The organism is Bradyrhizobium quebecense, from assembly GCF_013373795.3.
Classification (GTDB): domain Bacteria; phylum Pseudomonadota; class Alphaproteobacteria; order Rhizobiales; family Xanthobacteraceae; genus Bradyrhizobium; species Bradyrhizobium quebecense.
Window position 1 is genome coordinate 1 of the sequence record NZ_CP088024.1, and the last position, 57,671, is coordinate 57,671.

The 57,671-nt window shown below is 59.6% G+C and carries 37 protein-coding genes and 13 pseudogenes (1 of these 50 running past the window's edge); 18 read left to right on the top strand and 32 right to left on the bottom strand.

The window, feature by feature from the left end; translation table 11 throughout:
* Window positions 1-89 precede the first annotated feature (89 nt).
* The 7 genes and pseudogenes from tnpA (HU230_RS43775) to tnpC (HU230_RS42330) all read left to right on the top strand — a co-directional run bounded on the left by tnpA (HU230_RS43775) (window position 90) and on the right by tnpC (HU230_RS42330) (window position 5,604).
* Window positions 90-512, top strand: coding sequence for an IS66-like element accessory protein TnpA (tnpA, locus tag HU230_RS43775; RefSeq protein WP_176528769.1), 423 nt, complete (start codon window positions 90-92; stop codon window positions 510-512).
* Window positions 509-865 (top strand): IS66 family insertion sequence element accessory protein TnpB, encoded by a 357-nt coding sequence (tnpB, locus tag HU230_RS42305; RefSeq protein WP_176528770.1) that lies wholly within the window; start codon window positions 509-511, stop codon window positions 863-865. The genes tnpA (HU230_RS43775) and tnpB (HU230_RS42305) overlap by 4 nt, the downstream gene beginning before the upstream one ends.
* Window positions 866-915: 50 nt before the next feature.
* A pseudogene (tnpC, locus tag HU230_RS42310) lies at window positions 916-2,458 on the top strand (IS66 family transposase).
* A complete protein-coding gene (locus tag HU230_RS42315; protein ID WP_224943706.1) occupies window positions 2,455-3,099 on the top strand; it encodes a UPF0149 family protein in 645 nt (214 codons plus the stop codon). Before tnpC (HU230_RS42310) ends, HU230_RS42315 begins: the two are co-directional and overlap by 4 nt.
* Before the next feature lie 69 nt (window positions 3,100-3,168).
* A complete protein-coding gene (gene tnpA, locus HU230_RS42320) occupies window positions 3,169-3,540 on the top strand; it encodes an IS66-like element accessory protein TnpA (RefSeq protein ID WP_224944400.1) in 372 nt (123 codons plus the stop codon).
* Window positions 3,537-3,884 (top strand): IS66 family insertion sequence element accessory protein TnpB, encoded by a 348-nt coding sequence (gene tnpB / locus HU230_RS42325; RefSeq protein WP_063676425.1) that lies wholly within the window; start codon window positions 3,537-3,539, stop codon window positions 3,882-3,884. The genes tnpA (HU230_RS42320) and tnpB (HU230_RS42325) overlap by 4 nt, the downstream gene beginning before the upstream one ends.
* A 46-nt stretch (window positions 3,885-3,930) precedes the next feature.
* A complete protein-coding gene (gene tnpC, locus HU230_RS42330; protein WP_176535359.1) occupies window positions 3,931-5,604 on the top strand; it encodes an IS66 family transposase in 1,674 nt (557 codons plus the stop codon).
* A gap of 85 nt (window positions 5,605-5,689) precedes the next feature.
* Here the strand turns inward: tnpC (HU230_RS42330) and HU230_RS42335 are convergent.
* Window positions 5,690-5,848, bottom strand: a pseudogene (locus tag HU230_RS42335) (transposase); the annotation flags it as partial.
* Window positions 5,849-6,009: 161 nt separating this feature from the next.
* The gene (locus HU230_RS42340; RefSeq protein ID WP_176530435.1) at window positions 6,010-7,353 is read right to left on the bottom strand and encodes an IS1380 family transposase; all 1,344 of its coding nucleotides are present in this window, start codon (window positions 7,351-7,353) and stop codon (window positions 6,010-6,012) included.
* Between the two features lie 248 nt (window positions 7,354-7,601).
* Here HU230_RS42340 and HU230_RS42345 point away from each other — a divergent pair, with 248 nt between their 5' ends.
* From HU230_RS42345 to HU230_RS42355, 3 genes and pseudogenes are all read left to right on the top strand, one after another.
* Entirely contained in the window at window positions 7,602-8,462 is an 861-nt protein-coding gene (locus HU230_RS42345) for a tyrosine-type recombinase/integrase (protein ID WP_176534546.1), read from the top strand.
* A 20-nt stretch (window positions 8,463-8,482) separates the two neighbouring features.
* On the top strand, window positions 8,483-9,709 hold the full coding sequence (locus tag HU230_RS42350; protein ID WP_176535361.1) for an IS91 family transposase: 1,227 nt from the start codon (window positions 8,483-8,485) through the stop codon (window positions 9,707-9,709).
* 410 nt (window positions 9,710-10,119) lie between these two features.
* Window positions 10,120-10,882: pseudogene (locus tag HU230_RS42355) on the top strand (IS5 family transposase).
* 190 nt (window positions 10,883-11,072) lie between these two features.
* Here the strand turns inward: HU230_RS42355 and repC are convergent.
* From repC to HU230_RS42395, 8 genes and pseudogenes are all read right to left on the bottom strand, one after another.
* Window positions 11,073-12,380, bottom strand: a complete 1,308-nt coding sequence (gene repC, locus HU230_RS42360; protein WP_176535363.1) for a plasmid replication protein RepC — start codon at window positions 12,378-12,380, stop codon at window positions 11,073-11,075.
* 1,368 nt (window positions 12,381-13,748) lie between these two features.
* Window positions 13,749-15,069 (bottom strand): annotated as a pseudogene (locus HU230_RS42365) (IS1380 family transposase).
* A 152-nt stretch (window positions 15,070-15,221) separates the two neighbouring features.
* A pseudogene (locus HU230_RS42370) lies at window positions 15,222-16,497 on the bottom strand (IS256 family transposase).
* 113 nt (window positions 16,498-16,610) lie between these two features.
* A pseudogene (locus tag HU230_RS42375) lies at window positions 16,611-16,793 on the bottom strand (IS110 family RNA-guided transposase); the annotation flags it as partial.
* Between the two features lie 130 nt (window positions 16,794-16,923).
* The gene (virD4, locus tag HU230_RS42380) at window positions 16,924-19,005 is read right to left on the bottom strand and encodes a type IV secretion system ATPase VirD4 (protein ID WP_176535389.1); all 2,082 of its coding nucleotides are present in this window, start codon (window positions 19,003-19,005) and stop codon (window positions 16,924-16,926) included.
* A gap of 336 nt (window positions 19,006-19,341) precedes the next feature.
* Window positions 19,342-21,153 (bottom strand): effector protein, encoded by a 1,812-nt coding sequence (locus HU230_RS42385; protein ID WP_176535365.1) that lies wholly within the window; start codon window positions 21,151-21,153, stop codon window positions 19,342-19,344.
* A gap of 146 nt (window positions 21,154-21,299) precedes the next feature.
* On the bottom strand, window positions 21,300-22,859 hold the full coding sequence (locus HU230_RS42390; RefSeq protein WP_176535367.1) for a VirE2 family protein: 1,560 nt from the start codon (window positions 22,857-22,859) through the stop codon (window positions 21,300-21,302).
* Between the two features lie 29 nt (window positions 22,860-22,888).
* A complete protein-coding gene (locus HU230_RS42395) occupies window positions 22,889-23,110 on the bottom strand; it encodes a hypothetical protein (protein WP_176535369.1) in 222 nt (73 codons plus the stop codon).
* A gap of 176 nt (window positions 23,111-23,286) precedes the next feature.
* On the opposite strand from HU230_RS42395, the pseudogene HU230_RS42400 reads away from it, so the two are divergent.
* Window positions 23,287-23,556: pseudogene (locus tag HU230_RS42400) on the top strand (transposase); the annotation flags it as partial.
* 75 nt (window positions 23,557-23,631) lie between these two features.
* Here HU230_RS42400 and HU230_RS42405 read toward each other — a convergent pair.
* The 13 genes from HU230_RS42405 to HU230_RS42465 form a co-directional block, all read right to left on the bottom strand.
* Window positions 23,632-24,578 (bottom strand): IS630 family transposase gene (locus HU230_RS42405; protein WP_176535371.1). Its coding sequence is split into 2 segments (ribosomal slippage): window positions 23,632-24,239 and window positions 24,239-24,578, totalling 948 coding nucleotides; the frame shifts between segments, so codons are not numbered across the junction.
* A gap of 418 nt (window positions 24,579-24,996) precedes the next feature.
* The gene (locus HU230_RS42410; RefSeq protein ID WP_176533524.1) at window positions 24,997-26,223 is read right to left on the bottom strand and encodes an IS91 family transposase; all 1,227 of its coding nucleotides are present in this window, start codon (window positions 26,221-26,223) and stop codon (window positions 24,997-24,999) included.
* 20 nt (window positions 26,224-26,243) lie between these two features.
* Window positions 26,244-27,104 (bottom strand): tyrosine-type recombinase/integrase, encoded by an 861-nt coding sequence (locus tag HU230_RS42415; RefSeq protein WP_176534546.1) that lies wholly within the window; start codon window positions 27,102-27,104, stop codon window positions 26,244-26,246.
* 62 nt (window positions 27,105-27,166) lie between these two features.
* Window positions 27,167-28,081, bottom strand: a complete 915-nt coding sequence (locus HU230_RS42420; protein WP_224944414.1) for an IS4/Tn5 family transposase DNA-binding protein — start codon at window positions 28,079-28,081, stop codon at window positions 27,167-27,169.
* Between the two features lie 402 nt (window positions 28,082-28,483).
* The gene (virB11, locus tag HU230_RS42425; protein WP_176535373.1) at window positions 28,484-29,542 is read right to left on the bottom strand and encodes a P-type DNA transfer ATPase VirB11; all 1,059 of its coding nucleotides are present in this window, start codon (window positions 29,540-29,542) and stop codon (window positions 28,484-28,486) included.
* Entirely contained in the window at window positions 29,539-30,732 is a 1,194-nt protein-coding gene (locus HU230_RS42430) for a TraB/TrbI/VirB10 family type IV secretion system protein (RefSeq protein ID WP_176535375.1), read from the bottom strand. Before HU230_RS42430 ends, virB11 begins: the two co-directional genes overlap by 4 nt.
* 155 nt (window positions 30,733-30,887) lie before the next feature.
* Window positions 30,888-31,625: a TrbG/VirB9 family P-type conjugative transfer protein gene (locus HU230_RS42435; protein WP_176535377.1), complete on the bottom strand. Its 738-nt coding sequence runs from the start codon at window positions 31,623-31,625 to the stop codon at window positions 30,888-30,890.
* 30 nt (window positions 31,626-31,655) lie between these two features.
* Window positions 31,656-32,330: a VirB8 family type IV secretion system protein gene (locus tag HU230_RS42440; protein WP_176535379.1), complete on the bottom strand. Its 675-nt coding sequence runs from the start codon at window positions 32,328-32,330 to the stop codon at window positions 31,656-31,658.
* 154 nt (window positions 32,331-32,484) lie between these two features.
* The gene (locus HU230_RS42445; RefSeq protein ID WP_176535381.1) at window positions 32,485-33,528 is read right to left on the bottom strand and encodes a type IV secretion system protein; all 1,044 of its coding nucleotides are present in this window, start codon (window positions 33,526-33,528) and stop codon (window positions 32,485-32,487) included.
* A gap of 4 nt (window positions 33,529-33,532) precedes the next feature.
* Window positions 33,533-34,138 (bottom strand): type IV secretion system protein, encoded by a 606-nt coding sequence (locus HU230_RS42450; RefSeq protein WP_210284697.1) that lies wholly within the window; start codon window positions 34,136-34,138, stop codon window positions 33,533-33,535.
* A gap of 304 nt (window positions 34,139-34,442) precedes the next feature.
* Entirely contained in the window at window positions 34,443-36,791 is a 2,349-nt protein-coding gene (locus HU230_RS42455) for a VirB4 family type IV secretion/conjugal transfer ATPase (protein ID WP_224944417.1), read from the bottom strand.
* Window positions 36,784-37,062: a VirB3 family type IV secretion system protein gene (locus HU230_RS42460; protein ID WP_224944420.1), complete on the bottom strand. Its 279-nt coding sequence runs from the start codon at window positions 37,060-37,062 to the stop codon at window positions 36,784-36,786. Before HU230_RS42460 ends, HU230_RS42455 begins: the two co-directional genes overlap by 8 nt.
* A gap of 64 nt (window positions 37,063-37,126) precedes the next feature.
* Entirely contained in the window at window positions 37,127-37,438 is a 312-nt protein-coding gene (locus HU230_RS42465; protein ID WP_224944421.1) for a TrbC/VirB2 family protein, read from the bottom strand.
* A 680-nt stretch (window positions 37,439-38,118) separates the two neighbouring features.
* Here HU230_RS42465 and HU230_RS42470 point away from each other — a divergent pair.
* A pseudogene (locus HU230_RS42470) lies at window positions 38,119-38,450 on the top strand (transposase); the annotation flags it as partial.
* A 32-nt stretch (window positions 38,451-38,482) separates the two neighbouring features.
* On the opposite strand, the pseudogene HU230_RS42475 reads toward HU230_RS42470, so the two are convergent.
* Window positions 38,483-39,172: pseudogene (locus HU230_RS42475) on the bottom strand (IS256 family transposase); the annotation flags it as partial.
* Between the two features lie 127 nt (window positions 39,173-39,299).
* On the opposite strand from HU230_RS42475, the gene HU230_RS42480 reads away from it, so the two are divergent.
* Both HU230_RS42480 and HU230_RS42485 read left to right on the top strand, forming a co-directional pair.
* Window positions 39,300-40,055, top strand: a complete 756-nt coding sequence (locus HU230_RS42480; protein ID WP_224944424.1) for a winged helix-turn-helix domain-containing protein — start codon at window positions 39,300-39,302, stop codon at window positions 40,053-40,055.
* A 92-nt stretch (window positions 40,056-40,147) separates the two neighbouring features.
* Window positions 40,148-41,094: pseudogene (locus tag HU230_RS42485) on the top strand (IS3 family transposase); the annotation flags it as partial.
* A gap of 365 nt (window positions 41,095-41,459) precedes the next feature.
* On the opposite strand, the gene tnpB (HU230_RS42490) reads toward HU230_RS42485, so the two are convergent.
* Together tnpB (HU230_RS42490) and tnpA (HU230_RS42495) are read right to left on the bottom strand one after the other, a co-directional pair.
* Entirely contained in the window at window positions 41,460-41,756 is a 297-nt protein-coding gene (gene tnpB / locus HU230_RS42490; protein WP_224944427.1) for an IS66 family insertion sequence element accessory protein TnpB, read from the bottom strand.
* On the bottom strand, window positions 41,753-42,148 hold the full coding sequence (tnpA, locus tag HU230_RS42495) for an IS66-like element accessory protein TnpA (RefSeq protein WP_224944429.1): 396 nt from the start codon (window positions 42,146-42,148) through the stop codon (window positions 41,753-41,755). Before tnpA (HU230_RS42495) ends, tnpB (HU230_RS42490) begins: the two co-directional genes overlap by 4 nt.
* 235 nt (window positions 42,149-42,383) lie before the next feature.
* On the opposite strand from tnpA (HU230_RS42495), the gene HU230_RS42500 reads away from it, so the two are divergent.
* The 3 genes from HU230_RS42500 to HU230_RS42510 all read left to right on the top strand — a co-directional run bounded on the left by HU230_RS42500 (window position 42,384) and on the right by HU230_RS42510 (window position 46,327).
* Window positions 42,384-42,890 carry an avidin/streptavidin family protein gene (locus HU230_RS42500; protein ID WP_224944432.1) on the top strand — a complete coding sequence of 169 codons (507 nt, stop codon included), beginning with the start codon at window positions 42,384-42,386 and terminating at the stop codon, window positions 42,888-42,890.
* A 1,207-nt stretch (window positions 42,891-44,097) separates the two neighbouring features.
* Entirely contained in the window at window positions 44,098-44,268 is a 171-nt protein-coding gene (locus HU230_RS42505) for a hypothetical protein (protein WP_176529003.1), read from the top strand.
* A complete protein-coding gene (locus HU230_RS42510) occupies window positions 44,258-46,327 on the top strand; it encodes a recombinase family protein (RefSeq protein WP_176529004.1) in 2,070 nt (689 codons plus the stop codon). The genes HU230_RS42505 and HU230_RS42510 overlap by 11 nt, the downstream gene beginning before the upstream one ends.
* On the opposite strand, the pseudogene HU230_RS42515 reads toward HU230_RS42510, so the two are convergent.
* A pseudogene (locus HU230_RS42515) lies at window positions 46,297-47,127 on the bottom strand (IS3 family transposase); the annotation flags it as partial. The gene HU230_RS42510 and the pseudogene HU230_RS42515 sit on opposite strands and share 31 nt — an antisense overlap.
* Window positions 47,128-47,353: 226 nt before the next feature.
* On the opposite strand from HU230_RS42515, the gene HU230_RS42520 reads away from it, so the two are divergent.
* A complete protein-coding gene (locus HU230_RS42520; RefSeq protein WP_224944434.1) occupies window positions 47,354-48,736 on the top strand; it encodes an IS110 family RNA-guided transposase in 1,383 nt (460 codons plus the stop codon).
* Between the two features lie 2 nt (window positions 48,737-48,738).
* Here the strand turns inward: HU230_RS42520 and HU230_RS42525 are convergent.
* From HU230_RS42525 to HU230_RS42545, 5 genes and pseudogenes are all read right to left on the bottom strand, one after another.
* Window positions 48,739-48,999 (bottom strand): annotated as a pseudogene (locus HU230_RS42525) (transposase); the annotation flags it as partial.
* 610 nt (window positions 49,000-49,609) lie between these two features.
* A pseudogene (locus HU230_RS42530) lies at window positions 49,610-50,892 on the bottom strand (IS256 family transposase).
* A gap of 843 nt (window positions 50,893-51,735) precedes the next feature.
* Window positions 51,736-55,521 (bottom strand): AAA family ATPase, encoded by a 3,786-nt coding sequence (locus tag HU230_RS42535; RefSeq protein ID WP_224944436.1) that lies wholly within the window; start codon window positions 55,519-55,521, stop codon window positions 51,736-51,738.
* 3 nt (window positions 55,522-55,524) lie between these two features.
* A complete protein-coding gene (locus HU230_RS42540; RefSeq protein WP_224944438.1) occupies window positions 55,525-56,757 on the bottom strand; it encodes an exonuclease SbcCD subunit D in 1,233 nt (410 codons plus the stop codon).
* Between the two features lie 121 nt (window positions 56,758-56,878).
* Window positions 56,879-57,671 carry the final stretch of an ATP-binding protein gene (locus HU230_RS42545; protein WP_224944440.1) on the bottom strand. It continues 3,155 nt past the right edge of the window, so only the last 793 of its 3,948 coding nucleotides appear in the window; its start codon lies off the right edge, out of view; it ends in the stop codon at window positions 56,879-56,881.

Here is a 57,671-nt window from a genome sequence, read left to right on the forward strand (position 1 = left end):
GATAGCGGTACGACAACCCCACCTCGTTTAAGTGGACGGGATGAGCGAGACTCGCGCGTGGATTTGACAACGCGAGGGACGCTCGTTCCATGCATCAAGACAGACATCAAGACAGGCATGATGCCGCCTCCTATCAACGGATCGAGGTGATCACAGGGGAAAGGCGACGGCGCAGTTGGAGCGATGCGGAGAAGGCGCGGATCGTGGCCGAGAGCGCCGATCCGGAGACGAGCATTTCCGAGGTGGCTCGACGCAACGGGGTGAACCGGGGACTGCTCAGTGTGTGGCGGCGCCAGGCGCGGCTCGCGTCGAGCGAAGCGCCGCAGTTCGTGCAAGTCAGGCTCGACGCCGCCGTCGAGGCGCAGCCGAACGCGATCGATAAGGCGCATGTTCTGACGGGGCCGGCCGAGCGGATCGAGGTGATGATCGCGGGCGCGACGGTGCGCGTGCCTGTCCGCGTCGACACTGCGACGCTGGAGCGCGTGCTGGCGGCGGTGAGATCGACGCGATGATCTCTTTCGGTCCAATGGTCCGTGTGTTCGTCGCGACGCAGCCGATTGACTTTCGTAAAGGCGTTCATGGCCTTGTCGCGCTGGTAGCGGAGGGATTGGGCGGCAAGCCCTACAGCGGTGACGTTTATGTCTTCCGATCGAAGCGATCGGATCGTTTGAAGTTACTGGTTTTTGACGGCTCGGGAATGGTTCTAGCGACGAAGTGGCTGGAGAATGGGGGCTTCGCCTGGCCACCTGTTCACGAGGGTACGATGCCGGTAACGGGGGCGCAACTGGCGATGCTGATTGAAGGTCTTGCGGAGTGGTCGCGTGTGGTCCCCAAGGTGACGAAGCGGCCGACGAAGGTTGCCTGACGCGTCTTGTTTTGCTGGCGATTGTGAGTGTGTTCGTGTAGCTCTGCGATATGGCGCTTCGCCCCGAAGATCTCCCCTGTGACCCTGCAGCTCTTGCCGAGATGGTGTTGGCTTTCGAAGGCGAGAACGATGATCTGCGCGCAGAGATCGCCACGTTGAAGAGCCTGATCTTCGGCGCACGATCGGAGCGCTCGGCGATCGTCTGCGCCGAACAGATCGCGTTTGATCTGGAACCGACCGCCGGCTCACAGCTCCCGGCCAATGACGACAAACCGGACGCGCCGAGACCGAAGCGGCGCAAAGCGAGGCGCAACATCGGCGCACTGCCGGCGCATCTGCCCCGGATCGAGCGGGTGATCGAGCCGGCGTCCACGCGGTGCCCGTGCTGCACGGGTCAGATGCATCGGATCGGCGAGGAGAGCAGCGAAGCGCTCGATCGGGTGGCTGCGTGTGCTCCGCACGATCCGTCCAAAATACGCCTGCCGCTCCTGTGAGGGCGCGATTGTCCAGGCCCCGGCACCGGCGCGGCTCGTCGAGGGCGGCATGGCGACGACGGCGCTGATCGCGCATATCGCCGCGGCCAAATATGCCTGGCAATCGACGCTCTACCGCCAGACGCAGATCCTGGCGGGTCAGGGTGTCGTCGTCGACCGTCAGACGCTGGCGCGCTGGATGGGGAGCGCGGCGTGGCTGGTCAGGGGCCTCTACGATCTGCAACTGAAGACTATGCACGGCTTCGAGCGGCTGTTCTGCGACGAGACGCCGATGCCAGTGCTCGATCCGGGACGCGGCCGCACGAGGATCTGCCAGTTCTGGGCGCACGCGACGGACGATCGGGCGTGGAAGGGGCCGGCGCCGCCGGCGGTCGCCTACGTGTTCGCAGGTGGTCGCGGCAAGAAGGAGATCGTGGCGCAGTTGGCCGGCTTCGAAGGCGTGCTGCAAGTCGACGGCTATGCCGCCTACGCCTCGCTGGCGGGCGATGCGAAGATGTCGGGCCAGATCCAGCTGGCGTATTGTCTCGTTCACGCGCGCCGCAACTTCGTGAGGGTGCACAAGACGACGAACTCACCCTTCGCCGCGGAGGTCATCGAGCGCATTGCGGCCGTCTACGCGATCGAGGAGAGGATCCGCGGTCTCGACGCCGGGGAACGCCGCGCGACGCGACAGGCCGAGACGAAGCCGCTGATGGAAGCGTTGAGGATCCGTCTGATCGCGGTGAAGGACGGGATCTCCCGCCGCTCGACGCTCATCAAGGCGATCGACTACATGCTCGAACGCTGGCAGGGCCTGACGGCGTTCCTGGATGACGGGCGGCTCGAGCCGGACACCAACACGGTCGAGCGATCGATCAGGCCCATTGCGATCGGAAAAAAGAACTCGTTGTTCAGTGGTGACGAAGGCGGGGGCGAGACTTGGGCGATACTCGCTTCGCTTCTTAACACAGCGAAATTGAATGGTCTCGACCCCGAGGCGTATCTCATCGACGTTCTCGATCGCATGGTGAGCGGCGCCACGAAGACCAACCAGCTGCACGAACTTCTGGCCTGGAACTGGAAGGCCGCACGCGAAGCCGAAAAGCGGGCCGTGGCATGACGAAGCCGAAGCAACGGCGAGGAAAACGGGCCAAGACGACGATGGCGGACTATGCCATGTCGTTCGAACGGCTCGGGCAATGGATCAGCGAGCGCGCCAGGTCGCCGACGCTTCGGCATCCGCGGGCGACGTCGCTCTCCATGCTCGACGGCGCGGTGGCCGCGGTCGTTGCCGGGCCGGTCTCGATGGCGTCCGAGGAATGGGTGTGCCCGCTCCTCGGCGTAGATCCCGACGCCTTCAATCACGACACCGAGGAGTTCTCGGCGATCGCCGCCACGCTGATGCGCCACAACGCAATCAGCGAGACGCTGTCGACGGGACCGGAGAGCTTCGAGCCGCTGTTCGTGCGATCACCGGACGGCGAAGTCGACCCGCAGCCCTGGTGCATGGGCTTCTACGCCGTCATGAAGCTTCGGCTTCTCGTCTGGTCGCGGCTTCTCTCCCCGAACGGAACCGAACACCTTATGCTGCGGCCGATCTTGGTCCATTGCATCGACGACGCCGGTCGGCCCTTGCTACCCCCGGCCCGGCACACGCTGGGAACGCTGCCCGTCGCTCAAAACGTCCGGCGCGACATTCCCGTAGCCGTTGAGGCCCTGCGGCAGTTCTGGATGCCTATACGCTTCAAGCGCGGTGCGTAGGCCGTCCGCGCCAAGTCGTGGCCCTCTCGCACCGTTTACGTCCTTATGGACGGACATAAGGACAGTGCGGTGCTGAGCCGCATGGATTTGGTGGAGACCGGTCGGCGGCGACGCTGGACGCGTGCGGAGAAGCTCAGAATCGTAGAGGAGAGCTTCTCGGGGCCACGACTGGTGTCGGCGACGGCTCGCCGGTATGGGATATCACGTCAGCTTCTGCTGAGCTGGCGCAAGGCTTGGACCTGTCATGATCCGGCCGAAGAGGATTCGATCGGCCCGACATTCGTCCCTGCGATAGTTGCGGCAAGTACGCCGCCAACGACGGAAGCTGTCGAGACAGGTCAGATCGAAATCGTGAGCCCTCAGGGGCTGCGCGTGGTCTTCGGCCCCGGTGCGGATATCGAGGCGGTCGTTCGAATTGCTCGGGGCCTGGCGCGCCGATGATCCCGATCCCGACGGGCGTGCGGGTGTGGCTGGCGACGGGCCATACCGACATGCGGTGCGGCTTTCCGAGTCTGGCTCTGCGCGTGCAGGAAGTGCTCAAGCGCGACGCCATGGGCGGCGGTCTTTTCTGCTTCCGGGGCAAACGCGGTGATCTATTGAAGGTCATTTGGCACGATGGCCAGGGCGCCTGCTTGTTCACCAAAAGACTCGAGAGAGGCAGGTTCATCTGGCCATCGGTTGCTGGTGAATCGGTAACGATCTCTCCGGCGCAGTTGAGCTATCTGTTGTCCGGGATCGATTGGCGCAACCCTCAAGAAACCCAGCGTCCGACGCGGGTCGGATAGTCGTTTTACGGTTTGAATCTGCTGCTCGATCTGATTCAATGGCTCCATGATATCGAAGCCGGATGATCTTCCATCGGACCTTGTCAGTGCCCTGGCGGCGCTGCAGGCCGAGCGTGAGGCGCGACAGAAAGCCGAGGCGAAGGCCGCCAACTGGCAGGCGCAAGCCGCGAATGCGCAGGCGAAACTGTCGGATACCGAGGCGCTGATCGCTCATCTCGAGTTGCGCATCGAGAAGCTGAAACGCGAACTGCACGGGCAGCGATCCGAGCGCTCGGCACGGCTGCTCGAGCAGTTGGAGTTGGAGCTCGAAGAACTCGTCACCACGGCGAGCGAGGATGAGCTTGCCGCACAGGCCGCAGCGGCGAAGACGCAGAACGTCCGCCCCTTCATGCGCAAGCGGCCGGTGCGCAAGCCATGGCCTGACGATATCGAACGCGAGCGCGTCGTCATTGAGACTCCAACGACCTGCGCCTGCTGCGGTGGATCGCGGCTGGCGAAGATCGGTGAGGATGTGACCAAGACGCTGGAGGAGATCCCGCGCCGCTTCAAGCTGATCGAGACGGTACGCGAGAAGTTCACCTGCCGCGATTGCGAGAAGATCAGCCAGCCGCCCGCGCCGTTCCATGCCACGCCGCGCGGCTTCATCGGCCCACAATTGCTGGCAACGATCCTGTTCGACAAGTTCGGCATGCATATCCCGCTCAACCGCCAGAGTGCGCGCTTTAAGGCCGAGGGGATCGACCTGCCGTTGTCGACGCTGGCCGACCAGGTCGGCCACGGGACCTTCGCCGTCATGCCGCTCTTCCACTTGATCGAACGCCACGTGCTCGCTGCCGAGCGCCTTCATGGCGACGACACCACCATCCGTATTCTGGCGAAGGGCAAGTGCACGACCGGGCGGATCTGGACTTATGTGCGGGATGACCGGCCGTTCGCCGGGCCTGCGCCGCCGGCAGCGGTCTATTACGCCTCGAGCGACCGACGAGGCGAGCATCCACAGAGACATCTGGCCGCCTTCGCCGGCATCTTGCAGGCGGATTGCTACAGCGGCTTCGAGCCGCTGTTCGCCCCGCAGAAGAAGGCGCTGCCGATTACGCCGGCGTTTTGCGTGGCCCATGCGCGGCGGGGCTTCTTCGAGCTGGCTGATATCGAGAAAAATGCTCGGGAAGGCAAGAAAGGCAAACCGGTCTCCCCGATCGCGCTGGAGGCTGTCAGACGCCTCGATACGTTGTTCGAGATCGAGCGCGCCATCAACGGCCGCGGTGCCGGCGAGCGGCGTGCCGCTCGCCAGGAACAGAGTAAGTCACTTCTCGAGGACATGCATGCCTGGCTGCTCCGCGAGCGCGAAACCCTCTCGCGTTCCTCCGAGGTCCTGAAGCCGATTAACTACATGCTCAGGCGCTGGGACGGCTTCGCCCGCTTCCTCGACGACGGCAGGATCTGCTTGACCAACAATTGCGCTGAGCGCGCATTGAGAGGCATCGCCTTGGGAAGGCGCAACTGGACCTTCGCCGGCAGCCAGCGCGGCGCCGACCGTGCCGCCATCATGCTGACGATGATCACGACCTGTCGCCTCAACGACGTCGATCCCAAGGCCTGGCTCGCCGACGTCCTGGCCCGTATCGCCGATCATCCCGCATCGCGTCTGCACGAGCTCTTGCCCTGGGAATGGAAGCTCCTGCGCCAGGCCGACAAGCCAGCCAATCAGCAGGCCGCCTGACCTTCACCCTTCACCCAATGCCATCATAGACCTCGCCGTGCCCGCGCGCATGCGTCAATCAGGCGGCCTCCGTCGTATGCGTACGGTGTTTCCAGTGTTCGGCCGGGAAGTCGTAGAACGCCAGTAGCGTGTCCCGATCCTTGCTCTGGCAGTCGGCCGCCTTCTCGTATTTGGGCGTGTAGCTCTCGATGAAGGCGTCGAACGCCAGCTCGGCGGCGGCCTTGGTTTCGGCCATCCAGATCTCTAGCCCGTCTTATTCATGATTGCCGGGCGGGGCAGCTGGAACATTTCCGGTCGGGGTGAAGGCGCGCGCGAACGCTTCGGCTTTTTCGCCGCTTTTCGACCCGACTTCGTGAACGCGTTGGAGGACGGCAGCGGGGTGACCGGGGGCTCATGCCCCGCGCGTCAGGGTGCTTGCGGGACCAGAGCGTTTACCAAGCCGCGGAACAGGTCGGCGTCGGGGCACGCCGCAGCGAAGGCGAGACGGACGCGGGTGGCGGTCTCGATGACGCGGGCTGCGATCTTGAGAAGCCTGAGCCTGATCGTGTTGAACTCGGCCGTTGCCAGATCGCGCGGCTTTGGGATGGCATCGCGCACGGCGAGGATGAGCCAATAGGCGGCGGTGTGGAAGACGAGGCGGACCTGGTTGGCGAGCGCCGAGCGGCAACTGGTGCGATCGGAGGCGAGCTGGGTCTTGTGCAGCTTGATCAGGTTCTCGGCCTGTCCGCGAGCGCAATAGAGGCTGTCATAGATCCACTCAGCCGAGCCGATATCCAGGCTGGTGACGACGTAGCGGACGTCGAGCCCTTGTTGGGTTGCCTCGATGCGGGCGACGACGCGGCGCTCACGATGCCAGGAGCCGGCCGCGTGGCAGGTCTCGGTGTAGCCGCGAACCACGATCTTGTTCTCGATCGCACGTTCGGTTCGAAATGCATCACAGACCTCGTCGACCTTTCTGGCGAGCGGCTTCGTGCCGGCTAGCGCGAAGATGTAATCGACGCCGTTTTGCTCGCAAAAAGTCATCGCCTCGGGGCCGGCGTAATGGCTGTCGCCGCGGAAGGTGATACGCGTATCGGGCCAGCGCCGGCGAATGCGCCGAACCAGGCGGCGCAGGTGTGCCCGCACCTCGCGGCCGCTCGGCGTCTTGCCGGGGCGCAGGATGACCGCAACAGGCCGGCTGTGCTCGGTGTCGTAGACGTGGATCGGCAGGAAGCAGTGTTCATCATAATGGGCGTTGAACAGCGAGAGTTGCTGACGGCCATGCACCACGTCGACCGTGTCGTCGATGTCGAGCGTGATTGCGCTCGGCGCTCGCGCGTAGCTGTCCATCCATAGGTCAACCAGCACAGAGCTCAGCCGGATCACCTCGCGCAGGTGTGGTGCATTCTCCAGGCGCGATAGGGTCGGCTGCGAACACAGATCCCGGCCAGTGTCCGGCAGTCGGCCGCAAGCCAGCTTGAACGCCGGATCGCCGCGTAAACGATCGAGATCATTGCCATCCTCGTAGCCACACGCGATGGCGAAGATGCGGGCGCGGATCATATCCGCAAGGCTGTGCACGATGCGTCCCGGATCGCGCCGCTCGGGGAATACGCAGGACAACTTCGCGGCCAAGCCGAGGCGCCGGTCCGCCATGGCCAGAAGCATGACGCCGCCATCCGACGTCAGCTTGCCGCCGTCGAACGAGGCTGTGATCTTCTTGTGGGAAACGGCTGGAAATGAGAACGGCAGACTCGTATCGTCGGTCATGGCGAGTGTGGCGGCCCGGATGCGCGGAGGGTGGGTGTCAGCAACCGAATCCTACGCCATCTCAGCGGCTTACGCCACGCTCGCCAGCCTCTCAACAAGCCGCTGATGAATAAGACGGGCTAGGTAGTGTGGACTCTAAGGATTGAACTAAGCCGCTGCCGCGGCGTAGGGGGCAAGGTGGCATAGATCGCCTCCTGGCTGAGAGGATGTGGGTGTTGGAGCCCACCCCCTCAGACAGGAGTATCGAGATGGCCGATTTGAGCCCTCTTCGCCGCCGCCTGATCGAAGACATGACCGTCCGCAATCTGTCGCCGGCGACGCAAAGATCCTACATCAGCGCGGTTTCGAAGTTCAGCCGCTATTTTGGCCGATCGCCTGACCGGTTAGAGCTGGAAGACGTCCGCGCCTTCCAGGTGCATTTGGTCTCGACCGGCATCTCATGGCCGGCGCTGAACCAGATCGTCTGTGCGCTACGGTTTTTCTACGGCGTCACGCTCGGCGAGGCGCTCATCCCAGAGCGCATTCCCTATGCGCGAGAACCGCGCAAGCTGCCGGTCGTTCTCAGCGCCGACGAAGTGGTTCAGTTTCTTGAAGCGGTATCGAGCCTGAAGAGCCGCGCCGCGCTCACCACCGCCTATGCGGCCGGGCTCAGGGCCTCGGAGGTTGCGGGACTGCGGATCGAAGACATCGACAGCGCCCGCGGCGTCATCCAGGTGCGCCACGGCAAGGGCGCGAAGGATCGCAACGTGATGCTGTCGCCCCAGCTGCTGGGCATCCTGCGCACCTACTGGCGGCTCGCCCGGCCGCGGCTTTATCTGTTCCCTGGTCGTGACGAAGATCATCCGATCGATCAGACCGTGCTGCATGCCGCCTGCCGGTCGGCGGTGAAGGCTGCGGGCCTGACCAAGCGCGTCACGCTGCACACGCTGCGCCACAGCTTCGCGACACATCTTCTCGAGAACGGAACCGATATCCGGATCATCCAGGTCTTGCTCGGGCACAATAATTTGTCGTCGACAGCGCGCTACACGCAGGTCGCCACCGATACGATCCGAGCGACGCAGAGCCCGCTCGATCGCCTGTCGCTGGAGGTGACGCCACCTGGATGACCCGCAGCGGGATGCGGGTCATGACCCGCTCCGACATCCGCTCCAACAGGCCCGCCATCGAGATTGCCGATATTCTGTGCCGGCATGGCGACGCCTATCGCCGTGTACATGCCGGTCATCTGGGGCGGGTCGAGCGGCGCGTGATGAGCGCGATCGTTGCGTGCCGGACCGAGGCGCTCGGCGGCCACATGCAGGCTTGCGACGACTGCGGCACGACACGCGTTGCCTATAATTCCTGCCGCAATCGGCACTGTCCGAAGTGTCAGGGGAGAGCCCGAGCCGCGTGGCTCGCCGCGCGTCAAGCCGACCTGCTTCCGGTTCCCTATTTCCACGTCGTCTTTACACTTCCCGCACCGATCGCCGCGATCGCTTTCCAGAACAAGGCCGTCGTCTATGCCATCCTGTTCAAGGCTGCCGCCGAGGCGATGACGACGCTCGCCGCCAATCCACGCCGGCTCGGCGGTGCGATCGGCGGCGTCGCCGTCCTCCACACCTGGGGACAGACGCTGATGCATCATCCCCACGTCCATTGCGTCGTTCCGGGTGGCGGCCTCTCGCCCGATGGCGCGCGCTGGACCGCTTGCCGACCGAACTTCTTCCTGGCCGTCAAACCGTTGTCCAGACTATTTCGCACACTTTTTCTCAAACGTCTGTCGGCAGCCTTCAACTCCGGTGCCTTCCGTTTCTTCGGCGATCTCGGAGCTCTGGCCGAGCCGGCTGCCTTTGCGGCCCACCTCGACGCCATGCGACGCATCAACTGGGTTGTTTACGCCAAGCGGCCCTTCGGCGGACCCGCACAGGTCCTGGCCTATCTCGGCCGCTACACCCATCGCGTCGCGATCGCCAACAGCCGGCTCGTCGCACTCGACGACGATCATGTCGCCTTCTCATGGAAGGACTATCGCCAAAACAGCGCGACAAAGATCATGAATCTCAAGCCCGATGAGTTCATTCGCCGTTTCCTGCTTCATACGCTGCCTGACGGCTTCCACCGCATCCGCCACTTCGGCTTCATGGCCAACCGCCATCGCGCTGCCAAGCTCGCCCTTTGCCGCGAACTTCTCGATCATGAGCGAACAGCCCCAAACGATGGCCAGCCGTCGCCTGTGGATTCGGAGGCTCAAACCTGGGCCGAGGTTCCTGCCTGTCCCGATTGTGGTGGCGTCATGCGCATCATTGAGCGCTTTCGACATAGCTTCAGACGCCCCAGCCCTCGAACATCACCGTTCCGATGCGACACATCGTGAGCCAAGTCATGTCGTGCACGACGATCATCATTCGTCATTTCGCTCCCAGCGTCTCGATCATCGCGGACGATGTCGAATCCGTGCTGTCACACTGCGCGACAACAACCGTCCGATGCAGCAAAAGGCCTATCGCGATCTCAGGCGAAGCGCGTCTGATCTCAACTCTTCCAGGATGCGCACTCCTGTGTCTCTGCCTCACGCGCCGAGCCAGCAGATCGGGCATGGCGATCTCGAACAATCCCCATAGCTGCAAAACCGCGAATAGCCTCCCGCGCCTTCGTTCAATCCGGCTTCAATGAGGTCGCGTCATAAGCGCCTGCCGCGCCCTCGCGTGAGCGCGACCTCACAGAACCCTCCAGATTCCCAAAACGGCGCGAGTCAGATTCAAGACTGTTTTTGGGGAGGCAGTCTTGGGTGTGATGGACCGTTTGGTATTGAGCGACGCGGCTTGGGAGCGGATGGCGCCGCTGATCATAGGTCGCCCCGACCAGAAGGGCTCCACTTGGCGCGACAATCGGATGTTCGTGGAAGGTGTACTTTGGATTGTTCGCACGGGCTCTCCCTGGCGTGATCTCCCGGAGGCGTTCGGGGATTGGAACAGCGTGTTCCGGCGCTTCAGTCGATGGAGCATCAAGGGCGTCTGGTGGCGGATCTTCGAGGCGATGTCCGATGATCCGGACTTCGAATATTTGATCGTCGATTCCACCATCGTCCGGGCGCATCAGCACGCCGCCGGGGCCAAAAAAGGGGGTCTGAAGATCAGGCGATCGGCCGCTCGCGCGGTGGCCTGAGCACCAAGATACATATGGCCGTTCGTGGCTTGGATGTCCCGTACGGTTCGCGCTGACCGCAGGCCAGAAGGGCGATGCACCGCAAGCTGCCGCATTGATCGAGGGACTACCTGCCGAGGTCGTCATGGCCGATACGGCCTATGACGCCGATCATTTGCGCCAAGCCATCGCCGCCAAGGGCGCGCTCGCCGTCATCCCCAACAACCCATCACGCGCACTCAAATACCCGCTGGACAAGCACCTCTATGCCCAGCGTCACCTCGTCGAATGCTGCTTCTCAAAGCTCAAGCAGTTCCGCCGCGTCGCAACCCGCTTCGAAAAGACCGCCCGAAATTACCTAGCCGTCGTCACTCTCGCAGCCATCGTCCTTTGGATGCGGTAAGTGTCCACACGACCTAGAGCACCTCTTCTCGAATCAGGTGCCCATCAAAGAATCACAAGCGATTCTAGCGACTCAAGTTTTTCGGCTCAGTGCACCTCAAAAGATGTGGGTAATGGTAAGTTAGCTCGGACGGATACGTTCGATCTTGCCGCCGTTAGGTAGAAACTCCCATTTCTCGCGCTGTTCAGATTTACTGGACCGGCTCTCTGGCGAGTTTTTCCGCGGAAGCACGATGTATGAGGCTGACCACTCGCGGTCCTCGCACGAGGACCGATTGAGGGCAGAAACGGCTCTCGTTCCCAGAAGGAGGGGCGACCGCAGCGGCATAGGTGGTTTCCTGCCTACAGCGGGATGTTTTCAAGACCATCAGCATTGACCAAATTGAAAACGCCCCAGCAGCTGCTCGTTGCGTCAAGGTTCGCAAATATCCACCAGCGTTTTTGATGGAGTCACCCCGTTGCAGGATCGCGGCAAGCGTAGCACTGGCCTGTACCTCTCCCATCACCGAGCAGGCCTCGCGCCAAGCGCTCCAACTAACACCGAGCAGCGGTCTAACGAGACTCGCTGTGGCGATCATATCCTGGATCGTCAGGATATTGCCGGCGGCATAATCTGCGAAATCCGGACAAGCCTCCACGACGCACCGAAGGGGAATCGTGATTGATTGGGTCTTCCCGTTCGGGATAGGTATGGTGGGAGTTTCAGCGGGCGACTCTTCTTGGACGGCCAGAGGAGGGATATCGGTGATGGCCAATCTTTCGCCCTTAATCGTCTCTGTATGCCGCTGCAGAATTGCGACAATGGCTGCGGCAAGAGCCCAACGCTTCTGCACGACGCTCTCCAGAGCCTCGCGAGAAGCACGGCGAGGAAGAGGCCGCACGACCTCCTGCAACTGCAGATGGATCGCTGGCCAATCGGCTTTCACTCCCTCTTCGGCACACACCGCGATCATCTTGACGATGTCGCGGCGTGCGAGGGTCGCTTCCTCACGTAAAGCCCTGAGGGCCTCGCGCTGTTTGGAAATATGATCTGCCAATTGCGCAAACTCCTCCGCCCGTGTGATGAGAGGGCTGAGATCAAACCCAAATGCTTGGACCGACGCGCCGTTTGCATCACGTCGGACGTAGCGCTTGCCGTTCGGACTGTCCCGCCGCACGAGAAGCCCCAGCTTGACCAAGGAAGCGAGATGGCGGCGGAGCGTGGAGGGTGCGACCCCGTGTGCCCGCATAGTAAGCCGGCGATTCGATGGATACACCACGGGCTTGCGGCAGCCTGCGACGAGAACTGTCCCGGGATGGAAACTCAACAGCGCGCTGAGGATTGTGAGCGCGCGATCGGATACATTAAGTTCGGATCGTGCCGCACAAATATCTCGGAACACCTGCCACTTGTTAACTGACTTGCTGCCCCGAAAGCCACCCACTTCGCGGCAGTTTCCAATGGTGGCAAGGGACAGACGAGCCGGCCCGAAAGGAGCGATCGGGTTACATTCATACATCTAGTAACTCTCATTCGGCCCAGAAGAGGACTCCGTTGACGAATGGTTGGGCAAAGCCTTCGCCGACTCGACAATTAGACTAACTACATTTCTCATTCTGTCGAGAGAGCCGGCACTTGTGAATGCGATCCGAACGTTCTCGTTGGGTTGGGCGCCCCCGCTGTCGCGCAATACTGGACTTGATCTCGCTGCGACACTCGATTGGCGCCGGCGCTTCGAGATTCCTGGCTTGCCATGGCTATTACGTTCGCCTGACGAAGAATATGCAGTCGTCCCAACCAGATCTCTTCGAAACTGAACCTTGGAAAAACGCACGAACAAGCAAAGCGCGAGAGGTTTTCTGGTGCGGTGGCGGTTCCGTGCCATTCGCAAAGCCCGCCGACATTTGAGTTCCAGTTTCAGCTCAGCCCCCACCTGACTGTCCCGATCGCGTTTGCGTGAAAGTCTTTACGGTTTGCACTTGCGCAGAAATCAGAACCTCCGATGGGCGTTCAACCGCTAGCATTCTACCAAGAAGACGCCATTTACGGCAAAGTTGCGAATGCGAGAAGATTCCTAGAGTATCAATCAATACTTAGATCTCTTCTTTGACTTCTGTAGGTGGCGCTCATTATGAGATCCTGTGGTGCTTGGGTGGACAACGCGGCGGAGATTGGGCAAGGACTCTTCGGCGCCCGTTGGCGTACGATCGTTCGCATAACGATCGCGCATTCAAAGGCGTTCATGCCGCGAGCAGACCATCCTCCTGCCACCGCGTATCGAGACTACGTCGGTGCTATTAACCCGGTGCGCGCAATGACGCCTACGTAGCCAACCTTGATCTTGCTACACTTGGCCGCAGTGCGTCTGCATAGGCTTCTATGTCACGTTCGATTGCCTTGAAGCGCTCCGCAGCTTCCTCTGCGTGTAGCTCTCGTATTTCGCTGCAATCGATCGACGAGGGCATCTGCGCGGCTTTTGTCTACCGACAGCCGAAAAGCTGGCAACACTGATGGCGAGAAGAACCCGCACTACGGCGTATCTCGATCGTTTGGGGAGAACGGTGAGCTGCAGCTGTCGCGAACCGACAGCCGATGCTCGCCTCCTGACGGAGGGCGGTCACACAATTGCCGGATATAATGTGCAGCTCGCTTTCGACGGAAAACACAAGCTGATCGTCGCCAGCCAGGTGGTAAATGACGGCAATGACAGTGGCCAACTAGCCCGTCCTATTCGTGAGAGTGCGTTTTTTAGTCCGATTGATGTGGCCGCACATTTGCTCTGACGAGGCGCGCGGGATTGCCTTCGGCTTTTCACCGCCTGATGACCGGTACTTTGCAACGCGCTTGAGGTGTAGGTTGGGCGCACAGGGGGCGGACGCCCCGCCGGTCAAGGACCGAGCGGCAGCAGCGCGCCTGGCAAGCCGCGGATCAGGTCGGCTTCGGGACATGCCGCGGCAAACGCAAGGCGAATGCGGCTCGTGGTCTCGACGACACGGGCAGCGAGTTTCAAGAGACGAAGACGCAGCGTCGCGAACTCGGCTGTGGCCAATTCCCGGTCTTTGGGAATCGCGTCGCGCACGGTCAGCATCAGCCAATAAGCGGCGGTGTCGAGAACGAGGCGGACTTGATTGGCGAGCGCCGAACGGCAGCTGGTGCGGTCGGAGGCGAGCTGCGTCTTATGCAGCTTGATCAGATTCTCGGCTTGGCCGCGCGCGCAATACAGGCTGTCGTAGATCCACTCGGCCGAGCCGACATCGAGGCTGGTGACGACGAAACGGATGTCGAGGCCGAGCATCGTCGCCTCAATACGGGCGACGGTACGTCGTTCGCGATCCCAGGACTTTGCCTTGTGGCGCGTCTCGGTATAGCCACGCAGAACCGGCAGGTTCTCGATGGCGCGTCGGGTGCGGATGTCGTCGGCGGCCTCGTCGACTTTTCTGGCGAGCGGCTTGGTGCCGGACAGACCGAAGATGTAGTCGATGCCGTTGGTCTCGCACCACGCCATTGCCTCCGGTGCCTCCGGCCGGGCATAGTGCCCGTCGCTACGGAACGTAATTCGCGTGTTGTGCCACCGCGTCCGGATATGCCGTATCAGGCGGCGCAGATGGGCACGCACCTCGACGCCGCCCGGCGTCTTGCCGGGCCGCAGCACGACCGCCACGGGCCGGCTCTTCTCCGTGTCGTAGACGTGGATCGGCAGGAAGCAGCGTTCGTCATAATGAGCGTTGAACAGCGAGAGCTGCTGATGGCCGTGGACGACATCGCAGGTATCATCGATGTCGAGCGTGACGGATGCCGGCTCGCGCGGGTAGCTATCCATCCATGCGTCGAAGGCGCGGAGCATTCTCCAGCCGCGACAGCGTCGGTTGGGAACACAGATCGCGACCCGTGTCCGGCAGCCGTCCGCAGGCCAGCTTGAATGCGGGATCGGACCGCAGATGATCGAGGTCGTCGGCGTCCTCGTAGCCGCAGCAGATCGCGAACATGCGCGCGCGGAACATATCGACAAGGCTGTGCACGACCCGCGTCGGATCGCGCCGATCCGGGAACACCCGAGCCAAATTGTCGGCCAAGCCGAGACGCCGCTCGGCCATCGCCAGAAGCATCACGCCCCCGTTCGAGGTCAGCCGACCGCCATCGAAGGCAGCTGTGACTTTCTTGGCGTGAACGGCTGGAAACGAGAAGGGCAGAATCGTATCATCGGTCATGGCGGGCGTGGTGTTCGCGGCTGAAGGTGATGGGGTTGGCTTTGCAACCGAATCCTACGCCGCATCAGCGCTTTACACCACGCTCGCCAGCCTCTCCGGCGCCCTCTGACGAATAAGGAGCTATCGCCAAATTTTGGTGACGGCGCGGCCGGTCAGGCGGCGGCGGTTATGGGCTGACGGTCAGTCGGTTTGGCGATGACCTCGATCCCGTCGTTGAATGTCACACCGAGAACGAGTTTTGGCAACTGGTTGCGGCCATCGAGACGACGCCGGCTTTTCTGCGCGGCCTCAAGCAGTTTGAAGACCATCGCGAGCGCCGTTCTGTTGGACAGGCAGCCCTTCGATCGGATCGTGCGGTGGCGCACGGTAGCGAAGGTGCTTTCAATGGGATTGGTGGTCCGCAGGTGTTTCCAGTGTTCGGCCGGGAAGTCGTAGAACGCCAGTAGCGTGTCCCGATCCTTGCTCAGGCAGTCGGCCGCCTTCTCGTATTTTGGCGTATAGCTCTCGATGAAGGCGTCGAACGCCAGCTCGGCGGCGGCCTTGGTTTCGGCCATCCAGCTCTCCTGCAACGCGCGTTTGGCTTTAGGCTGCTGGCTCTTCGGCAACTTGGCGATCACGTTGGCGGTCTTGTGTACCCAGCAGCGCTGCTCGCGCGTTTTCGGCCAGACCTCGCCGGCGGCCTTCCAGAACCCGAGCACGCCGTCGGCGATGGTGAGCCGCGGCGGCACGCCGAGCCCGCGCCGCTTCAGGTCGAGCAGCAGATCGCGCCAGTCCTGCGCGCTCTCGCGGGCGCCATCGGTGAAGCCGACCAGTTCCTTGCGGCCTTCCGGCGTCGCGCCGATCAGCACCAGGATGCACTGCTTTTCGTCTTCGAGGCGTGCTTGGAGATGGATGCCATCGGCCCAGATGTAGACGTAGCGCTTCGCCGACAGATCGCGCCTCTGCCACGCGGTGTGTTCGTCAAGCCAACCGTCCTTCAGACGGCCGATGCCGACAACCCGGCAGCATCCTTGCCGAGCAGCGCCGCCAGAGCCTCGGAGAAGTCGCCGGTGGAGATACCCTTCAGGTAAAGGATCGGCAGCAGCGTCTCGATCGATTTCGAGCGGCGCATGTAGGGCGGCAGGATCGACGGAGAGAACCGGATGCGGTCGGGATCGGTAGCCTCCGCCTCGCGATCGCGTACACGCGGCTGGCGGACGCCGACCGGACCGATACCCGTCATCACCTCGCGTTCCGGCAGGTGACCGTGGCGCACGAGCGCTGGTGGCCGTCCGCAGTCCTCAAATCGGCATGCTTGCCGAGAAAGTCCGCGACCTCGGCCTCGACCGCCTGGGCCAACAGAGCACGCGCCCCGTTGCGCAAGATTTCGGTGAGTTGATCGTCGACGTTTCCTGGCTGAATCAACTTGATGATGTTATCTTTGGACACGGCATATCGCTCCTTCGGTGGAGAAGTGGAGGCGTCAAGCACCCCCACGATATGCCGCCTTCCCGATTCCCGCCGTCGCCAACTTTCAGCGATAGCTCACGAATAAGACGGGCTAAGACCTCGACGACGGCCGTCGCATTGCCCGTCGCCTCGACCACCACATGATCGTCATGAGTGAGCTCTTTCCTGGCGAAGGCCTCCAGGCCGTTGCGTGTCATGGGAATGCGGCCGAGCCTTGTCAGTTGCCCATCGAGCAGCGCGGCAGCCTCGGCTGCTACCCGGTGGATAACCGCGATGGCGCCACCAGCCCGCCACCGTGATGGAAGCGTAAAACTCTAGTTCTGGCTGGTCCAAACTTCGGTCTCGCTACATCGCTGCAAAACCATCGAGACTCTAACTGCCGCTGGATGAAAGTTCAGTGGCAGGTCAGCAGGTCACGTCCGATTGGGAGGATGAGCGCTTCTGCAATGAGATAATCCGGTTGAGCAGCGCGCGCTGGCGCGCCACGGCCTCGCCTTCTTCCGGCTCCAGCACCGGTTCTGCCTGATAGGCTTTTGCGCGCTCGAACGTATGATCTTTGACCTCGCGCTCGCGCGGTTGCTTTGCTGCCGTCTCATCGGCCGGTCCAGTTTGCGCTTCCTCTAGCGGAGTTGACGTTTCGGCTTCATGTCGGACCCGATACTGATCCTGATCAGCACGATCGAGATATTTCTCGCCGTGACCGAGAGCAATGGGATCCGGTGGGAAAGTATCTGCTTCATTAGCGGCAAAATGCCCGCCGTTGCTTGTGCCGGCGATCTCTTCTCCCTTCTGCTGCCACTGCAATGGCGTAGCGGATGCGGCGACTTGCTGAGTAATCGGCTTTGGCTCCGGCAGTCGGCCGGTCTGGCTCTCGAAGATTCGCCTTAGTATACGGTCTGAGTAATATTTCACTTTGGACATTTGCAGCGGTGGCAGTCCCTTGATGAGGACGATCTCGGTGTTCTCATCGATCCGGCGGACCTGCTCAGGCCGCATTAGGTTGGCTCCCTGATCCGAGAGCTGGATGTTGGTGTCGAACATTCGGCTTAGCGTGAATGACTTCGATTTGGCGCGGAAAGTGTAGTCGCCAATCGCCTTGGAAATGTAAATGGGTGTCTCCTCGTCGGCCGTGGCCATGAAGACCTGAATCCCGGTGTTGCTGAGGAAAGTCTCCCTCCCCGACTGCTCGTACAGGCCGGTTAGAGCCGAGAGGCTCTGTACCACGAACATGAACCGGCCCTGGTAGCCCGCGATTGTGGTGACGGCCGTCTCCACTGACTCCAGCTTGCCGAGATGCTTGAACTCGTCGAGCAGAAACAAGACCTCAAATGTCTCATCGTTGGTCGGCATAGAGCGCTGCATGACCGCCACTACCTGCTGAAAGAAAAGGCGGACCAGTGGTGCGATCACCAAAAGGTCATTGGGGCTCACGCAAAGATAAATTGTGGTGGGGTCGCGGCGGAGATCGTAGATCGAGAAGTCGCATCGCGTCGTCGCCGCTTTGATTAGCGGGTCCGCCCAGAGGTTAAGGCCACCATCTCCAAGGACCGACGTGTAGGATGTGAGAATCTTGGTGTCATTTCCTGCCATGTTATCAAAGATGCGGCGCGCTTCTTGGTTCTGACACTCCTCCGCCAGCTGGGCAAAGAGCTTGTACTTTTCTCCGGGCAAGGTGAACAGGTCATAGACGGCGCCAATCGTAGGCGTGCCACGCTCGATGCAAGCGAGCACTCCGGCGGCGAACAGATCCCTCGCGCCATCGATGAAGCCTTCCGACCCTTTGCCTTTCGGCGTGACCAGGTTGTAAGCAAGGCGGCGCGCTTCGCTAAACTGCCGCTCCGACGGCATACAGACGATGTCAAGAACCGGATTGTAGCTATGGGTCCGGCCGCCCGGATCCATCGGGGCGAATTTAAAGATCTGGTCGCCCCGGGCTTTTCGCGCGCGCGACGTCAGCTCGAACAATTCGCCTTTAACGTCGAGTGCGAGAACCGAACCGTTGAACGTCAGCAGTGTAGGAATAACAATCCCCACACCCTTGCCGGCGCGGGTCGGCGCAACCACTAGGCTGTGCGGCTGCTCGCCATTGCTCAGATACTGGCCCGGCCAGCGCGGACCCACCGTCTTGCCAAAGATTGGTCCGGAAACCCTGTGATAGGGTAGGATATAGCGCGCTTTTTTCATCTCACCGAAGCGCGCCCAGCGGGCCGTGCCATGGTGCTGGGGTTTCAGCGCTATGGCGGCCAGCATGAGGGACGCGATGACAGCCGTGAAGCAGATAATCGTCAATCCGCGGTAGAAGACCTGCGTCACGTGGCCTCGGTAAAAGGGCGTTTCGTACCAAATTGCGAAGATATCGAAGCTCTGGATTGCTTGGAGAGTAACGCCATGCTGGAAATTAGCATAGGCGCTCGCCAGAAACACGCCGAGCGGCAGCGATAAAGCTACACCGAATAAAAGCCTTTCAAGTTTCTGGCTGGAACCCAATGATCGTCTGACCTCCTGAGTCAAAAAATACGCGTCGTTAGCTTCGGTCACAATAGCAATGCTGGCCGTGTCCGCTTCAAGTCACACGACGGGGCATTCGGTCTTTGCAGCGATCGACATCGCGAGGGGCACCGTCGCTCTTAGCTTCGCACTCATCACCGACAAGGAAAATCGAGCGCGGTCTATGGCAGTGTCCCGGCGCCCGCCCCCTCAGGAATGAAGACTTGGTTGGTCGCCGCAAAGGCCATCCGAGATCTTTCAACTGACATCCAGTCCGACGAGACGCTCGCCGTCTATCCGCACTTCTGCAAATGGTCCAGTCAGGACGGATCGACATCAGCATCTACCTATGCTCGCCACAGTTCTCGTGTCGAGGCCAGCTCTCTCCGCTGCTTCGTCACGACGCCTTGCGGCTTCCATCATAGCCATTCTCCTACCGTTCGGCGCCGCGCTGACGGCGCTACTACTGCGGTAGTTAGGAGGTTGCGCCTTGCTAAAATCATCTTTGAGCGGCTCGAATCGGCTTGCAACATCGGAGGTCGGTAAGACCTTTGGCGTCGTGTCCGCACCTGCTGGTTTGGTCGTTTCATGACCATGACTCGCTGCTTTCCACTGTGGCATACCCCACGGGTAATCGTTCGCGCCGCTGTTCAACGTGCTTTCGTGCTTAGGAAGTTGCGTTATGCTAAACTCATCTTTGATCGCGTCGTTTCTGTTTGCAGCATCGAAGGTGGGTAAGGCCTCTAAAACCGTGTCCGCGCCTGCTGGTTTGGCTGCTTCATCACCATGCCTCGCTGCTGCCAACACTGGCATACCCGACGGGTCATCGTGCTCCCTGAGCGTCCCACCGCTGTCCAACATGCTTTGATACTTAGGAGGTTGCGCCTTGCCGAAGTCGACTTGAAGCGCTTCGGATTTGCTCGCAGAACCGGAAGCAGATGGGATCTCGCGCGCCGCCGTTGCCTGTGAGTGCACCGCCAGCATGATTTTGTCGATGTTTCTGGTAGAAACGCTGTTCGAATGGTGATCGCCTTCCACGCGATTCCCTTCATTCGAAGGAGCGTCGAAATGAGAGGTATTTTCCCAAGCCGCCTTATGCTGCATTGCTTCTGCAGCCCTCATTTTCTGGGCATTTTGCTCATGCTCTTGGAGGCCCTTTAGGCGCGTCTTCAGTTTTATTCCCAACACTTTCGTTGTCACGACCTTGGCATCGCGGCCCACATATCTCGCTTCACGTTTGAACAACTTGCCAAGGGTATGTTTGGTATCGGTTAACTGATAGGTGCTTTCGTCGAACGTGGCCGACTCTTTGTTCCAAAGCCTTCGATGGGACGTAATGTTTCTGCCCAGCTCGTTTCCCTTCGGATCCAGTAGAGATGTATATAACTTGACGCCAAAGAGCGTTTTGGTTTCGGTTACCTCAGTTCTCCTGTCTGGCGATTTTCTCGAATATTTCGAGAAGCCGCGACTTTCGCGACCGATCAGTTCCAGCTTGCCGTCTTCGTCTCGCTCAAAAACCTCTTTTCTGGAGCCTTTGGTACGGGTGAGGATGCGATATTTCTTGTTATCGACCGCGTTTTCGTCAGGGGCGCTAATTCTCTCAGAAATCGCACTGAAGAAGCGACCATCCCGAAGCCTGTTCGTGTAGTAGCTGGTGCGAATCAGGTGACCTTTTTCGTCCCGTTCCCATTCTTCACGGAAACGGCCATTCTTGAGTTCGAGGCTGCAGGAGCGAAGTTCACCCTTCGGGCCAAACTCGTAGCGTGCCTTTTTGCGCCACCCCTCCCTTTCAAGCTGGCTGACGTAAACTGTGCCTGACTGCGGGTCCCGTTCTAGGACCTCCGTGGTCTTCCTGACCACACCCCTTTTACGCGTGCGCTTACCATTCTTATCGATTGCTAGCCTTTTGTTGCCGAGGAGCTTGTAGCCGATCTCACCGTGATAGCCCTCTTTCACTTTGTCAAAGAGTTCCATCTCGTTGGCATATGCGGTTTGTTTGCTTGGTCTCCTAAGCCCGCGATCTATTCTGCGAGCTTCGTCGTCCATTTTCCGCGCTCGAAGACGCTGCTCTGCTTCTCGCCTAGCGGAACGCGCGTTCTTATAGACAGGATCTCTCAGCTTGATTGGTTTTTTTTGGATGTCGACCATGAGTTGGTTCTTCTGCCCTCGATCGAAAGGGAGTCGTGGAATGTGTAGAACTCAGGCACGGCGTCTCGCGGATGGGCGTTGCCGGCCGTCCTTTGACAGCCGGCGTTCTCCACTGACACGCCGCTGCGTGCGCACAACTGTCCGGTTCAACAACTACGGGAAGTGTCGCGTAATCTCTCGTTCCGATCCTCGTATCTGCTGCTTGGCGGCCGCTGCGGCGCGCTCGTATTGCTGCTGCCCGACTCGCCCCCCTGAAGCGCCAGAAGCCTTTCCGTTACGCTAGTTGGAATATCCAGCGTTTTACCCTTATTCTTCTCTTGTTCAGCCCTCTGCAGAGTTTGAGCAAGTGACGTAAATGAGGGTTTCGTGTAACTTACGCCTCTAGCCTTTCCATCATCGGCGTAGAATATCTTTCCCGAATCGTACATGTCCGTGATGGATTTGCCTTTCGGCAGTTCAATTGAATGACCTTCAACAAGGGTCCCATCGACCTCCACGAGCACGCGATCATGCGAAGCATACTTATCAAGCATCTTATCCCAATTTGGTTTGAACGTGCCCCATTGCGGGTTGATACCATGCTCTTTGCACACCTCCTGAAAGTATTCTGGAAAGCGCTTTGGGTCTCCAAGAAAATCCGGTGTGACGAACGTATTGCCCTCCGGCATTCTCATTATGATCCGATGGTCCATTGCCTCAATGGAAGGTGGTCCCTGGACGGCTTGTGCCGCTGCGTCGTTGGGTAGTAGTTCGACAACTTCTTTTATCGGGAAGTATGCCGTATCGATCTTCACGTAGGCCGTATGGGTATCCTGGTTATACCCGCGGGTTTCGCCGACATAGTCGCGTAAGCGGTGGGTGGCTTGATTGGGCCCAAGCGTCCGCTCGATGAAGTCGATGGTTTGATAGCCGTGAAATTTTGACTTCAGCCATATGTCGCCGTCAAGATCCGCCTCTAATTCCCAAGCCGTACAGCCACTATACTGATCGTCCGGGAGGCGCGAAAACCCCTTCATGACACCGTTCTTCATTCGAAGCATGATGTCCGGAGCCTGCTCGCCGCTAGTATGTGGATTTTTATGGGCGACCGCTCGGCGTCTGTTCCCGGCTGGAGTCTTATAGAGCTGCGCTTCGCCATCGAGTTTAAAAAATGGAACGATTTCGGGTTTCCCGTCCTTCAGGACTATCTTTCCGTCCTTATCTCGCCGTTTTGTTTCGCCAGCTTGGAAAAGGTCATTATCACGTTCTGCGGTCAGCCCAAGTGCTACCGTGATTTTCCTGAACTCCGAATTTTTGTATTCAGTTGTCGTTTTGTGGCCGTCGGGAACCTTAATAGCATTCCAAAGTCCATTCTTAGTATAGTAGTTGCCTTCGTACTTGATGTAGATGAGCTCTTCGTCCATCTGCTTGGCGGTTTTGTTGCCGAGCTTGGCGAGAGCCTGAAAATCCGCACCAGTAAAAAACGTATGAACGTTTTTCCTCTTAGAGCGGTCTTCGGAATCTTCCGAATTCAACGGCACTGTTTTGATGCCGTTGGCTGCCAGTTTGGTGTCTTCAACCGCAATCAAAAGGTCGTCGTTCGAGGGAAGTCTGGCGGCGCTGGTGCGTCGAGCTGCACTGAGTCGAAGCGCTTCCAATCGTTTGGCGGAATCATCGGGATGATTGACGACATTGACGACCTCGGACATGTTTTCGTCATCAGCCACGTAAGCGATCCTTCAATAAACTGGGATGGTCAGCTGCAATTGTTTTTCGTTTGCTTTTCATCTCGAGCCGTTACAGCTCTTAGCAACGCGATAAGCCGACGTTCACGAGAATCCAAAAATAGATTCGGATCGTCCATCGGTGCATAGTCGTCCACATCAATATCCAGAAGCGCGATCAGTTCACGTGCTAGCCTGTTGTCACTCTGACTGAGCCCGGAGGAGTGAGGTGACGTAAGCTTTTCGAGCGGCAACTTGACCTCCGTTCAATATCGAACGCACCGGTTGGCGCGTCTCCTTTAATAGAGATCTGAAACTCTGGAGCGTCAACGTCGAATCGTGTTGCACTTGTAATGTGGTTAGATCGGACATGCTTGCTCTCTCGGTGCCGGCGCCGTAGAACGCGCCTGCCGCACTGTTTCGAGGCTACGGCGGCTACGCCGGAGAAGCGCTTGAACACGCACTCCGGAAAATCGACGGGCCCACGATTGAAATTGTCAAACGCCTGGATGACGCAAAAGGCTTCGTTATTGTTGCCCGACGCTGGGTCGTCGAACGCACCTTGGCATGGCTCAACCGCTGCCGACGTCTCGCCAAGGATTGGGAGGCCTCCGTCACCTCGGCTGAAGCATGGCTCCTTGTCGCATCAACCCGACGGCTGCTGCGCCGCATCGCCAGATCGGCCAACGTTAAGTCATGAATTTTGAGTCAGCTCTTAAGCCGCTTCAACTGAACCGCCCCGGGTTTGCCGGGGGCCATTTAGAGCGTTTTCCGATCACGTTGCGTCGTAACCAGCCGCGACGAGATAATTTTGACATTCCTCGGGTGAGAAGCGTTTGAGAGCGTTGGCGATTGCTTGCCAGAGATCGGGCATGGTGCGGGCTGCGGCGGCCCGCAACAGCGCTTTCAGTTTGGAGAAGGCCATTTCAATCGGGTTGAAGTCTGGACTGTAGGGCGGAAGATAGAGCAGGCTAGCTCCGACCGCCTGGATGGCCTCTCGAACGCCATGGACCTTGTGGGCGGGCAAGTTGTCCATGATAACGGTATCGCCCGGCCGCAGCGATGGGGCGAGCAATTGCTCGACGTAGGCCAGGAAAGCGTCGCCATCCATTGGACCGTCCAGAACAAGCGGCGCGATCAGACCGTCGGAGCGCAATCCAGCGGTGAACGTCGTCGTCTTCCAATGTCCGTGTGGGATAGCTGCACGACATCGCTCGCCGCGTGGCGAGCGCCCGTAACGCCGCGCCATTTTGGTGTTGGCGCTGGTTTCGTCGATGAAGACGAGACGCTCAGGGTCAAGGTCGATTTGCCCTTCGAACCACTCCTCACGTGCGGCATTTATATCGCCGCGCCGTTGCTCGGCGGCGTGCGCTGTCTTTTTTTAAGTGTGATCTTTCTGCGCTGGAAAAAACGCCCGAGCGACGCGATGCCAGTCGATATTCCACGACGTTTCAACAGTTCTCGCAACTCGGCAAGCGTGATATCCGGCCTCGCTGTCACCGCCTCCAGAATCAATTGCGAATGCGCTTCGATGCGCTGCGATTTGCGGTCACCGCCCTGGCGTTTAGGAACGATGTCGCCAACTTTCTTGAGGCGAGCGCGCCAGCGGATCGCACTGGCCGCGCTGACACCAAAGCGCTCAGCAGCCTGTCGACAGGACATGCCACCGTCAATCGCGGCTACCACCCTTTGGCGAAGATCAACCGAAAGCGCCCTGGCCATACATGCTGGCCTCCCTCGCCAGCATGTAGCTTGAATCTGACTCGCGCCGTTTTGGGAATCTGGAGGGTTCTGTGAGGTCGCGCTCACGCGAGGGCGCGGCAGGCGCTTATGACGCGACCTCATTGAAGCCGGATTGAACGAAGGCGCGGGAGGCTATTCGCGGTTTTGCAGCTATGGGGATTGTTCGAGATCGCCATGCCCGATCTGCTGGCTCGGCGCGTGAGGCAGAGACACAGGAGTGCGCATCCTGGAAGAGTTGAGATCAGACGCGCTTCGCCTGAGATCGCGATAGGCCTTTTGCTGCATCGGACGGTTGTTGTCGCGCAGTGTGACAGCACGGATTCGACATCGTCCGCGATGATCGAGACGCTGGGAGCGAAATGACGAATGATGATCGTCGTGCACGACATGACTTGGCTCACGATGTGTCGCATCGGAACGGTGATGTTCGAGGGCTGGGGCGTCTGAAGCTATGTCGAAAGCGCTCAATGATGCGCATGACGCCACCACAATCGGGACAGGCAGGAACCTCGGCCCAGGTTTGAGCCTCCGAATCCACAGGCGACGGCTGGCCATCGTTTGGGGCTGTTCGCTCATGATCGAGAAGTTCGCGGCAAAGGGCGAGCTTGGCAGCGCGATGGCGGTTGGCCATGAAGCCGAAGTGGCGGATGCGGTGGAAGCCGTCAGGCAGCGTATGAAGCAGGAAACGGCGAATGAACTCATCGGGCTTGAGATTCATGATCTTTGTCGCGCTGTTTTGGCGATAGTCCTTCCATGAGAAGGCGACATGATCGTCGTCGAGTGCGACGAGCCGGCTGTTGGCGATCGCGACGCGATGGGTGTAGCGGCCGAGATAGGCCAGGACCTGTGCGGGTCCGCCGAAGGGCCGCTTGGCGTAAACAACCCAGTTGATGCGTCGCATGGCGTCGAGGTGGGCCGCAAAGGCAGCCGGCTCGGCCAGAGCTCCGAGATCGCCGAAGAAACGCAAGGCACCGGAGTTGAAGGCTGCCGACAGACGTTTGAGAAAAAGTGTGCGAAATAGTCTGGACAACGGTTTGACGGCCAGGAAGAAGTTCGGTCGGCAAGCGGTCCAGCGCGCGCCATCGGGCGAGAGGCCGCCACCCGGAACGACGCAATGGACGTGGGGATGATGCATCAGCGTCTGTCCCCAGGTGTGGAGGACGGCGACGCCGCCGATCGCACCGCCGAGCCGGCGTGGATTGGCGGCGAGCGTCGTCATCGCCTCGGCGGCAGCCTTGAACAGGATGGCATAGACGACGGCCTTGTTCTGGAAAGCGATCGCGGCGATCGGTGCGGGAAGTGTAAAGACGACGTGGAAATAGGGAACCGGAAGCAGGTCGGCTTGACGCGCGGCGAGCCACGCGGCTCGGGCTCTCCCCTGACACTTCGGACAGTGCCGATTGCGGCAGGAATTATAGGCAACGCGTGTCGTGCCGCAGTCGTCGCAAGCCTGCATGTGGCCGCCGAGCGCCTCGGTCCGGCACGCAACGATCGCGCTCATCACGCGCCGCTCGACCCGCCCCAGATGACCGGCATGTACACGGCGATAGGCGTCGCCATGCCGGCACAGAATATCGGCAATCTCGATGGCGGGCCTGTTGGAGCGGATGTCGGAGCGGGTCATGACCCGCATCCCGCTGCGGGTCATCCAGGTGGCGTCACCTCCAGCGACAGGCGATCGAGCGGGCTCTGCGTCGCTCGGATCGTATCGGTGGCGACCTGCGTGTAGCGCGCTGTCGACGACAAATTATTGTGCCCGAGCAAGACCTGGATGATCCGGATATCGGTTCCGTTCTCGAGAAGATGTGTCGCGAAGCTGTGGCGCAGCGTGTGCAGCGTGACGCGCTTGGTCAGGCCCGCAGCCTTCACCGCCGACCGGCAGGCGGCATGCAGCACGGTCTGATCGATCGGATGATCTTCGTCACGACCAGGGAACAGATAAAGCCGCGGCCGGGCGAGCCGCCAGTAGGTGCGCAGGATGCCCAGCAGCTGGGGCGACAGCATCACGTTGCGATCCTTCGCGCCCTTGCCGTGGCGCACCTGGATGACGCCGCGGGCGCTGTCGATGTCTTCGATCCGCAGTCCCGCAACCTCCGAGGCCCTGAGCCCGGCCGCATAGGCGGTGGTGAGCGCGGCGCGGCTCTTCAGGCTCGATACCGCTTCAAGAAACTGAACCACTTCGTCGGCGCTGAGAACGACCGGCAGCTTGCGCGGTTCTCGCGCATAGGGAATGCGCTCTGGGATGAGCGCCTCGCCGAGCGTGACGCCGTAGAAAAACCGTAGCGCACAGACGATCTGGTTCAGCGCCGGCCATGAGATGCCGGTCGAGACCAAATGCACCTGGAAGGCGCGGACGTCTTCCAGCTCTAACCGGTCAGGCGATCGGCCAAAATAGCGGCTGAACTTCGAAACCGCGCTGATGTAGGATCTTTGCGTCGCCGGCGACAGATTGCGGACGGTCATGTCTTCGATCAGGCGGCGGCGAAGAGGGCTCAAATCGGCCATCTCGATACTCCTGTCTGAGGGGGTGGGCTCCAACACCCACATCCTCTCAGCCAGGAGGCGATCTATGCCACCTTGCCCCCTACGCCGCGGCAGCGGCTTAGTTCAATCCCCACCCGATTCTTTCCGGTCGGAAAATGCTCTAGTTTAAGTTCTGCCGCCATGTCGGGTTGTTCCGTACGCATCCGGCGGGCGTGTCCGCCATCCCCTGCAAGTCGATCAACACAGGCGCGAACAATAAAGTGAGCGCCCAGCTCCTGCGTGAGACAATATAACTCGTAGATATCGCTCTCACGATCTGCGATGTGGATGCAGCGATGTGGGTCGCCAAGCCGCTCGATCGATTGCCGAAGGTTCTCAAGCCAGCGAATGCTTTCCTTCTTCTCGATCGGAAGGCGGGTCAAATTGACCTTCTGCTTAAGTTGCGCGATGCCTTTGAACTTCTTTCGCGTCCAGAATTTCACGGCCGACAATCCCAGCGGCAGTCCTTCGGACGTCACTGCGAGGCTCGTATGCATCAACATTCCGCAAACGGTGTGCTGACGCCAACGGCCGTCTCTTTTCCGCTCACCACAATTGACATTCTTGGTAATGCCGATCGCGTGCGGGTTTGCGCGTTGATAGGATAAATCCGTCGTGTCCTGGATGAGAAGGACCGGGCCCTTGCTGTCATCGTAACGTGCGCGCGTAGCCGCGAAGTGGCCGCTCAGAATATCGCTTTCCTCAACGCGCTCGTTCGCGAAGAAGCGGTAAGCTGCTTTCGTGCTCGCCCAATCCTGACAAGCAAACGGAATGCTCTCGCCCATGCTGTCGCCGATCTGCCTCAGCAGTTCGCCAAATCGTCGGCCTAGGCGGGCGTCTTTGAAGGCGTCTTCGTCAATCTCGTGTTTTGTCCAGTGCTCGACCTCGTGCGAGTCGCCGCCATCAGGGCGCCCATTCCGGGAAGCCAAACCATTCAATCTGACGCTGCTCGGACGCATGATGCACCTCGTCGACGCGATTCAGGTGCCCAGCAATGAATCATAACCGATTCATCCGATTCAAGTTTTTAAGATTGGAAACACCCCAAATGATTCAATAGCTTGTGGGTAATTGAAAGGCTGACCGGATGCGTACGAAACGAGAAGGGCAGAATCGTATCATCGGTCATGGCGGGCGTGGCGTTCGCGGTTGAGGTGACGGGGTTAGCTTCGCAACCGAATCCTACGCCGCATCAGCGCCTTACACCACGCTCGCCAGCCTCTCAGGCGCACTTTTGCGAATAAGACGGGCTAAAGACCTAAGCTGCTTTCGTTCGAAATCGTCATATGATCACGGAGATCCAACTTGCCGCCGCCTAGCTTTTCCAGGGGAGTTACCTTAAGCCGCTTCAACTCATCGTGCTAATTTGGAGCGATCTCCGCTTGTGTCAGATGCCCTTCCGTGCGCGTTTTGTATACTTTTTCTGATCGGGCGAACGGCAAGTAGATTTGCAACACGCCGCGCCTGCCACGGCGGCGTCCCACATGGACAATGAGGTCAATCGTCTTTTTCGCGTAGTTGACAATCGAACTATGGGACATCCGCATACCAGATCGCATGACCATGAAGGCCAGTCGGTCGAAAGCAAGTTCAGGACTGTCGGCGTGGATAGTTGTTATCGCGCCTGGGTGTCCTGTATTGATCGCCTCAAGAAAATCATAAGCCTCGGCACCGCGAATTTCGCCCAGAACGATGCGGTCAGGGCGCATCCGCAGACAGCTTTCCAAGAGCTTTGACGGACTCCGAGCGGAGTTTGCCGTGCGATCGGCAATTAAGCCAACTTGGTTCTTGTGCAGTGGAGAAAGCTCCGGTGCATCCTCGATGGTAATGATTCGCTCGTTGGAGTGCGACATCGCGAGCAAAGCGCGTGCCACCGTCGTCTTCCCTGACGATGTGCCCCCCGAAACTAAAACGTTAAATTTCTCCTCAATTGCCAGTCGGAATAGACCCTGCAGGTTACCGGTTTGAGCCATATCGGCCGCTGTCCGATGGCGCTCCTGGCGGACGGCATCCACGGAGATCTGCTCGCCTTCGACGAATTGGATATGGGAAACGTCCAAAGTCTGCGGCCGGTATTTGCGGATCGACAGGGACACGCCGTGCTCAACTGCAGGCTCGACAACCACTTGGACGCGCTGCGGGTTGCCCCAAACATTAACCCGGCCTGATACGATCGGATGAAGCACCCCAAGAGTGTTGCGGGCCTCTCCCGCCAGCTGCACTCCGAGCCGCTTGATGGCGTTGGCTCCTAACGCCACATTGATCTGGTGCATGTGTATCGATCCGGCCTCTTCGACGAAGATGGAATTGTCGGGGTTGATCACCACCTCATTGATACTCTCGTTCGTGAGATATTCTTTCAGGGGGCTGAAATACTGCTCTATATAAGAGACGTCTGGGCTGCACCGGAAGTCATTCATCGAACAACAAGATCCCGATTCACGAAAACGCGAACTTCCTCACCTTGCGGGACACGAAGGAGTGGAGGAAGGGAGAGATATTCGTTAACGATAGGTCTGGCCTGACCACCGATGGTCGCTGCAACATCGGACACGGCCTGGCCTGTCGCGTTCGAGCTGTCTGGCCAGGCACCTCCGCTATAGTAAGGCGAACGATTTACATTCGACGACCTGTTGCTGCCGACGAGAGAGGGAATGGTCGATGACACTGCCGTGACCACGCCGAATAGGAGTCCCGCACCTATCTTCGCGCCATAGCGGTTATCTACATTCCCTTCGGTACCAGCTCGACCGAGGAGGTCCGCACCTGCGGAGCCGAGCTCGATCGATTTGGCGTCCGGAGTGATGGCCCGATTCCAAGCGATTAGCACTCGTCTTTGCTCCATTTGCACTTTATCGCCGACAGTGCCAATCAGGCTTGTCCCTGCGGGCAGCAGAACACGCGAGCCGTCAACCGCGAATACGGGCTCGAGGACCTGAGCTCGGACATTTCCGGGCAATTCTGAATGGATAGCCGTTTCAAGTACCGCGGAGATGATGGTCCCCTGCACGATGGTATGCGATGGATCAGCGAGAACTCGTGACACCGAGGTCTTTACCTCCGAACCGGATCCGTCTCGCGGCCCTGATTCGTCAACGACTATGCCGTTGGATTGCCTCTGTTTGGCGCTTATTTCATCCAGCTCGCGCCGCCTCTCAGCCTCGCGCTGAGCGGAATTGCGCTCTTCTTCCAATCCTAGTGCCGCAGCACGAAGACGTGCATTCTCGGCTTCCGCCCTTTCACGATCCTCCTTAAGTTTCAGCGATAGTTCTTTGTTATAACCGTCCAGCAGTTTCTGGACATCGGCGAGTGAAACGTTTGAGCCATCGTGGAGCCGGGCGTTTCCGCCTACTTCATTCTTGATGTCATGGACCTGCTTATCCATCGTGCTGTCGGATTCGGCAGCCGTTTGCTTAACTGGAGGAGCCTTGGGAACTGAAAAGTCAAGCTGCTGATGAGTTCTTGGCACGTCCTCGACCTTTAAATCGACTTGTGAAGCCTTTTGGCTGTCATCGCCACTCAGACCAATGACCTTCAAGACTTGCGTGGAGCTCATAGCAATGAACGCCGGGACGGCACTGGCTAGAAGTATGGTGGCGAAAACTGCCATCCAACTACTTCCGCGCTTAGAATTGCTGATTTGCCTAGCGCGGCGTTTGTCCAGCAGCCTCTTCCGCTCAGAGTCCACAGGCGCCTCTGCTTCAGCCTGTGCGGCATTGCGATCACCCCTATGGTCAGCATCTCTCGGACCCATCAAACCGTCCCTCATTGGGGCGCCATGCGCACCGCGCTCGCCTTGGCGACGCACACCGTATCATCGCCGATTCTCATCACCCAAAACTCGCTGATCCCGTCGACGACGATACGGTCGCCGTCAGTGCGCGAATTAACCAGCTTTTCCTCGCGATCCTGACCGATCATAAATACTGCCGGCCGCGGCGCACCTCTGGGCACAATAAAAGTCGTCTGCAACGTATTGTCTGTCACGGCAATCGGCCGGAACCGCGCATCACCCGAGACCGCGTATCCATAATTTATAGGAAGACCTCTGCCCGCACCTTCATGTGGCGCCTTACTCTCATCGGGATAGATGAAAGTTGTACGGAACGCTTGACGCGCTCCCGCCTGCATACCCGCCTTTATTTCGCCGACCGTTCGCAGCTCGAAAGTGTAAATGCGTCGATCAGTGTAGACCGTCATGTTGGTTAGAGCTTGATCAATGATAGGCTTTACGCTCATCACATTGCCGACCTTCAGCTTGACCACTTCCCAGGATGCACTGTCGCCAACGAGAATAGATTCGATTGTCTCGCCCTGTGCGAACTGGATAGCCGTGATGGACTTCAAGTAGAGATCGAGCTTGTAGACGTTGTTCTCATCGTAAACATAGCGCTTGATACGCCAATCTGACGCGGCCGCTTTGGGGGATTGCTCCGCCTTCACCGCACTCAAGAAAGCCACGAGGACAATCAAAGAAAAGGAAAGAACCCTAACCATCACCATCGCACTTATCTCGTTTGGCCAACTGACTGTCTAGTCGGCAGTTTCCGCATCAATTCGGTACGAAGAGACGACGAAGCCCAGCGGATTCTTCCACACTGCCTCCAAAGCAACATCTATTTGCGGCCTGAACTGATATCCGATAGTCACCACGAAACTGCGCTGGACGGCCTCGTGTCCCTTTTGCTCCCGGTACTTCACGATGCGGACCCGGGCCAAATCCACTGTGTTGCGCTGGTCTGAAGGCATGAGGGAAATAGACTTAACTACGACCCTCACTCGCACGTCATCACCATAAACTATAGGTGGATATTGCGCCGAACCCGAACGCCAAGTTTCCGCTAGGGTTTGCTGCGCGTTGCCGGACGAGCGTGTCATCACGTCAGGTATCCGGGTTTTGTTGTCTGCAGTATCGTATGTTTCTCGGTCAACTACGTAGGAAACGAGTTCCGCCTGAAGCACGGCCTCCTGTTGCTGAAGCGTAGCAGGCTGGACTTGGACGAGTTTTTCAGCTTCGCCGGTTGTTTTGTCCACCAGAACCACATACGGCTTGGTCTCTTTGATGGGCAGCACGGCGATGAGACCTCCCAACGCCAGCAGACTCGCGGCGATCGAACCGACCGCAACTTTCGCCCAATTATTCCGTTGCACGCAAAGACTAAAAAAAATCTCGTCTTCGAATGAATGCTGGGTTGACTGTTTAGACATGCGGTTCCCTGATCAGTCGTCACTCCCGGTTGTGATGATGGAGAAGATTGCTTCGCAAGACAACACGGGCCTGGTCCCACCTAAATCCAACGATTTCTGACAATTTGGCATCAGCTCGTGTATCGCCAATCAATGGGGATAATTGTTCGGCCATTCAGCGATCCTCACGTTCATTCCAACGCCGTTGCCGAATAGAAGCGCTTCGACGCATCGCGTTGATCGCCTGCGACGCATCGCTGGCTGGCGATGCCCGAGCGGGCGCGGCAGCCTCGGTGGCAGCGCCTTGCAATCGTTGAGTGTTGGCGTAAAGCCTCATCGTCGCACCTTTGGCCATGGAAGCTGCGGCAACGGCTGCACCAGCACCCACAGCGGCAACCGATGCACTGGCTAGGGTGCTTGCCATAGTCGGAATCTGGAACAGGAGAATGGTTGCTGCCATTATGATAAAGAGGAACACAAATGGATCACTGGACGCCGCGCGCGTCTCCAGCGCGATGTGTAGCACAATAGCCATTAGCCCTGTCGTTAGCAGTGGAATGACTGAATAACCAACCGTAAAGCGCGTCCAGCTCTCGAAATACTGTTTCGTTTGTGGCATCATCAGCATAGCGATTGCCAGCGGCGCTAGACTGATAGCCACCGCGAGCCCTAGTTTTCCCACTACCACAGTAATAGCGCACGCGGCGTAAAAAAAACTGACAACGACCAATGTAAACGCACCAAAAAACACGCCCCGAACTGCCTTCCCGACTTTGGCGATCGAGAGGTGCGAAAAGAAGTCATCGGCAATCTGCAGCGCGGCATGTGCCGTCGCGTCCATTGCCGAATACGTGTCGACTATATTTGCTGGGTTAAAACCGCGAGCAGCGTTCGTCTTGAGCGTTGCTACGACCCCACGCACCATAAGCGCGCCATAGTCGCTCGGCACTTCCGTGATGATCACGTAAATGCCCTTGAAATTTGCCCACATGGTCGCGAACGAATATATGAGCACATATCTCAACCCCCATTGCAGGTATGTAGAGTAGTTTACGCTTGTAAATTGCACTAGATGGTTCAACGCAATAAACAGAAGCCCGACCAGGGCTATAGCACCAAGTAGCGCTCTGATCGGATCAGCGACTGCTTGAAACACCGTTTGCACATAATCGACAAGCGTTGTGTCGATGCTATGCGCGATATTCGAGATGAGACCCATGCGATCACTTGTCTATGTCGTTTGGCAGAACGCGCACACTGTCTGGCTCGGCACTATCCGAGCCCAACACCATAAAATACGATCCTGCCATCGATGCGATCGCCGATTGGGTCCGCAGCGTTTCGTTAAGCTGCTGCGCGACTTCGATCATTACGCGCGTGTTAATATCGACGCTGGTTTTTAGTTCCGCGCTGTTTTCAAGCGCGGTGATATAGCCATTGATCCTTCCCATGCTTGCATTGGCCCGCTTGTAAGAGTCTTCCGCGGTATACGCGGTAACTGCCGCTTGGGCCGACAAATACGCGATCTTGCCCAGTTTTTTGTCGTGACGCAGCGCAAATGCATCATCCAAACGGTAGCGCTCGCGAAATCCGAAAATCGATTCCCGAATGTCGCCGGGCCCAACCAATGCTCCCGTCAAAGCAGCGCTGGCCATTTCCGCCGGCGCTGAGCCTCCCTTCCGGGCCGCGATATCCGCCGCCTCATTGTTCACCGGGAACGGCTTTGGACCTGATATAGCGGCAACAGCTTTGGCACTCGAGGCAAAGAGTTGCATCGCCCCGTCAGTTAGTGACCGGACACTTCCAGTTATCTGCGCCAGCAGCTCCACGACTCGCTTGCCGAAAGTTTCCTGCGAGCTATCCGAAGCCGTGCCAGATACTCCGACCGCCGGGAGCGGGATGTGAGTAACCCGGCTCTCGTCAGCGTAACTCCCACAAGGCGCGAGACAAATCGCCCCAAGCATCAGGCAAGTAAACACGAGAGATCGATTCACTACTTTCATGCGGCGGCTCGGTTGGTTTGAGGATGAAGTCGCTCCCAAGCGCATACACAATCGTTCTTTCGTATCTCCGGAATCGATTGGCACCCAGTAAGGGAGGCAAGCACAAGCGCGAGAACTATCATGGACGCCTTCATTGCAGCATTTTCATCTGAAAGTCTGGTGTGTCGCGCCAGGTCGACGGCGCTTTATTGCCGCGCCCTCCACCCAAGACATCGATTCCCTTCCCGAGCGCGCCAAGTGCGAAATCGAGAACCACGCTGTCATCCCCGGATTTGAACAGTACGAGATGGTTGCCCACATTACTCATCTGGAGGAATACGCCTTCGGGCGCCGTCAGGTTGAGCGGCGCAAGTTCCGCTTCGGTATTGGAAGTACTTGGATACATCAGCCGTGTGACTGCGCTCTCCAGAATCGCATTCCCAGCCGCGCTGTTGGCGATATGCGACACACGCTGGGTCATGAGAACGACTGCAACGTTCTTCTTGCGCATTGTTAGCATCCAGTCCTTCAGACGCCTTTCAAAATATGGATCGTCAAGCAACTTCCAGGCCTCATCAACCACGAGTAAGGTTGGCGCTTCATCTTCAACGAGCCGTTCCACCCGCCTGAACACGTAGCTCAACCAAGCCGTGCGAATGGCCTTGTTATCAAACAGTTCGGTGAGATCGAAAGCGGTGACCCGGCTGTCGAAATAGAGGGGATCACGGCCCTTGCCGCCAAACAGCCATCCGAACTGCCCAGTGCGGTCCCACTGGCCGAGCCTCTGATAAAGATCTCCATTATCATCCGTCGCCCGCAGCTGACTGCGAAATTGTTCGAAGTTCTGTAGGCGGCGATCAGCCGCCGCATTTGCCTGAACGGCGTCGTTAAGTGCCTGACACTGCTCCGGACTAAGCCGTCCGCCCTCATTCTCAGCTAATGCCCTAAGCCAGTCGGAAAGCCAAGCCGAGCCGCGGTCATCTGCCTCCGCCCGCATCGGGTTGAAGCCAAGCTCTTGCCCCATCCGTACGGTGGAATAGCTTCCGCCCATCGCGCGAACAGCCATTTCGAAACCGCCATCCTTATCGAATATCACAATGCGTGCGCCAAGCCGATGGGCCTGGCTGAGCAAAAAGGCAGTACCGAGGGTTTTGCCCGATCCCGTTTGGCCAAGCACAAGTGTATGGCCAGCGGTGCGCTCACCTAATTTTCCGAGCAAATGAAAATTAAAGCGAAACGCCTCGCCGCGCGCTGTCGGAAAAACTGTCACGTAGTCGCCCCAGGGACATTGCTCCGCCGCATTGCCTTTCGGCGAGCCGTGCAAGGCGCAACATTCTGCGAAGTTCTGAGAGGAGATCATTGCCGCACGTGCGCGGTAGCTGAAATTCCCTGGATGCTGAGCGAAGTATATGGCGCGGGCGGAGAACTTTTCGCGGACGATCGAGGCGCCAGCGTCCTGCATAGCGCGAGTCACATAGGATACTGCCTCCTCAAGTCGAGGTCGCGTTTCGCAGAATACCGCGATGCTGCAGTGATGATTGCCAAAGACGACGCGGCCTGAGGCGACGTCGTCCTCAGCCTGCTCAAGTTGGGCCATCAGAGAAATGGCCGCGTCCTCTGCAGCCTTCATTTGCTTCCGCACGCGAGCAACTCTACCTTGGGCGGAGATATTGTCGATGGGCGCGAAGCTCTGCGAGACTATCATGTCATATGGCAAATTAAGACCATCGAGTATCCCAGGATAGGTCGCAGCGGGATAATCTTTGAGGGATATAATCGTGCCGTAGCGCTTGAGATCTGGATTTGGGTTGTCGCATTCGAAGACATTCCCGTGGAAGGTGACTATCGAATTAGCCAAAAGGTCAGCTACGGGCACGAACCGTTTCCCAGCCGAGAGACGCCCACTTGACCCGTCTATCAGCGTGCGTAACAAACTGAGCCATTCACCGCCCGAAGCGGTCAACCGGCGAGGCCTTGCCTCACTTAGGCTGACCATACATGTATTGATCAACTGATCCAGCCGGACGGCACGCGCGGCGACCTCTTCCCTACTGCAGAAGTCGCTACTGCCAAAACGGCCGATGAGCTTAGCCACTCTCTTCGGTGGCCGAATTACGATGGTGACGATCGACACTCGGTCACGCAACCCAACAGACTGAAGATAAGTTTGCCAGCGCCTGTCAATCTCCTCATTAAACCAATTCCCTTCAACGGCGCGCATTGTGGGGCGGGTTTCCACCGAGATGCGATGAACATAGTATCCAACGTCTTCGCGCTGTTGCGCAATAAATCGCGATAAAGCGGCACTCAGCTCAATTGTTTTCCGGCTGTCGAGAGCGTCGGCATTTACCCCTTCGACAGCGAAGGTCGCCATTACATCGCCGTCACGCAGCATTAGAGTGACATCGTCAATGATACTGAGATACGGCAATCCACCGACGAGTTGCTCGCCTTCGCGACCAGAATGTCGCAAAGCATGACTTTGGAATAGCTTATACACGATAGACAAGCCGGCCGCCCTTCAACAGGGCAGAGCTCATAGGTGTACTTTGCACAGTCGCGATGATGACACCAATGAGTTTTGGATCGTAAGCAGCTAGAGCACGTAGGAGTCCGTAGCCACCAGTTCCCATTATTGCCAGATAGCAGAATGACTTCGTGAGGACGAAGCCAAGCATAACGACCCATATGAGGAACACTAGATGCATGACAGGCAATCCCGCAAAAGAGACCTCTCGAGTTAATCCAAGAAAGACTGTCGTGCGCTCCATAGTCTTCTCCTTTGAAGAGGCTGCGGCGATCCGCGCTTTCTGTGGCGCGCGCGGCCCGACAAGATTAGTGTGCCGCCAAGGAGCCGACAAAGCTGGCTCCGCCAAAGACGATTGCAATACCCATCATGACGGAGACGGCAAACGTCCAGTTCATCCGGCCAGTCATAAACGAGAAGCCCACCGCCATGACGGCCAGAGCTGAAACTGCGACCCCGAAGGGGCCGGTGATAGTCTTCACAATTGTATTGAGGAACGTTGTCACCCCGTTGAAGTTCTGAGCAGCACATGGAGCGGTAAAAGCGGCGGTCAATAAAGTGAAAAGACCGACGAATGAAAGCAGCTTGTTGAACGCAATGTGGGAAAAACACGTCTTCACTGAGTGCCTCGGGATTGTGTTGCGGGTCTTTGTACGACCAACGTACGAGCCATAAGCGTTATGGCGCTCCGTGGGGCAAACGCTCAAGCTCGGGTAGCCCTTGGTGATAGGATAATCAGCAAGGCATGCACCTGAGCATTGACCACCTTGCGAGTCTGAGAACGATCGGCAACCTGAAGCGTCAGCACGGTGCCAGGAAGGCGTAATCGCTCGTCCCGCGACTCTGCGATGCTCAGAATTGGCGCATCCCATTGGATGATGGGGTAAAGAGACGGACAACATAGCTAAATTTCGGCCCGCTCTGCGCCCACGTAGACTCAGCGAAAACCGCCCCACTAGACGGACAATCAGCCAGTACATTTGTTGGTGACCGAAGGGCCGTACAGTAATTGGAAGCATTTCGTTGGGCCCTGGGCCACGGTTGGGTCGTGCTCGCCGACCTTATCCTACTCATTACAATTGGCGCGCCTGAAGAACACCCCTCGAGATCAGCAGTTTCACTGCTAATGCCTAGCCATCAATAGCCGATCGCTCGGATGGATGTCTAAGACAAAACCGTTGCATTGGTAGCAATGCAGCAAAGAGTGAGATTGCAGGGATTGGAGGCTTGAGCGCCGTAAAGCTTGCACATTCATTTTGTGAATTCCTCTCCGTTGTGACGGGGGGGGGGGGGGAGGGCGATGCGCGAAGCACAAACGACGGGATCGAACGATCTGTTCCGGGCAAGACCGGACCAGATCATCAGCATGAAGCACGAGCCGGTTCTGCTTGCCGATAAGATGGATTGGGACTGGATCGACGGGGAGATCGCCCCGCTCTACAGCAAGAACACCAGGCCGAGGATCGACACCCGCTTTATGATCGGTCTGTTGTTGCTCAAGCACATTTAGGGGCTATCCGATGTGGGGTCTGCGAGCGCTGCGTCCACGATCCGTACTTCCAGTTCTTCACCGGCGAAGAGGTTTTCCCGCACGAGCGCTCGGACCTGCGCCATTGGCGCAAGCGGCTCGGGACAGGCTGTCAGGTCAGGTCTCCACGTTTACAGTCCAGGATATTGACGGTCTTGTGCACCCAGCATCGCTGGTGGCGCGTGCCGGGAAAGACCTCGAGCGCCTTTCAGAAGCCGAGCGCGCTGGCGCCGACGGCAATTTCCGGGACGATCTGCAATCCGCGCTGCTTGACGTTGATCAAGAGCTCGCGCCAGCTCTGCGCGCTCTCCCGCACGCCGACCTGGAAGCCGATCAGTTCCTTCTTGCCTTCCGGTGTCGCGCCGATCGGCACCAGCATGCACTCGCCGTGGTCTTCCATGCGGGGCTGCAGGAAGACACCATCGGCCCACACGTACACGTATCGGCGCGCCGACAGATCGCACCTCTGCCAGCGTTCGTACTCGCCTTGCCACGCGGCCGTCGGCCGGGACACCACCACAGGCGAGAGGTTGGGCGCGTCCTCGCCCAGCAAGGCCGTCAGCGCCTCCTGGAAATCGCCGGTCGAGATGCCTCGCAGGTACAGAATCTGCGACAGCGGATCCAGGCTTCTGGTCCGCCGTGCACACAGCGGCAGGATCGCCGAGCTGAACCGGATCCGCTCGCCATCACTCGATGCCCCGCGGTCGCGAATCTTCGCCCGCGCAACTTCGACCGGGCCGATGCCCGTCTGGATCGTTCGTGCCGGGCCGTAAGCCTGCCGCACCACACGGGCGCGTCCGTCGGTAGGCTTCAAATCCTTCATCGTGGCAAGAAGCGACCGAGAATCCGACTAACAAACCGGCCCCCGTGGTCTCACGGATAGGGGCCACTTCACCCGGGCGCCCCTCGCCCGGCTCTTAGGCCACGAATGTTGGAAAGCAACTTGCAAGCAGATGAAGAACAACGTCGGTTGCACAGAACGGAAATACATGCAGCGCTCCTACAAGATCGGATGCATCATTATCGTCGACAACGATCTCACTCTTATTAACACCATGGAGGAATATTTGAGGAGTAACAACTTGCGTATGGCCTTGGCCGTCACGCACGTAGAAGCGCTAACCCTCTACAACAACGCCGAGGTAATCATTCTCAATGTGGACCTTGCCCGCCACAACGGATTCCAGCTCCTGCGTGATCTCCGTGATCGAAGAGATGTTCCCATTATTGTCGTTAGGAGCCGAAGGTATGAGCAGGATGCTGTGACCTGGCTTGACTCTGGTGCTGATGAGTATCTAACCACGCCCCTGTCGATGGCTCGGCTTTTGGCTCACATCAACGCTCTGAGCAGGCGCCGCTTTAGCACCCTTGGAATACGAGGCAAGGCGCAGGAAGGACGATGGTGTTTCGGAGGGTGGGAGCTGCGCCTCAAATCTCGAAAGCTCTACGATCCTTCGGGCTCGAAGGTACCTTTAAGTGCGGCGGAATACTCGCTCCTAGTCACCTTTGTTGAAGCAGCGGAACGGCCGTTGTCGCGAGAGTACCTACAACGTGCCACCCGTGTGCACGGCGAAATACGAGATCGCAGTATAGACGTTCAGATCCTCCGTTTGCGTCGCAAGCTAGAAGGAGATGCGCGCGCTCCCCGGCTGATAAAAACTGTGCGTGGCGTCGGTTACATGTTCAGCATGCAGACTGTCCACGCTTGACGTCAGAGCTGGCTCCGCACATTCGGACAGTAGCTTGAGTGGATTTTCTGCCTGAGAGCGGCGAGGATTCTTGCCGCGAAACAGGAGCGACGATGACGAAGAGGAGTCGCCGGACGCATTCTCCGGCATTCAAGGCAAAGGTGGCTTTGGCGGCCGTGAAGGGGGAGAAGACGTTGGCCGATCTGGCGCAACTGTTTGATGTCCATCCGAACCAGATCACGACCTGGAAGTCCCAACTCCTGGAAGGCGCCGCCGGAGTGTTTGGGCAGGACAACGGACCGGCCGAGGCGCCGGTCGATTTGAAGCGTTACATGCCAAGATCGGCGAGCTTGCGTTGGAGAACGATTTTTTGTCCGGCGCGCTCACCAAGGCGGGCCTGCTGGCGCAAAGCGATGATCGACCGCGACCATGATCTGTCTGTCGTGCGCCAGGCGAAGGTCCTGAACCTTGCCCGCAGCACGGTTTACTATGAACCTCGGCCGGTTTCGGCCGAGGACTTGTCTTGATGCGCCGGCTCGATGAGCTGCACCTCGATTATCCCTTCGCAGGGGGGCGCATGCTGCGATCGCTGTTGCAGCGTGAGGGCATGCAGGTTGGCCGCCGCCACGTCGCGACGCTGATGAAGCGCATGGGGATCGAGGCGATCTATCGCCGTCCGAACACGAGCAAGCCCGCACCGGGCCACAAGATCTACCCGTACCTATTGCGCGGATTGAAGATCGAGCGGCCGAACCAGGTCTGGGCAATGGACATCAGCTACATTCCGATGCGACGTGGATTCGTCTACCTCGCGGCGACCGTCGATGTGTTCAGCCGACGGGTATTGGTCCATCGCGTATCTATCACGATGGAGACGATATTCTGCGTCGAAGCGCTCCAGGAGGCGTTGGCGAAGCACGGCAGGCCCGAGATTTTCAACACGGATCAGGGTAGCCAGTTCACCAGCCTCGACTTCACCGGCGTGCTGCTGGACGCGAACATCGCCATCAGCATGGACGGCAAGGGTGCCTGGCGCGACAACGTATTCGTCGAGCGACTGTCAGGCGTGATCTTGATACTCATGGTCACCTCCCGGCATCTGAGCGGTCTGGACGCCCGCCGCTTCCAGCAACAGATCGGCGAGCGCCTGGACCAGACCTTTGGGATTGGCGCTCAGCGGGTTCTGGGGAATCCGGTGACCCAGATCCAGACCCAGCTGCATCGGCTCGCGATATTGGCTTTTTCTCCGCACGTCCCTTCTCCCTCTTCACCGAAGGACGGGATCGTGCGCTCGACGCCTGATTCGTTCCGAGAAGCTTCAGAACAACGACAAGTTCGTTGAGCCCCTCAATACTGACCTGCGGCGGTCCAAGCGCCATGCCGGAGCAATAGCTTTTGTCGAACATCCAGTTGGGTACCTCACGACTAAACCCACGGCATTCCTCCGTGTAGATGCACTTCAAATCCTTGCCGCGTCGGAACGGTGCGACTTGAAGCGTTCGTCCAAAAAGATGCCACGGATATGCAATTGTCGCGCTTCGAAGACTGTATGCAGAATGTCGGGCGTTGGCCCGCGCGACCGCGGAACACGAAGACGTCGCCCGCAAACGGATCGCGGCCAAGGCCCTCCTGCACCAGCAACGCCAAACCATTCATGCCTTTCCTTATGTCGGTGTGGCCGCTGGCAATCCAGATCCGCACACCTGCCGCGACCGGGATCATCGCCGCTCCAAAATGGCAAGCACCCGCGCAAGCGCGGCCCCATCGACGCCGGCGTCAACGATGACCCGACGGTCCTTCCCGATCTCGATTACCATGCGGCCACTGGCCGGCGTAGCAGGAGGTGACGGCGTCGAATCCGCCACGACCATCGCTGGCACAAAACCGGATCGATGACCCGCAGCGCCTTCCGGCTCCGTGCACAAAGATCGTCGCCAATTCAGCAAAAGCGAGCGCGAGATGCCGTAACGCCGCGCCGTCGACGAAATCGCCCGCGGGCTCTGCATGCTCTCCAGAACAATCTTGAGCTTCTCGTCATCCGTCCAGCGTCGACGTCGGCCGGTTTCAACAATTCCGAGCCGCTCAACCTGAGTACTGTACTTATCGCTGTCCATAAGGACTGTTACACAGCACTCATCCTAACCCGACAAGGCGGCCTACACCGGAGGAAGACCGATGCGGTCACGCGCAGTTCTGATTACCGCGGGCCCCCTCCCTCATCGAACTGAAGTCTAAGAGAGCCCCACCATTCTACCTATTCGAGCAACCAAAATATGTTACTCGTTTAACTTGTTGGCGGTTACGTTTATAAGCAGCCAGCTCCGCTTATGGAGCGATATGGAGTCGGCAATGTCTCAAGCAAACTGGAAATTGGCGAAATGGATGGGCGCGGCTTGCCTCGGGCTGCTGCTGGCGGGACCGGCAAAGGCGCAACCCCTCTGGACCTGGAGCAACCAATACGGCTCGACCCTAGCGGTCAACAGCTACAACCAGAGCACAGGCGCGATTTCCGGCACCTATACCAACAACGCGAGCAATAGCTGCGATGAAGGCGCGCCTCAGGCCATGACAGGTTGGCTCGCCCAGACCAATAACGGCACGGCGATCAGCTTTTCAGTCAACTTCGTAGGTTGCGGCTCGACTACCGTGTGGACCGGACAGCTCAATGCTGCGTCGGGCTTTCAGGGCCTTTGGCTGCTTTCGCTCGCCGAGCCGGTGGTTTGGAATGGCATCAGTGCCGGGGCCGACACCTTCACTTTCGCTAACGGCGACAAGTCGAAATTGACGTCAGCTGGTGGCGAGGCGGCTATGGGCGGCGCAGGCGAGAAGCTCTCGAACACGAAGAATCGCAAATGACATAACTAGCCAGTGTGACGACGTTTCGAACAACGTCGTCACACTGTCCGCCTTCATTGCATGGCAAAGAGGCCCAATGCAGTGCGCCACCTTGCGGCGCCTCCGAAACACCCAGCTCTCCATTTCGTCGGCTGCTGACACACATCCCGAAGACGTCGCATCGCCGTAGTACGTCGACACGCGAAACACCTCGAATTGCGTCCGGCGTTCGTGGCATGCCCTGAACGGATTCGTCATGGTCATCCTGGACCTGCGCCTCGGCCCGGCGAACAGGCGGCCGTTGCGATGGTAGGGGGCTGAGCAGCGAAAAGGCTGCGCACGAAGTCGGAGGGTCGCAACCTGTCGGAGCCAGGTTCGAAAGGCGGGTGGCATGCCACCAGCGATGTTCAGATCTATTCTGCTCATCGCGCCCTGCAGCAGATGGCTGCCGTCGCGATCGCAATCGCGCTCGCTGCCGATCGCCGTTGTCGAAGTTCACCGCAACCTCCAAGCTCAGAGTTGTTGCGACGACCGCTTGAATCCGCCACAATGTCCCGATGCATCGATCGGATCGTCATGTCGTTGAAGCAGATCAAAGGAACGCTGGTGCGCGGTCATATCAAAAGCCGACCAGCTCGGCGGCTGCCTAGTGAGCCGGTCCCGATTGTCTGAACAGAATCTCCGCATCAATAAGTGGAGCCTCTGCCGGGGTTTAGGCTGCCGTACGGAGCGGCAGCGAGGTGAAGTAGGCTTGATCCGGTGTGCTGCCGTCAAGGCTCGAATGTGGACGGCGGCAATTGTACAACGACGTTTGAGAACGCCCACAGGACCGTTCTTCGCGAGGTTCTTTATCGGCATCATCCCTGGTTTGGTCGCCGAGTTTGCGTTCATGGGGCGGTCGACAAGGCTGACGATGTCGTTTTTCGCTGCACCCTGGACGGATCGCAAGCAGACCGTTGGCTGGAAGTTCCAGCATGGATGTTCGACCGGACGGCCTGCCCTGACGCCGAGCTTCTGACAGTTCGGCCGTTTGTTAGCATCGATGCACTTGCGGCGCTCGCTGCGCTTCTCGATCTGGCGTTGAAGGATCGAACGCCATCAGCTGCCCCGCTTTCTGGCGCATCCAGAGGCTCTCACGACCAGAATCGGGGAGCGACTCATGTCACGCGAGACGGCAATGCCAGGGAGCGGATACCGACACAATCGACAACCGCGGTTGCAGCAGCAGATGGATCTGTTCGGGAGCGGCCTGTCGAACGGCGCCCTCGGCGCGCCGGCATGGTCGGAGCTGCCGGCGGAAGCGCGGGCGGCCCTCACAAGCCTGATGACGCAGTTGATCCTCGACCATGCTGCGATGACAGCGACGCCGCCCGCGAAGGGGGTCGATCATGATCTCTGACAAGGTCAGGCCTCATCATCTGGAGCGTAAGGCGATTCTTTACGTGCGCCAATCCTCAGCACATCAGGTGTTGCACAATCGCGAGAGCAGCGCATTGCAATACGCCATGCGGGACCGGCTGACGGCACTCGGGTGGTCAGAGATCGAAGTGATCGATGATGATCTCGGTCGTTCAGCCGCCGGCGGCGTGCAACGCGCCGGTTTCGAGCGAATGGTAGCGGAGGTTTGCCTCGGTAAGGTTGGTGCGGTTTGCGCCCGCGAGGTCTCGCGCTTCGCCCGCAACAGCCGGGATTGGCAGCAACTCATCGAGATGTGCCGCGTGGTCGATACCGTTCTGGTCGATCAGGAGACTATCTATGCGCCAAGGCACGGCAACGACCGCCTGCTGCTCGGGCTCAAGGGCAGCCTCAACGAGTACGAACTGGATTTGTTGCGCCAACGCTCGCTCTCGGCCCGCTACGAGAAGGCGCGCCGGGGCGAGTTGGTTGTGGCGGCGCCCGTCGGCTTCGTGAAGGCCGGCGACCATTATGAGAAAGATCCGGATCGGCGTGTCCAGGAAGCGATCAAGCTGGTGTTCGACAAGGTCGAGGAACTGGGCAGCGCGCGACAGGCGCTCTGCTGGCTCCACGAGTACAATCTCGATCTACCAGTGAAGCAGTCCAACGGCGACACAGCCTGGCGGCGACCGAGTTACTCCGCCATCCACCGGATCATTGAGAACCCGGTCTACGGCGGCGCCTATGCCTATGGTAAGACGGCTGTGGCGGCGGGATACAGCGCCGGGGGCGTGAGCTTGAAGATCCGCCGCAAGACACGGAACGAATGGCTGGCGCTGAAGCCCAACACCCACGACGGGTATGTGAGCTGGGAGAGGTTCGAGGCGATCCGCACCATGGTCAGCAGCAACGTTCCCACCGGTCGGCATCACGGCGCACCCAAGCATGGTGACGCGCTGCTGGCCGGTCTGATCCGGTGCAAGCGCTGCGGCCGCAAGCTCACACTCCGGTACTCCGGCATGAAGCACCATATCCCACGCTACAGCTGCAGCCGCGCCTGGATGGACAATGGCGGTCCTCACTGCATCGCCTTCGGCGGATTGCGTGTCGATGATGCAATCGAGGAAGCACTGCTTGGCGTCGTCGGTCCGGGCGCTATCGCCGCTGCAACCGCTGCCGCCGAAGGAGCCAGGGAACGGCGGGATCAGGTGCGCGATGCGCTCAGTCGCGATCTGGAAGCGGCGCGCTATGCCGCCGACCGGGCTTTCCGGCAATACGATGCCGCTGACCCCGCGAACCGGTTGGTGGCGAGTGAGCTGGAAGCGCGCTGGAACAGGGCACTCGCTCACGCGGCGGAGGTCGAGGGCAAGATCGCCATGCATGATGCGGCCACGCCCGCACCCATTGCTGATCCAGCTTCGCTCGGCGTACTGGCCTCGAACCTCAAAACGGTCTGGGATGCGCCGACGACGGATGCTCGTCTCAAGAAGCGCATTGTACGCACCCTCGTCCATGAGGTCGTGGCCGATATAGACGACGCGGCGTCCGAGATCGTTCTCATCGTCCACTGGGTGGGTGGCGCTCACAGCGAGTTGCGCTTGCCCAAGCGCCGGCGCGGACAGCGCAACAGCACTTCCGCCGATATTATCCAAGCCGTGCGTCAACTGGTGCTGATCGCCAGCGACGATCTGATTGCCGGCCTCCTCAACCGAAACGGCCTCAAGACGGGCAACGGCAATCGCTGGACCCGCGAGCGCGTCACATCAATGCGCTCGAGCTACCACCTCCCGGTGTTCAAGCCCGCCGATGACGGGATCGAACCCTGGCTCAACCTTAGCAACGCCGCAAAGCTCCTGAAGGTCGCGCCCAAGACGCTCCGGCTCGCCGCTGAAGCCGGCGAGATCGCAGCCATCCATCCGCTATCGGACGGCCCGTGGATCTTTGCTCGCGCCTCGCTGATAACAGCTGCCGCTCAATCTATCGCCGAAGGAGCGCGACAGAACCCAAGATACCCCACAGGATCGCATCCCGATCAGCAAACTCTCTTCTCTTCAACAACATAGACAGATGGGTGTTCTGATGCGCGGTTGTAGAAGTCGAGGTATCGGCCGATCGAGGCACGAGCTTCGCTGACGTTCTCGTAGGCCCGCAGATAAACCTCCTCGTACTTGACGCTGCGCCACAGCCGCTCGACGAACACGTTGTCCCGCCAGGCACCCCGGCCGTCCATACTGATGGCGATGCCGTTGTCGGTGAGCACGCCGGTGAACTGCGAGCCTTGGTCGGTGTTGAAGATCTCCGGCTTGCCGTGACGGGCCAGGGCATCTTCCAGTGTCACGACGCAGAATGCAGCCTCCATGGTGATCGACAGCCGCCACGACAGAACCCGGCGGGTCGCCCAGTCCAGCACCACGGCCAGATAGACGAAGCCTCGCGCCATCGGGATGTAGGTGATGTCCATCGCCCAGACCTGGTTCGGACGCGTGATCTCCATACCGCGCAGCAGATACGGATAGATCTTGTGGCCGGGCTCGGGTTGGGTGGTGCGCGGACGGCGGTAGAGCGCCTCTATCCCCATCCGCCGCATTAGCGTTTTGACATGCCGGCGGCCGATCTTGCACCCCTCGGCAGCCAGCAGGCCTCGCAGCATTCGCGAACCGGCGAAGGGAAACTCCAGATGCAGCCGGTCGAGCCGCTGCATCAGCGCGAGGTCTTTGGGCGGCACTGGACGCGGCAGATAGTAGACGCTGCCGCGGCTGATGTTCAAAGCTTCCGCCTGCTTGCTGATCGGCAGATCGTGTTTACGGTCGATCATCGCTTTGCGCTCAGCAATCCCGCCTTGGTGAGCGCTCCTTCTAAAAAACTGAGCGGGCGCTGCGCGCCCCCTGTGGGATATAAACGGGTAATCGCTAGACTGCGGCCGGAAGGGAGCGGCCGATACGATTTTGGTGGCACGTGACCCCGTCAAAAAACATGGTCCATGGGCTGTTGCGCACTTGAGAGTGGTGACGCCATCTCGGCGATCCCGTTTAGGAATTTGAATAAATTGCGCAGCCCAGCCCTTCCGCCGGAGCCAGGAGGAGCTACAGATGAACCCCAAAAGATCGAAGTCGAAGGACGGCGGTAACATGCCGATGGTGCACCCGAACGCGGCTGCCATCGACGTTGGCGCCACCATGCATATGGCGGCCGTTAGGGCAGATCGCGCACCGGAGCCAGTCCACAGTTTCGGTACCTTCACGGCCGATCTGCATCGGCTGGTTGACTGGTTTACGGAATGCGGCGTCGAGACCGTCGCCATGGAATCGACCAGCGTCTACTGGATTCCGATTTTCGAGCTTCTCGATGCCCGGGGATTTACCGTGTTCCTTGTCAACGCGCGCGATGCCAAGCACGTGCCGGGGCGTAAGACCGATGTCAGCGATGCGCAATGGTTGCAGCGACTCCATTCATTCGGGTTGCTGCGGGCCAGCTTTCAGCCCAAAGGGCAGATTGCCGAACTGCGAGCCTACGTGCGTCAGCGCGAGCGTCTGCTGGAGTACGCGGCCGCACACATCCAGCATATGCAGAAGGCCTTGACGGAGATGAATCTTCAGCTCCACCACGTCGTCGCCGACATCACCGGCGCGACCGGCTTGCGTATCATACGCGCGATCCTTGCCGGCGAGCGCGATCCCGAGGCGCTGGCGTGCTTGCGCCACTACAGTTGCCACTCCAGTGCCGAGACGATTGCGAAGGCGCTCACCGGGAGCTACCGCGCCGAGCATCTGTTTGCGCTCGAGCAGGCACTTGCCCTTTACGACACCTGCCACGAGAAGGCATCTGCCTGCGACGCCCGGATCGAAGCCGTGTTGAAGGAACTGAGCAACCATCGCGGTCGTGGCCATGGACCAGCACCGCGGGCCTCGCTGCGTCGGAATCGGACCGATCAGGCGAACGCTCTAGCTTTCGACGTCCGCGAGGCGCTGTTCGCGTTGCTGGGAAAAGACATCACCACGATCGACGGCCTCGGTCCTTACCTCTCGCTGAAGCTGATCGCTGAATGCGGGGACGACCTCTCCTCGTGGCCAAGTGCAAAGCATTTTACCTCCTGGCTAGGACTGGCGCCGAGCAACAAGGTCTCCGGCGGCAAAAGGCTCTCGTCCCGAACGCGCCGATCCGGCGGCCGGGCGGCGGCGCTTCTGCGCCTTGCTGCCGTCACCGTCGGACGCACCGATACTGCGCTCGGCGCCTTTTACAGGCGACTTTCATCGCGCATCGGTAAGGCCAAGGCAGTGACCGCCACGGCCCGCAAGATCGCAGTTCTGTTCTACAATGCTGTGCGATACGGAATGGACTATGTCGATCCCGGGGCCTCTTCCTACGAGACGCGCTACCGGACGCGAGTGGTCAACAATTTGCATCGGCGTGCCAAGGCATTCGGCTTCGTTCTCCAGCCCTTGGAGCCGACCGTCGGCGATGCCGTTTCTTAGGAATCGTTCTCCAGCGTCAACTCGCCGATCTTGGCGTGCAGCGACTTCACGTCGACGGTGGGTTCAGCGATCCGACGCCCGCCGCCCGGACCGAAAACATCGGCAGCGCTGCCTTCGAGCTGGGCCTTCCACGATGTGATCTGATTGGGGTGAACGTCGAACTGCTCCGCTAGTTGCGCCAGCGTGCGGTCACCCTTGACGGCGGCAAGCGCCACCTTCGCCTTGAAAGCCGGAGTGTGGTTCCGCCGTGCTCGTCTGCTCATCGTCTCTCCTGATTCGCGGGTCAATCTTGCCCGCCGTCAGGCAGAAACTCCACTTATCGCACTGTTCAGATTTGCGGGACCAGCTCACTCTTCGATCTGTCTGTACTTTGCTTCAAAGTATCGCTCGGACGGGTACGTGATAATAGGTCGAATGATAATTGTTGCCTTGTTGTCATCGAACCAAATGACCATCTTTGATGGGCAGCGGGTTCGGGACCGGCTGATCTGGCCTGAGCGATTGGTAAATGCCGGGATCGGCCTCACACTGGACCGCGACGGATCCTGGATGAATCTCTCTTAAACTCAGCTTCACGACGTACCCCAATTATCCGCCTCACCGGCCGGATAGCCCCGATCGCATAGGTTTCAGCCCGCCCGTCGAGCGATGGCAAGAATAGCCCGAATCAGTGCGACTGCTGCCAAGATTGCACAACGAGGCTATGGTGATTGACGAATTGAGACCCACGGTCGACATCCTGCTTATCATGGCGGTCGGATAGCGCACGACGAAAGAGGACAAGGTTCCGCTTTCAACGCGGGTCTGCTCGTATCAGATGGGAATGCGAACCCCGCTCGAGCTATCGCCAAATTTTGGTGACGGCGCGGCCGGTCAGGCGGCGGCGGTTATGGGCTGACGGTCAGTCGGTTTGGCGATGACCTCGATCCCGTCGTTGAATGTCACACCGAGAACGAGTTTTGGCAACTGGTTGTGGCCATCGAGACGACGCCAGCTTTTCTGCGCGGCCTCAAGCAGTTTGAAGACCATCGCGAGCGCCGTTCTGTTGGACAGGCAGCCCTTCGATCGGATCGTGCGGTGGCGCACGGTAGCGAAGGTGCTTTCAATGGGATTGGTGGTCCGCAGGTGTTTCCAGTGTTCGGCCGGGAAGTCGTAGAACGCCAGTAGCGTGTCCCGATCCTTGCTCTGGCAGTCGGCCGCCTTCTCGTATTTGGGCGTGTAGCTCTCGATGAAGGCGTCGAACGCCAGCTCGGCGGCGGCCTTGGTTTCGGCCATCCAGATCTCCTGCAACGCGCGTTTGGCTTTAGGCTGCTGGCTCTTCGGCAACTTGGCGATCACGTTGGCGGTCTTGTGTACCCAGCAGCGCTGCTCGCGCGTTTTCGGCCAGACCTCGCCGGCGGCCTTCCAGAACCCGAGCACGCCGTCGGCGATGGTGAGCCGCGGCGGCACGCCGAGCCCGCGCCGCTTCAGGTCGAGCAGCAGATCGCGCCAGTCCTGCGCGCTCTCGCGGGCGCCATCGGTGAAGCCGACCAGTTCCTTGCGGCCTTCCGGCGTCGCGCCGATCAGCACCAGGATGCACTGCTTTTCGTCTTCGAGGCGTGCTTGGAGATGGATGCCATCGGCCCAGATGTAGACGTAGCGCTTCGCCGACAGATCGCGCCTCTGCCACGCGGTGTGTTCGTCAAGCCAACCGTCCTTCAGACGGCCGATGGCGGATGCCGACAACCCGGCAGCATCCTTGCCGAGCAGCGCCGCCAGAGCCTCGGAGAAGTCGCCGGTGGAGATACCCTTCAGGTAAGGGATCGGCAGCAGCGTCTCGATCGATTTCGAGCGGCGCATGTAGGGCGGCAGGATCGACGGAGAGAACCGGATGCGGTCGGGATCGGTAGCCTCCGCCTCGCGATCGCGTACACGCGGCTGGCGGACGCCGACCGGACCGATACCGGTCATCACCTCGCGTTCCGGCAGGTGACCGTGGCGCACGAGCGCTGGTGGCCGTCCGCAGTCCTCAAATCGGCATGCTTGCCGAGAAAGTCCGCGACCTCGGCCTCGACCGCCTGGGCCAACAGAGCACGCGCCCCATTGCGCAAGATTTCGGTGAGTTGATCGTCGACGTTTCCTGGCTGAATCAACTTGATGATGTTATCTTTGGACACGGCATATCGCTCCTTCGGTGGAGAAGTGGAGGCGTCAAGCACCCCCACGATATGCCGCCTTCCCGATTCCCGCCGTCACCAACTTTCAGCGATAGCTCACCCCGCTCATGCGCGCGGCACTACTAGCACTTTCGCTATAATAGGGCCGCAGCTTGCGGCCAGCGATGACCCGCTGGTCAACGAGGCATTCTCGCTACACAAAAAATCAGATGAAATCAACCTCGGAGTGTACTTTGTCTTATCCGCAACTCCAGATCTCGCAACCAATGAACAATCGAGAAGCTTCTTCGAGGTGAAAATAGGACTGGTAATTGGCAGCAATGCCAGTGCCGTCGGTGCAGCGTCGGACGAGGAGGACACGACCTCGCGGCTCCGGCCGGACAGGACGACCAGCTGGGAGAATATTTTCGCGGATCGGACCTTCGAACACGATTATTGACGACCGTTGTGCACGAACAACTGCCATCTTCCCATTCTGCTGACGTCCTTGACCCGGACATGACCGTATGGCTCGATGGCCACGACCTACGGAGCGGCCGTGCAAGTTCAACCAGCGCCATCAGATGACACCGAACGAAATGAGCCTCCGCTGGGACGGCAACCGCGCCGCGAGAGCTGTCGCCCTTGGACCGCGGTTGAGAAACACAAGCTCAAGGGGCTGATCGAGCAAGGACTGCCGGCAAGCAAGATCGCGCGAGCGCTCAGACGGCCACTGAGCTCGATCACGGTGATGGCAATTGGGCTCGGCTTGCCGCTCAAATAGCGAGTACTGCGAATCCGCGGCAGGGGCCTTGGCTGTGATCAGTGCTTCCGCGATGCCGCCACTCGTGACCGCGCCGCCGTCTATTGCACGGCCTCGACAGCGGGCCACACCGTTCCCATTCCGGTAGAAACCCGAATCTCAGAGCGCCCCGCGCCGCACTTTTCAACGCGAACCTGCACGGCGATCCGCTCGATCATGGCAGCGACATGAGTGATGACGCCAACTTTTCGTCCTCGTCCCTGCAAGGTTTCCAATGCATCTACTGCCAACTCGAGCGTGTCGGCGTCCAGCGATCCGAAGCCTTCGTCGATGAACAGCGTATCGACAAAGGACGATCGGCCCTCGAGGCCTGATAGAGCTAACGCAAGCGCCAACGAGACCAGGAATCGCTCGCCGCCGGAAAGACTCCGCGTCCCGCGAATCTCATCGTCCATGTCGCAGTCGATGATATATAGTGCGAGATCTGACACCTTTCCCCGCGCGAGCCTGTAACGGGGGCTCAGTGCATTGAGATGATCATTCGCTAGTTGCACCATGTGATCGAGTGTGATGCCCTGTACGAAGCGACGAAAGCGATCGCCATTGGCTGAGCCGATGGCGTCATCGACCGCCTGCCAAATGGCAAGTTCCGCCTGTGCGGCCTCTATCTCCGTAGATAGGCTTGCAGCTATGCGGCGTGCCTCATCGTCGTGCGCAAGCGATGCGCATAGTGTGCCGGTTCGTTGATGCAGATCGGCGATTTCCGTTGTCAGGGTTGCAACGGCGGCAGTCGACGCCTCCGCGTCAGTTGTTTCGTCGAACCCTTCGAGCGATCTCTCGAGGTCTTCCCGACGCATCAGGACGGCGGCGTCCGCATCGTTTACGGTTCGGTCGATCTCTTGGATTCGTCTCCGTAGCGCTCTGCACACTGCTGGGTCGGTGGCAATCAGCGTGAACACCTGACCCGGCGACCGGGCGATACCCTGACAGGCCATATTGAAGGCCCCTTCGGCTGACGCGCGGCGATTCTTCGCGGCCTCCAATCCCGCGACAGCCTCCTCACAGCGAGCGCTGGCCGACTGGAACGCGCCGGCAGCAGCGGATTTCGCCTCGCGCGCCTTGGCCAGGGTTTCGCGGGCCGTTCGACGAGCTTCGTTGATCCGGGTCCGGTGACTGGCAGTCGCCTCACCACCAAGAAGTTCAGCTCGGGCGGTCGCCTTCTCTTCCACGACCAGTCGACGTTGATTGAGACGGGCCGCACTCTCCGTCGTCTGCGTCCGTGCGTACTCAAGCGAGACGGCCGCCGCCGCACGGTCCGGCGCAAACCGTTGCAGCGTCATTTCGAGCTCACCTGCCCGCTTACGCAGTGCATCGTACTCTTGCGCAACGGCTGAAAGTCTGTCGGCGCAGCCCACCGGGTCGGCGTCGAGCAGCTCGATGGTCAGATCGGCTGCAACGAAGAATGACGATATCTCGCGATCGATGGTAGCGAGGCTCTCTGCGAGCGCCGCTTCCCGGATTGTGGATTCCGTGGCTTTCAGTTGCGCTGCATGAAGTTCAGAGCGTCGTTGGTCGACTTTTCGAATTGTCGATTCGACGGACCGAACGAGTGCGTCATGCTCCCGCTGCCAACCGTCGCTCTCGGCCCGAAGGCGCTGAACGTCTGCGAGTGGGGCAGCAATCGAGATCCGTTCCGCCTTTGCGGCCGAGGTGAGCGCCGCCAATTCGCATGTGGCTTGACGGTCGAGCGCGCGAGGCACACTCCCCTTCACTCTCGCCTTCGAGCAAAGGTCATTCACCATTGGCCTTAGTTCGATATAAGCGCTCTCGGCTGCCGAAACCTGGCCGCGCGCGATATCAATCACACGGTTCGCCTCCGCCCGGCGCCCTTCTGTAGCGGCAAGTGCGCGTGTCGCGGTGCTGAGACGCTGGCCTATTGCAGCCAGCGCCGTATCCAGCTCTTCGCGACGACGGCGAACGGTTGCGACCACCTCGTTCAACGCGCTGGGGTGGGCGAGATGGGGATGGTCTGTGCTGCCGCATACCGGGCACGGAACATTCGGAGCTAGCAGGCTGCGCAGATGGACGGCCTCGGAGGAGACAGCCTCATCGGCCAGTTCCGCGAGCGGCACGATTTCGACGCGTGCGGCCCGACTGTGGAGCTGCTCGGATTCGGCGTCAGCGATTTGTCTGCTTGCTGCGCTCATGTCCTGCACCGCAACGGCGAGCGCCGACTCTCCGCGCGCTAGATCTCCAGACGCACGAATATGCTGCTCGCAAATGGTGCTTGCCTCGCGCAGAGCCTCAAGCGCGTCTTTAAGATCGCTGTCACGTTGATGGAGCGTCGGCTCGTCGATTGCGGCAAGGCTATCGCGACACTGAGCGATGTCGCGACTGAGGCTGTCTTTCCGCTCTCGATCTGCCGCGAGCATCTCCGACAGCTCGCCTATCTCACCTTCCAAACGCGCTATTATTGCCGCAGATTCGTCCGCCCGGGACGACGTCAGGCTGCTACTCTGTTTGAGAGTAGCACGCTTCTCCAGCAGAACCGTCGCGTCACTGAGGCGATCAGCAAGGAAAACGCGGGCTGATTGCTGCCTCAATTGAACCATTGTTATGCCCAGCGAATCTGTGCATTGGCCAATAGCCTGATCAAGCGCTGCCAGCGCGTCTACGTTGGATCGGAGCGTCGTTTCCGCCTGCTGGGACTTCGCTGCCGCATCAGTAAATTCGATCTTGGCCGCGACCAGTTCGGCGTCGAGCTTCTCGGCTTCGCTCCAGAGGGGACCAAAGCGCTTGAAGAGGTCTTCTGCGGCCTCGTCGGCTGTTGCAGCATCGGACAGTTGACCTGCCGCGGCATCGTCGCGCGTTCGCGCTTCTGCGCGGGCGATGAGCAAATCGTCGAGGCGTGATTCAGCCTCCGTCGCCGTTCGCCGCGCATTGTCCATTTCAACCGAAAGCGGGCGAAGCGGCTCGACGAGATCAAATTCGGCAAGCGACTGATATTCAATGGCGGCCGTCTCACGCGCTGAACGTGCCGTTCCGGCTCGATCCACTGCTTGAGCAAGATCGCTTTTGGCGGCAGCGACGCGCTTGAAATGATCGAGCCGTCCGTCGTGTTGATCACGTTCTGCGGCTTTCTGGGCAATAGCCGACGCAAGCCGACTTTGCTCGTCCAACAATCCCTGCCTGGCATCATCATCGAGAAGGCCAATGTCACCACGACGCTGCTCCAGCTGCTCGACGGCCCTTCGTCGAGCCTCCGTGCCCTCACGGACGCGGATCGAAATCGTCGCGTAGATTTCGGTGCCTGTGATTTTCTCAAGCAATTCTGCACGCTCGCTCTCAGCCGCGAGTAGGAAGGCATCGAATTCGCCCTGGGCGAGGAGTACCGTTCGTCGGAACTGATCGAACGTAAGCTCGGTCCTCGCTTCTACCGCCTCGCGAACCTGAGTCTTGCCCGTCGCCACGGCGCTGCCGGCGTCAAGGCGATACAGCGCGCGCTGCTCATTCTGAAGCCGGCCATTTGCCCGCCCGCGCGCGCGGTTGGCTTCCCAGCGGGCACGGTATCGCTCACCGTCCTGCCCGACGAAATCTACCTCGGCATAACCGCCGCCGGCACCTCGGCGCAGGATCGCGCGGCCGTCATGAATCGAGATCGGCTCTCCACTAGGGTCGGGAGCATTCTCGCGCCGGCCGACAGAGACGCGGGGGTATTCGCCGTAGAGCGCGAGGCACAGTGCATCGAGAATGGTCGACTTTCCGGCGCCAGTCTCGCCCGTGATGGCGAAGAGACCGGAACCCGCGAGCGGTTCTGCTGCAAGATCGATTTCGAAAGGTGCCGCAAGACTGGCCAGATTTTCCCCGCGGATCGCCAGGATTCGCATGGGTCAAGCCTCCGCCCGTGCGCGGTGGAAGACATCCAGATGGGCAACACCCGGCGCCGCGCCAAACTCACGCTCGAACGCGAGCTTAAACATGTCCTCTGGATCTCGTTCCGCCAACCGAATCAGAGGATCCGTCAGGACCTTCTCGTTCAGCGTACCGGGTATCGTGGCGACACGAGTATCGACAACGCGTACACGAAAGTTCTCGGTGATGCGGTCGATCTCCTCTCTGAATCCAGAAGGCAGCCCGTTACGAGCAAGTCTGATCTGGACGAACGGCCGCGCGTTGATCGGCAGATCTGGCTGGAGATCCAATGCCGTCAGGTGATCGCCAAGTTCAGTCAAACGCATATCACCGGACTCTGGCAGCCGCAGGAAAGGAACCGGACGATCGATTGGGATATGCTCCGACATGACCTGGGCACCATCGACGCTCACAAGCGTCACTCCATGAGCGTAAGACTGCTCCGTTGCCGACAAGGGGATCAATGATCCCGAATAGCGAACGCTATCGCGACCTATGGCCTGGGCCTTATGCAGATGACCAAGCGCGACGTAACTTGCTTCTGTCGGGAACACATCATGCGGCACGGCATGTTGACCGCCGACCAAGATCCGACGCTCAGCGCCCTCCGACTCGATGCCGCCCGCGACGTGGAGATGTCCCGTAAGGACAAACGGCAAACCATCCATCCGCGCCCGTAACGTGTCGAGCAATTCCGCGTAAAGACTGCGTACTCCGGCGATCACGGGGGAGCCAGATTCGCCATCCAGCCGCGTCAAATTCGGGAGGCAGGCGGCAGTTGGGTAGGAGACCGCCAGCACATGTGCGGCCATTGCACCGCTGGCGTCGAAAATCGGCACGAGGTGCTGTGCCGCCTCGATCCGCCTATCGCGCCGCCGCACATTTCCAACGACGCGAATATTAAAGGCTTCTAACAAAGGCCGCGGCGCTTCCAACCGACCGGCGGCGTCATGATTGCCGGCAACGATCACTACGGTCATTCGCGGCTGCGCGCGGCTCAACCGCACTAGCGCGTTGTAAAGGAGTTGCTGCGCTTCTCCTGACGGATTCTGACTGTCGAACACATCGCCGGCGACCACGAGCGCGTCGATATTTCGCTCGACGACGATCTCCTCGAGGCGTCCAAAAACCTTGCGGAGCTCATACTCTCGAGAGAATCCACGCAATGTTTGACCGACGTGCCAATCGGCCGTGTGCAAGATGCGGATCATTCTTCCTCCGGCTCGTCCCTGCCTGCGTCCGCCCAACGAACGAGCAGTGCGCTCATGAGGAATCCATCAAGGACCACAGGCTAAGGACATTCTGACTGATCGTCACACGAAGACCGGATGTTTAGAAGATCGTGCCATGTACCTTCCACACATCATCGACGACCGAGATGCCGGGGATCGCGCCGCCCGCATCGGGAAATTGCACATATTCCCCCTCTCCAGCTTGGCCCACATTTTCCAGGTAGTACACGGAAGCATTGCCAGGCATCTGTTTGCCAAGACGCTTCAGATAGGCGAAGTGGTCTGACGAATGAACGTCCGACCGAGCCACGACGGCCAGGATCCGCCCCGCCAACTGGGATCGGTCGGGCGCTCGTCCAAGCAGCACATGGCCCTTGTCCGGCGCCACCGGAAAGGCGCTATCGCCAGCGACGACCGCCGCCGCGACCACCAGGGAGAGGATAGCCGAACCGGTTGCGGGAATTGCCTCGTCATGAGATTTGACCGGCACCGTCTCGTCAAACAAGACACCGACGATCTTGCTCAACGTGGCGCTGCTGCGCTGAACGAAGTGCGTCGGCGGTACGCGCGAACTCGCCGATGGCATGCTCTCCAAGACAATCCGCGACAAATCGGCCTTATCGATGCCGATGCGGCGTGCGTAGGTTTTCCCCGGCGTTTGCACGATAGCGAGGTCGCCGTTGCGAAGCTCGGCGGTCAGCGAGACGATCAGGGTCTGGCCGGGAAAGGCCACCAATCCCAATGTCGGCGCGCGCAGCGTGAAGAGCGAGATGTCGCCTAGCGACCCAAGCTCGAATTGGTTCTTTGCATCTTCGATGCTTGTGAGGGGAGCGCCGACCTCATGGGCGGCAAGCCGCCCGAGGACCGATATCGGCTTGGCCGGCAAGGGAACG

Excerpts from the sequence above, each read along its gene's own strand:
- HU230_RS42505 (WP_176529003.1), top strand. The coding sequence starts at position 44,098 with ATGGATCTGTTCGGGAGCGGCCTGTCGAACGGCGCCCTCGGCGCGCCG.
- HU230_RS42345 (WP_176534546.1), top strand. The coding sequence starts at position 7,602 with ATGGCCGATTTGAGCCCTCTTCGCCGCCGCCTGATCGAAGACATGACC.
- tnpB (WP_224944427.1), bottom strand. The coding sequence starts at position 41,756 with ATGATCCCGGTCGCGGCAGGTGTGCGGATCTGGATTGCCAGCGGCCAC.
- HU230_RS42385 (WP_176535365.1), bottom strand. The coding sequence starts at position 21,153 with ATGGTCGACATCCAAAAAAAACCAATCAAGCTGAGAGATCCTGTCTAT.
- virB11 (WP_176535373.1), bottom strand. The coding sequence starts at position 29,542 with ATGAATGACTTCCGGTGCAGCCCAGACGTCTCTTATATAGAGCAGTAT.
- HU230_RS42480 (WP_224944424.1), top strand. The coding sequence starts at position 39,300 with ATGAAGAACAACGTCGGTTGCACAGAACGGAAATACATGCAGCGCTCC.
- tnpA (WP_224944429.1), bottom strand. The coding sequence starts at position 42,148 with ATGGACAGCGATAAGTACAGTACTCAGGTTGAGCGGCTCGGAATTGTT.
- HU230_RS42410 (WP_176533524.1), bottom strand. The coding sequence starts at position 26,223 with ATGACCCGCTCCGACATCCGCTCCAACAGGCCCGCCATCGAGATTGCC.
- HU230_RS42430 (WP_176535375.1), bottom strand. The coding sequence starts at position 30,732 with ATGGCAGTTTTCGCCACCATACTTCTAGCCAGTGCCGTCCCGGCGTTC.
- HU230_RS42420 (WP_224944414.1), bottom strand. The coding sequence starts at position 28,081 with ATGCGTCCGAGCAGCGTCAGATTGAATGGTTTGGCTTCCCGGAATGGG.
- HU230_RS42435 (WP_176535377.1), bottom strand. The coding sequence starts at position 31,625 with ATGGTGATGGTTAGGGTTCTTTCCTTTTCTTTGATTGTCCTCGTGGCT.
- HU230_RS42510 (WP_176529004.1), top strand. The coding sequence starts at position 44,258 with ATGATCTCTGACAAGGTCAGGCCTCATCATCTGGAGCGTAAGGCGATT.
- HU230_RS42535 (WP_224944436.1), bottom strand. The coding sequence starts at position 55,521 with ATGCGAATCCTGGCGATCCGCGGGGAAAATCTGGCCAGTCTTGCGGCA.
- HU230_RS42445 (WP_176535381.1), bottom strand. The coding sequence starts at position 33,528 with ATGGGTCTCATCTCGAATATCGCGCATAGCATCGACACAACGCTTGTC.
- HU230_RS42315 (WP_224943706.1), top strand. The coding sequence starts at position 2,455 with ATGACGAAGCCGAAGCAACGGCGAGGAAAACGGGCCAAGACGACGATG.
- tnpB (WP_176528770.1), top strand. The coding sequence starts at position 509 with ATGATCTCTTTCGGTCCAATGGTCCGTGTGTTCGTCGCGACGCAGCCG.
- HU230_RS42500 (WP_224944432.1), top strand. The coding sequence starts at position 42,384 with ATGTCTCAAGCAAACTGGAAATTGGCGAAATGGATGGGCGCGGCTTGC.
- HU230_RS42520 (WP_224944434.1), top strand. The coding sequence starts at position 47,354 with ATGAACCCCAAAAGATCGAAGTCGAAGGACGGCGGTAACATGCCGATG.
- HU230_RS42350 (WP_176535361.1), top strand. The coding sequence starts at position 8,483 with ATGACCCGCTCCGACATCCGCTCCAACAGGCCCGCCATCGAGATTGCC.
- HU230_RS42540 (WP_224944438.1), bottom strand. The coding sequence starts at position 56,757 with ATGATCCGCATCTTGCACACGGCCGATTGGCACGTCGGTCAAACATTG.
- HU230_RS42440 (WP_176535379.1), bottom strand. The coding sequence starts at position 32,330 with ATGTCTAAACAGTCAACCCAGCATTCATTCGAAGACGAGATTTTTTTT.
- HU230_RS42340 (WP_176530435.1), bottom strand. The coding sequence starts at position 7,353 with ATGACCGACGATACGAGTCTGCCGTTCTCATTTCCAGCCGTTTCCCAC.
- HU230_RS42460 (WP_224944420.1), bottom strand. The coding sequence starts at position 37,062 with ATGGAGCGCACGACAGTCTTTCTTGGATTAACTCGAGAGGTCTCTTTT.
- tnpA (WP_176528769.1), top strand. The coding sequence starts at position 90 with ATGCATCAAGACAGACATCAAGACAGGCATGATGCCGCCTCCTATCAA.
- tnpB (WP_063676425.1), top strand. The coding sequence starts at position 3,537 with ATGATCCCGATCCCGACGGGCGTGCGGGTGTGGCTGGCGACGGGCCAT.
- HU230_RS42415 (WP_176534546.1), bottom strand. The coding sequence starts at position 27,104 with ATGGCCGATTTGAGCCCTCTTCGCCGCCGCCTGATCGAAGACATGACC.
- repC (WP_176535363.1), bottom strand. The coding sequence starts at position 12,380 with ATGTATGAATGTAACCCGATCGCTCCTTTCGGGCCGGCTCGTCTGTCC.
- tnpC (WP_176535359.1), top strand. The coding sequence starts at position 3,931 with ATGATATCGAAGCCGGATGATCTTCCATCGGACCTTGTCAGTGCCCTG.